We start from the raw sequence: 53,616 nt of genomic DNA on the forward strand, positions 1-53,616 counted from the left end.
GCGACGCCTTCCTGGTGCTGGCGCAGGCCCCGGGCGGGCTGTCGTGCTTCCTGCTACCGCGCTGGCGGCCCGACGGCAGCAAGAACCCGATGCAGGTGCTGCGCCTGAAGCGCAAGATGGGCAACGTCTCCAACGCGTCGAGCGAGACCGAGCTGCGCGGCGCGCTGGCCTGGATGGTCGGCCCCGAGGGGCGCGGCGTGCGCACCATCATCGAGATGGTCGCGATGACGCGCTTCGACTGCATGGTCGGCTCCGCCGCCGGCCAGCGCGCGGCCGCCGTGCAGGCGCTGCATCACTGTGCCATCCGCGCCGCGTTTGGCAAGCGGCTGGTCGAGCAGCCGCTGATGCGCAACGTGCTGGCGGACCTGGCGCTGGAGAGCGAGGCGTCGCTGACGCTGGCGATGCGCGTGGCGCGCGCGCTGGACCATCGGGACGATGCCCACGAGGACGCGCTGGTGCGGTTGCTGACGGCGGTGGGCAAGTACTGGATCTGCAAGCGCACGCCGCATCACGCCTACGAGGCGATGGAGTGCATCGGCGGAAGCGGCGTGATGGAGGACAGCCCCTTCCCGCGCCTGTTCCGCGAGTCGCCGGTCAACGCGATCTGGGAGGGCAGCGGCAACGTGCAGTGCCTGGACGTGCTGCGCGCGATGGCCAAAACGCCCGACGTGGTGCAGGCCTTCTTCGCCGAGGTCGGCCGCGCGCGCGGCGGCAGCGCGGTGCTGGACCGGCATGTCGCGGCGCTGCAGGCCGAGCTGGACGACCTGCAGGACGTCGAATACCGCGCGCGCGATCTCGTCGACCGCATGGCGCTGGCGATGCAGGCGGCGCTGCTGGTGCAGCATGCGCCGGCGGCGGTGGCCGACGCGTTCTGCGCGTCGCGGCTGGCGTCCACCGGCCACCACCAGGTCGGCGCGCTGCCGCGCGGCGTGGACTGCGGCGCGATCATCGGGCGCGCGACGCCACAGGCGTGAACGCGCGCCGACCGGGCTGCGCCGGGCCGCGACAATCACCCCTGCCCGCGCCGCCACCATGCCCGACACGCCCCCGCTGCCCGCCCCTGCCGAGGTGCCGCGACCCGTCGCCGCGGGGCGCCTGAGCATCGTCGTGCCGGCACTCGACGAGGCCGCGACCATCGCCGACACGCTGGCCGCGCTGGCGCCGCTGCGCGCCGCCGGGCACGAACTGATCGTCGTCGACGGCGGCAGCCGCGACGCCACCGTCGAGCGCAGCCGCCCGCTCGCCGACCGCGTGATCGAGGCGCCGCGCGGGCGCGCGCGGCAGATGAACGCCGGCGCCGCGCTGGCGCACCATGCCCGGCTGCTGTTCCTGCACGCCGACACGCGACTGCCCGCGGGCGCCGCCGACGCCGTGCTCGCCGCGCTCGACGCCGGCGCGTCCTGGGGCCGGTTCGACGTGCACATCGACGGGCGTTCGCCGTGGCTTCGTGTCGTCGCCGCGCTGATGAACCTGCGCTCGCGCCTGACCGGCATCGCCACCGGCGACCAGGCGATGTTCGTGCGCCGCGACGCCTTCGAAGCGATCGGCGGCTTCCCCGACCAGCCGCTGATGGAGGACGTGGAGTTGTCGCGCCGGCTCAAGCGGCACACCAGACGCCCCGCCTGCCTGCGTGCCAGGGTGCGCACCTCGGGCCGGCGCTGGGACCACCACGGCGTGTTTCGCACCGTGTGGCTGATGTGGACGCTGCGCTGGCGCTACTGGCGCGGCACGCCGGCCGACGTGCTGGCGCGCGCGTACCGGTGAACGACGCGCCCGTCGCTTCGCGGGCACCCGCGGCGGCGGCCGCGCCGCGCGCACGCTGCCGCGTCGTGGTGATGGCCAAGGCGCCGCTGCCGGGGCTGGCGAAGACGCGGTTGATCCCCGCGCTGGGCGCCGACGGCGCGGCGCGGCTGGCACGCCGGATGCTCGACCACGCGCTGCACCAGGCGCTGGCCGCCGGCGTCGGCGCGGTCGAGCTGTGCGCCACGCCCGACGCTGCGCACGCGGCGTTCGACGCCTGGCGCACGCTGCCGCTGCGCTGGTCCGACCAGGGCGGCGGCGACCTCGGCCAGCGCATGCACCACGCGATCGAGCGCGCGCTGGGCGAGGCGCGCACGGCGCTGCTGATCGGCACCGACGCGCCGGCCCTCGACGCGGCCGTGCTGCGCGCCGCCGCGGGCGCGCTCGACGACCACGACGCGGTGTTCGTGCCGGCGCTGGACGGCGGCTACGCGCTGATCGGCGTGCGCCGCGCCGCGGCAACGCTGCTGCTCGGCGGCGTCGCGTGGAGCACGTCGCGGGTGATGGCCGTCACGCGCGAACGGCTGCACGCGCACGGCTGGCGGTACGCCGAGCTCGGCCCGGTCGCCGACATCGACGAGCCCGCCGACCTGCGGCACCTGCCGCCGCACTGGCGGACATGACGCGACTGCTGCTCGTCGGCGCGGGCCATGCACACGCCCAGGTGCTTCGCGACTGGGCCGCGGCGCCGCGCCCCGGCGTGCAGCTCGCGCTGGTCGGCCCGCATGCGCTGGCACCGTACTCGGGCATGGTGCCCGGCTGGCTCGCCGGCGCCTACCGCTTCGAGCAGATCGTCATCGACTTCGCCGCACTGGCGCGCGCCGCCGGTGCGGCCTTCGTCGCCGGCGAGGCCGTCGCGCTCGATGCGGCGCGACGCACGCTGACGCTGGCCGACGGCCGGGCGCTCGGCTACGACGTGCTGTCGCTGAACATCGGCTCGACGCTGCACGTGCCGGCGCTCGACGGCTGCACCGTGCTGCCGATGCGCCCGCTCGACCGGCTGCGGCAACGCTACGGGGCGGTGCTCGATGCGCTGGCTCGCGAACCGGCGCGCGGGCTGGCCGTGACCGCCGTCGGCGGCGGCGCCGCCGGCTGCGAGACGCTGCTCGCGGTGCTCGCGCGGCTGCGCGCGGCGGCGCCGCGACTGCACCTGGACGCGCGGCTCGTGGCGCGCGGCGACGCACTGCTGCCGGGGCTGGCGCGCGGCGCCGCGCGGCGCATGCAAGCGGCGCTGACCCGCGCCGGCGTCGAGGTGCACGCCGGGCGCGACTTCGACGCCACGCAAGACGCCCCGCCGGGCAGCCTCGTGCTGTGGGCCACCGGCGCGCAGGCGCACGGCTGGCCGGCACGCTCGGGGCTGGCCTGCGACGACGCCGGCTTCGTGCGCATCGATGCGTTGCTGCGCTCGCCGTCGCACCCCGAGGTGCACGCCGCGGGCGACTGCGCGGCGTGGGCCGAGCCGCTGCCGAAGGCCGGCGTGTTCGCGGTGCGCATGGGGCCGGTGCTGTCGCGCAACCTGCGCGCCGCGCTGGGCGACGGCGACGCGCTCGCATACCGCCCGCAGCGCCGCCACCTCGCGCTGCTGGCCACCGCCGACGGCCGCGCGATCGCGTCGTGGGGCCGCGCGTCGGCCGAGGGCGCCTGGGTCTGGCGCTGCAAGGACCGGATCGACCGCGGCTTCGTCGCCCGTCACGCGCCGCGCTGAGCCCGCACGTACCATCGCGCTCCCGCCATGACCACGCCCGCCCACGCCGCCGACTCGCGCTACGCCTGGATGCGCCTGGCCGTGACGCTGGCGCTGATGACCATCGGCAGCAGCGCGATGTACGTCGTCTCGGTCGTGCTGCCGGCGGTGCAGGCCGAGTTCGGCGTCGCGCGCGCCGACGCGTCGCTGCCGTACACCGCGCTGATGATCGGCTTCGGCGTCGGCGGCGTGCTGATGGGGCGGCTCGCCGACCGCCACGGCGTGATGGTGCCGCTGCTGATCGGAGCCGCCGGCGTGGGCGGTGGCTACGCCGGCGCCGGGCTGGCCGGCAGCATCGAGGCGTTCGCGCTGATGCACGGGCTGCTGCTGGGGCTGGTCGGCTGCTCGGCCACGTTCGCGCCGCTGGTGGCCGACACCTCGCTGTGGTTCGTGCGCCGGCGCGGCATCGCGGTGGCGATCTGCGCCAGCGGCAACTACCTGGCCGGCACGATCTGGCCGCCGATCGTGCAGCACTTCATCGACAGCGTCGGCTGGCGGCCGACGTACATCGGCCTGGGGCTGTTCAGCGCGGCGACGCTGCCGCTGCTGGCGCTGGCGATGCGCGCGCGGCCGCCGGCGGCGGTGGCGCCACCGCCGCGCGCCGGCGGCCCGCTGCCGTCGGCGCGCCCGTTCGGCGTGTCGCCGGGCCAGGCCCAGGCGCTGCTGTGCGTCGCCGGCGTGGCCTGCTGCGTCGCCATGTCGATGCCGCAGGTGCACATCGTCGCCTACTGCACCGACCTCGGCTACGGCGCGGCGCGCGGCGCGCAAATGCTGTCGCTGATGCTCGCGTTCGGCATCGCCAGCCGGCTGATCTCGGGCGCGATCTGCGACCGCATCGGCGGGCTGCGCACGCTGCTGCTCGGCTCGGCGCTGCAGGGGCTGGCGCTGCTGCTGTTCCTGCCGTTCGACTCGCTCGCCTCGCTGTTCGTGATCTCCGCGCTGTTCGGGCTGTTCCAGGGCGGCATCGTGCCGGCGTACGCGATCATCGTGCGCGAGCACTTCCCGCCGCGCGAGGCCGGCGCGCGCGTCGGCGCGGTGCTCACCGCGACGCTGCTCGGGATGGCGCTGGGCGGCTGGATGTCGGGCAAGGTGTTCGACCTGACCGGCAGCTACGACGCGGCCTTCGTCAACGGCGTGCTGTGGAACGCGCTGAACCTGGCGATCGTGCTGTGGTTGCTGGTGCGCCTGCGTCCGCTGGGCCCGCGCGCGGTCGGGGTGGCCGCGGCACGCTGACGCCGGCGCTTCGAAGGCGCCGCACGGCCCGCCGTGCCGTGCCGGGCTCGCCCCGGTTGATCTTCGTCAGGTCGGCGCCGGCCGCGCGGCCGCAGCATGGCGACCGGCCCCGGGCCACGCGAGAAGCAGCCGATGAAGTCCCTGAGCGGCGTCGACGCCGCGTTCCTGCACCTCGAGACGCCCGACACGCCGATGCACGTCGCGTCGTTGAGCCTGCTCGAGCGCCGGGCCGGCGACCGGCGCGACTTCGTCGCCGTCGTGCGGCGCTCGCTGGCTCGGCGACTGCACCTGGCGCCGGTGTTCACGCGCCGGCTCGCGCCGATGCCGCTGCAGTTCGCCAACCCGGTGTGGGTGCACGACGACGCGGTCGACCTGGACCACCACGTGCAGCACGTGACGCTGCCGCCGCCGGGCACGCCGCAGCAGCTCGCCGACTGCGTCGCCAGGCTGCACGGCGAGTTGCTCGACCGCCGACGCCCGCTGTGGCGGCTGCACCTGATCGACGGTCTCGCCGACGGGCAGGTCGGGTACTACTTCAAGGCGCACCACGCGGCACTCGACGGGCTCGCGGGCATCCAGCTGGCGCGCACGCTGTTCGATGTCACGCCTCGTCCGCCGCCGGTCGCGTGCGGCAGCGCCGCGGCGGCCGAACACCCCGGCACGTTCGAGCTCGCCGCCGCGGCGCTGCGCCACGACGCCGGCCAGTACGTCAAGCTGCTGCGCCACCTGCCCGACGTCGTGCGCACGCTCGGCGCGATGTTCGGCGGCCCGGCCCCGTCGGGGCGCACGCGCGCCGGCGAGAACTTCTTCTTCGGCCCGCGCACGCCGCTGAACGTGCCGATCACCGCCGAGCGCGGCTTCGCCGCGCTGTCGCTGCCGCTCGACGCGCTCAAGGCGATCGCCGTCGCGAACGACGCCAAGGTCAACGACGTCGTGCTCGCGGTGTGCAGCGGCGCGCTGCGGGGCTGGCTCGCGCACCACGGCGGCGTGCCGCGCAAGCCGCTGAGCGCGGCGATGCCGATCTCGCTGCGCGAGGCCGGCGACACCGAGTACACAACGCAGGCAACGATGCCGCTGGTCAACCTGCACACGCACCTGGCCGACCCGCTGCGCCGCCTGCGCGCGATCCGCGACTCGGCCGGCGCGATCAAGGCCGCGGTGCGCCATGCCAGGGGTATCGTGCCGATGGACTTCCCGTCGATCGGCGTGCCGTGGGTGCTGCACGGCCTGGCCGAGCTGTACGGACGCTCGCGAGCGAGTGCGCTGCTGCCCACGCTGGCCAACGTCGTGATCTCGAACATCCCCGGCCCCCAGGTGCCGCTGTACGTGTGCGGCGCACGCATGCGCAGCTACTGGCCGCTGTCGATCGTCGAGCACGGTCTGGGGCTGAACATCACCGTGATGAGCTACGCCGGCGCGATGGGTTTCGGCTTCACGACCGCGCGCGCCGCGGTGCCCGACGCGCAGCAGCTCAGCGTCGCGCTCGCCGCCGCGTTCGACGAACTGGCGGCCAAGTCGCAGCGCAGCGCCGGGCGGCAGCGCGCCGGTGGCATCGGTTGACCGTGCGGGTCCGCCGACCGGACCGCGCCGCTCGCGCTTCGGCACGCGCGGCCGCGCCGCGCTTCGGCACGCGCGGCCGCGCCGCGCTTCGGCACGCGCGGGCCGCGTCGCACGTCGGCACAATGCACGCGATGCGCGAACCTGGCGTTCACCTCGAGTACAGCTTCGAATCGCGCGGCCAGCGCGGTGCCGAGATCGACAACCCGCTGTTCGACCTGCTCGCGGCGGTGCAGGAGCACGGCTCGATCCGCCACGCGGCGAGCGCCACCGGCGCGTCGTACCGCCACGTGTGGGGCGCGCTCAAGCACTGGGAACAGGTGCTCGGCCAGCCGCTGGTGCTGTGGGCCAAGGGCCAGCGCGCGCGGCTGACGCCGTTCGCGCTGCGGCTGCTGTGGGCCGAGCGCCAGGCGCGCGTGCGCATGACGCCGCACATCGAGGCGCTGCGCGCCGAGCTCGAGCACGTTCGCGCGCTGGCGATGGACGAGCGCCGCCAGGTGCTCGAGGTGTTCGCCAGCCACGACCTGGCGCTGCCGCGCCTGCGCGACCTGGCCGCGGCGCAGGGCCTGCACCTCGGGCTGCGCTTCGCCGGCAGCGTCGACGCGCTGCGCGCGCTGGCGGCCGGGCGATGCACGGTGGCCGGTTTCCACGTGCCGGCGCTGCCGGCCGGGTCGGCGGTGTTCGCCGCCGCGCTCAAGCCGCTGCTCAAGCCGGGCCGGCACAAGCTGATCGGCTGCCTGCGGCGCACGCAGGGGCTGATGCTGCGCGCCGGGCTGGCGCCGCGGCCGGCGTCGCTGGCCGAGGTCGCCGCGCGGCGCTGGCGCTTCCTGAACCGCCAGCCGGGATCGGGCACGCGGCTGCTGATGGACCACCTGCTGGCCGAAGCCGGGATCGACGCGTCGGCGATCGCCGGCTACGCCGAGCGCCACGAGGACACGCATGTGGCGGTGGCCGCCGCGGTCGCGCACGGCGAGGCCGACGTCGGCCCCGGCGTCGAGGCCGCGGCGCGCGACGCCGGCGTCGACTTCGTGCCGCTGGCCGAAGAGGACTACTACCTGGTGTGCCTGGCCGACAGCCTCGACACGCCGGCGGTGCAGGCGCTGCGCGCGCTGCTCGCCGCGCCGGCGTGGGCGCAGGCGCTGGCCACGCTGAGCGGCTACGCGCCGTCGCCACGCGCCGGGCAGGTGCTGTCGCTGACGCGCGCGCTGCCGTGGTGGCACTTCCGCACGACGAGAACCGCGAGACTGACGGCGGCGACCGCGCGGCCGTGACCCCCGCCCGTCGCGAACTCCGACGCCGCAGCCGCTTGCCCCCGACGGCATGGCGGGTGGCGCGACCGCCGAGAGTTCCGGCCCGACCCACCGGCACAACGAAGTCATGAAGACCAGCGCACGCAACCAGCTCACAGGCACCGTCAAGGCGATCCGCGACGGTGCGGTCAACGCCGAGGTCGCGCCGTGCCTGCCCAGCGCAGCGCGCGTCGTCGCGATCGACACGCCGGCCAGCGCCGACGTGCCGGGCCTGCGCGCCGGCGCCGCTGCCGCCGCGCTTTCCAGGGCCTCGAGCGTGTGTCCGGCCACGGCCGCACGAGCCGTGGCCACGTGCGCCGTGGCCGCCCGGGCCGCGCACCGGTCGCGCGGGTGCGCGGCCGTCGCCGGCACCCAGACGCGACGGCGGTTCAGGGTGCGCTGAACCCGTAGCCCCGCAGGATCGCCTGCCCCTTCGTCCCGAGCACGAAGTCGACGAAGGCGCGCGCCGAAGCGGTCGACGGGCGCACGTTGGCGATGCCGTAGGTCGCCGACACGTTGATCGCGTCGGGCACCGGCAGCACCTGCAGCGTGGCCACCTCCCGACGCGCCTGGGTCGCGTTGGTGCAGTACGTGACAAACACGTCGGCCTGCCCCTCGGCGACCAGCATGCCGTAGACGTTGCGCCCCGCAGGCGGAGGCGGCGAGTTCGGCCCGCCGGTGAGCTGCAGCGCCTTCGCCTTCAGCGCCGCGGCCGACCCTGCCGCAGCGGCGCCGGTCGACTCGATGCGTTCGAACATCTGGAACGCGTAGTCGCCCGACGGATCGGCGCGCGGCGTCGACGTGCCCACGCGCACGTCGGCGTCGAGCAGCCGTTGCGCCAGCGACTTGCCCTGCAGCGAGAAGCCGGGCCGCGCGAGCAGGCACAGCGCGTTGCGCGTGAACGCCACGACGGCATCGGCCTTGCCGGCGGCGCGCAGCGCCTCGGGGTGCGTCATGTTCGCCGACGCGAACACCTGCGCCGGCTCGCCGGCCTCGATGCGGTCCTTGAGCAGCCCGGAGGCGCCAAAGGTCAGCCGCACCGGCGCCCCACCCTGCCGCTCGAAGGCGCGTGCCAGGTCGGTCATCGCCGCGCGCAGGCTGCCGGCGGCGTAGACCGACAACGGCGCCGGCGCGGGCGCCGTGCCCGCACAGCCCGCGACCAACGACATCGTCAACGCCGATGCCAGCGTGCGCAGCCTGTTCACTGGTTCGCGTTCGGGAAGAACAGTTGCTCGCCGCCGATCTTGTAGCCGGCGATCGCCGTCTGCCCGGCCGGCGAGACGATCCAGTCGGCGAAGGCCTGCGCGAGGTCCTTCTTCACGTGGGCGTGTCTGGCCGGGTTGACGACGATCACGCCGTACTGGTTGAACAGCCGCTTGTCGCCCTCGACGAGCACCGCGAGGTCGGCGCGGTTGCGAAAGCTCAGCCAGGTGCCGCGGTCGGCCAGCACGTAGGCATTGCTCGACGCGGCGATGTTCAGCGCCGGACCCATGCCGCAGCCGCACTCCTTGTAGCCCGCGGGCCTGGCGGCGGCGATGTCGATGCCGGCGGTCTTCCAGTAGCGCAGTTCGGCGGCGTGCGTGCCGCTCTTGTCGCCGCGCGAGACGAACGCGGCGCCCGACGTCGCGAGCTTGCCCAGCGCTGCGGTGATGTCCTTGCCGTGCGTGCGGGCGGGGTCGGAATTCGGTCCGATCAGCACGAAGTCGTTGTACATCACCGGGCGGCGCTGCAGCCCGAAGCCGTCGGCGACGAACTTCTCCTCGGCCACCTGGTCGTGCACGAAGACCACGTCGGCGTCGCCGCGGCGCGCCATGTCCAGCGCCTGCCCGGTGCCCAGCGCGACGACGCGCACGTCGATGCCGCTGGCCTGCTTGAACTGCGGCAGCAGGTGGCCGAACAGGCCCGACTGCTCGGTCGACGTGGTCGACGCGACGACGATGAATTTGTCCTGCGCGTGCGCTGGGGCCAGGCCCAGCGTCGCGACGGCGGCCAGCGCAGCCAGTGCGCCGGCGACGCGGCGGCGGGCGGTGGAGTGGAAGGTCATGGCAGTTCTCCTTGGAGGAATTGCGCCGCCTCGTGGGGCAGCGGGTCGTGGAAGAAGCTTGCGGTGGGGCGATCGACGACCAGGCGCCCCTGCTCGAGATAGATCACGCGGCTGGCCAGGCGCTTGACCTGGCCCAGGTTGTGGCTGCTCATCACCACCGTCACGCCCTCAGCGGCGAACTCGGTGATCAGCGCCTCGATGTCGTGCTTGGCGTGCGGGTCGAGGCTGGCGGTGGGTTCGTCGAGGAACAGCAGCTGCGGCTGCACCGCCCAGGCGCGCGCCAGCGCCACGCGCTGCTGCTGCCCGCCCGAGAGCACACGTGCCGGACGTTGCGCCTCGCCCTGCAGCCCGACGCGCGCCAGCGCCGCCAGCGCGCGCTCGCGGCGCCCGGCGCGCGGCACCCCGGCCAGCCACAGCGCCAGCTCGACGTTGTGGCGCACCGACAGGCGCAGCAGGAACGGGCGCTGGAACAGCATCGCCTGGCGCGGCTCGCGGCCCTGCGGCAGGCGGCGCACGCCGCCGCCCAGGTGCTCGGCGAGCTGCCCGTGCAGCAGGCGCAGCAGCGTGGTCTTGCCGCAGCCGTTGCTGCCGACCAGCGCGATGCGTTCGCCGGCGTGCACCGCCAGCGAGACCTCGTGCAGCACCGTGCGCGCGCCGAAGCGCACGCTGGCGCGATCGAGCGCGATCAGCGCGTCGCCGGCACGCGAGGCCGCCGACGGCGCCTGTGGCGGCGCGGCGACGGCCGCAGGCACGCTCACCGCGCCGCCTCCTGCCCCAGCTGCAGGCGGCGCACGCCGGCGATGCCCAGGTTGATCAGCGCGACCACGCCGAGCAGCACGATGCCCAGCGCCAGCGCCAGCGGCAGATCGCCCTTGCTGGTCTCGAGCGCGATGGTGGTGGTCATCACGCGGGTGACGCCGGCGATGTTGCCGCCGACGATCATCACCGCGCCGACCTCGCTGATCGCGCGGCCGAACGCGGTGAGCACGATGGTCAGCAGCGCGGCGCGTTCGTGCACCAGCAGCAGCGCGGCGGCGAGCATCGGCGCGGCGCCCATCGAGCGCAGCTGCTCGCCGTTGCCGTGCATCGCGTCGGCCACCAGCTGGCGCGTCAGCGCGGTGACCAGCGGCAGCACGAGCACGGTCTGCGCGACGACCATCGCCGCGGGCGTGAACAGCAGCCCGAGCTCGCCCAGCGGGCCCGAGCGAGACAGCAGCAGGTACACCGTGAGCCCGACGACCACCGGCGGCAGCGCCAGCAGCGTGTTCAGCGCCAGCACCAGCGCGCGGTGGCCGGGAAAGCGCGCCACCGCGAGCCAGGCGCCCGCGGCCAGCCCGATCAGCGCGCCGACCAGGCAGGCGCTGCCGCTGACCTGCAGCGACAGGACGACGACCTGCCACAGCGCGGCGTCGGCGCCGGCGATCAGCGCCGCCGCGGTGCTCAGGCTGTCGGCAAAGGCGCTCATCGTCCCCGGATGCGGCTGCGGCCAAAGCGGCGCATTCTGGTCGAGCGCCGCCGACGCGGCGATATGTCGTCGCTTGCATAGCCCCGGGCGCGGCGCGCGCCGCGGGCCGCCTCAGAGCGCGCAGGAGCGAAAGCCGCAGAAGCCCTGATCGCGCGTCGGCGCGGCGAAGCGCCGCGCCTTGGGATGGCGCAGCGCCGGCGCCGTGAGCCACGACGCGCCGCGCAGCACGCGCCCCCCCGCGGCAGCCACCGCCGGCACGGCCGCGCCGCCGGGGTACGGGCGCGCGCGGTCGGCGACCCACTCCCACACGTCGCCCCAGGCGAAGCCGCGGCCGGTGGCCGTCGCCGCGGCGCGCTCCCACTCGGCTTCGGTGGGCAGCCTGCGCCCGGCCCAGCGGCACCAGGCCTCGGCCTCGAAGGCGCTGACGTGGCGCGCCGGCTGCGTGGCGGCGGCGCGCACCAGCCGATCCTGTTCGCGCAGCGCGACGCCGTGGCGCAGCTGCTCGACGTAGCGCGGGCAGCGCGGCCCCGCGTGCCGCACCTGCGCCTGCAGCCAGGCCCAGCCCTCGTCGCTCCACCAGCGCCGCTGGTCGTAGCCACCGTCCTCGACGAACTCGGCGTACTGCGCCCAGCTCACCGGCTGCGCGTCGATCTCGCCCTCGGGCAGCGCCACTTCGTGCGCCCACTGCTCGAGCGCCGGCACGAAGCCGCCCGGCGCGCTGCCCAGCGTCCAGCGGCGCGCCGGCAGCACGACGCGCTCGCGCGGCGAGCGCGTCGGCAGCGGCGCACGCAGCCCCTCGGTGCCGGCCGCCGGCAGCCCCAGCGCCTGCGCCAGTTCGGCCTGGGCCTCGTGCAGCCGCAGTTCGTGCTGCAGTGCGGCGCGGAACACGAACAGCGCGTCGTCGCCGTCGTCGCGCAGCTGCGCGAGCAGATCGAGCGTGGTCTCGAAGGTCGCCATCAACCACTGGCGCAGCGCGTCGCCTTCGGGCAGGTCGAGCGACCAGCGCTCGGCACGCGTGCTGGCCTGCGGGTGCCACCAGCGGTCGGCGTCGGGCTCGATCGACGCCAGCCGGGGGCCCTGCGGGTCGGCGGCGGCGCCGCGCGCGCGCTGCACGTGGCGCGCGATCCACCAGTCCTGGAACCAGCCCGCGTGGCCGGCCAGCCACTGCGGCGGGCTGAAGCGCTCGGCGTCCTCGCAGCCGGCGGCGCGCGCGCCGTGCGACTCGAACGCAGCGAGCCACTGCAGCGTGCGGTTGCGCGCGCGCATCAGCGCCAGCGACAGCAGTTCGCGCCCGCCGTGGCGCAGCACGTCGGGGTCGTCGGCTTCGGGCACCGCGGTCATCGCTGCACGGCATTATGGGCAGCCGGCCCTTGTCGCCGCAGGGACAGGGCACGATCGAACGAGCGTGCTAAAAACGCCGACCCGAGCTTGTCGTACGGAGACCGCATGAACCTGAACTTCACCGCGGAGGAGCTCGCCTTCCGCCAGGAAATCCGGCAGTGGGTGGCCGAGAACCTGCCGCCCGACATCAGCCACAAGGTGCACCACGCGCTGCGCCTGAGCCGCGACGACCTGCAGCGCTGGGCCAGGATCCTGGGCAAGAAGGGCTGGCTCGGCTGGGGCTGGCCGAAGCAGTTCGGCGGGCCCGGCTGGAACGCGGTGCAGAAGCACCTGTTCGAGGAAGAGTGCGCGCTGGCCGGCGCGCCGCGCGTGGTGCCCTTCGGACCGGTCATGGTCGCCCCCGTCATCATGGCCTTCGGCACGCCCGAGCAGCACAAGCGCTTCCTGCCCGGCATCGCCAGCGGCGAGGTGTGGTGGAGCCAGGGCTACAGCGAGCCGGGCTCGGGGTCGGACCTGGCGAGCCTGAAGACGCGCGCCGAACGCGTCGGCGACAAGTACATCGTCAACGGCCAGAAGACCTGGACCACGCTCGGCCAGTACGGCGAGTGGATCTTCTGCCTGGTGCGCACCTCCACCGAAGGCAAGCCGCAGACCGGCATCAGCTTCCTGCTCATCGACATGAAGAGCCCGGGCATCACCGTCAAGCCGATCGTGCTGCTCGACGGCGAGCCCGAGGTCAACGAGGTGTTCTTCGACAACGTCGAGGTGCCGGCCGAGAACCTGATCGGCGAGGAGAACAAGGGCTGGACCTACGCCAAGCACCTGCTGGCACACGAGCGCACCAACATCGCCGACGTCAACCGCGCCAAGCGCGAGCTCGAGCGGCTGAAGCGCATCGCGAAGGCCGAGGGGCTCTGGGAGGACCTGCGCTTTCGCGACCAGATCGCGCTGCTCGAGGTCGACGTCGTCGCGCTCGAGATGCTGGTGCTGCGCGTGCTCTCGGCCGAGAAGAGCGGCAAGCAGAGCCTGGACATCGCGGGGTTGCTGAAGATCCGCGGCAGCGAGATCCAGCAGCGCTACACCGAGCTGATGATGCTCGCCGGCGGGCCGCTGTCGGTGCCGTTCATCCACGAGGCGATGGAGGCGGGCTGGCAGGGCGACCAGGCGCTCGGCGGCCTGTGGCCGGGCGGCGCCGCGCACTGCGCGCCGCTCGCGGCCACGTACTTCAACTACCGCAAGACGACGATCTACGGCGGCTCCAACGAGGTCCAGCGCAACATCGTCGCGCAGACCGTGCTCGGCAGCTGAGACGCGCCCCACGAAGCGCCTTCGGCTGCCGGAAGACAACGCTCTCTTGCGATGCCGCCCGGGGCGGCATGGAGACACTGACATGGACTTCGACTTCACCGACGACCAGAACGCGCTGCGCGACGCCGTGCAGCGCTGGGTGGACAAGGACTTCGGCTTCGAGCGCCGGCACGCGATCGCGAAGGCCGGCGGGCGCACGCGCGACGTCTGGGGCGAACTGGCCGCGCTCGGGCTGACCGGGCTGGCCGTGCCGCCCGAGCACGGCGGCATGGGCTTCGGCGCCGTCGAGGCGATGGTGGTCATGGAAGAACTCGGCCGCGGGCTGGTCAACGCGCCGTACGCGCAGGGGGCGCTGGTGGCGCCGTCGCTGCTGGCGCACGCCGACGACGCGACCATGGCCGCATGGCTGCCGAGGGTCGCCGACGGCTCGGCGCTGGTGGTGCTGGCGCACCAGGAGCGCGGCGCGCGCTACCGCATCGACCAGGTCGCCACGCGTGCCGTCGACGCCGGCGGCCACTGGACGCTGTCGGGCACGAAGAACGTGGTGCCCGCCGGCGACGAGGCCGACGCCTTCGTCGTGCCAGCGCACAGCGGCAGCGGCATCCACCTGTTCCTCGTCGCCCGCGACGCGCCCGGGCTGACGCGGCGCGGCTACCCGACACAGGACGGCGCGCGCGCTGCCGAGCTGACGCTGGCCGACACGCCGGCCACGCTGGTCGCGCGCGACGGCTTCGCGATGCTCGAGCGCGCGGTCGACGTCGGCATCGCCGCCGCCTGCGCCGAAGGCGTCGGGCTGATGGACCGGCTGGTGGCGATCACCGTCGAGTACATGAACACCCGCAGGCAGTTCGGCGTGCCGATCGCCAGCTTCCAGGCGCTGCGCCACCGCGTCGCCGACGTGAAGATGCAGCTCGAGCTGGCGCGCTCGATGAGCTACTTCGCCACGCTGCGGCTCGGCGACGAACCGGCGGCGCGCCGACGCGCGCTGTCGCAGGCCAAGGTGCAGCTCGGCCAGAGCATGCGCTTCGTCGGCCAGCAGTGCATCCAGCTGCACGGCGGCATCGGCGTGACCGACGAGTACGTCGCCAGCCACTACTTCAAGCGGCTGACCGTGCTCGAGATGAGCTTCGGCGACACGCTGCACCACCTCGGCGAGGTCAGCGCACGCATGGGCGACACCGCCGGCGTGTTCGCCTGACGTCCGGGCGGCTGCCGACCCTCAGCGCGGCGGGCCGCGTTCGGCGCCCTGTGCGTCGCCCGCGCTCACGCGGTCGAAGCCGAGATGGTGCATGCACTCGCGCAGGATGATCAGCGCGGCGGCGATGTCGAGGCCTCGAGGCAGCTCGGCTGCGGCGATCGGCGTGCCGAGCGTGCGCGAGGCGAGCCGCTGGAACAGCCGCTCGACGGCGTCGCGGTCGAGGCCGACGCCCGGCGCGCCGAGTCCCGGCAGCGCCAGCAACGACGCGTGCGCCGTCACGAGCCGGCTCGCGTCGGCGCCCAGCCGGCGCCACCCGGTCAACGCGTCCTCGACGAGATCGATCGCCCGTTCGAGCTCGGCCGGCGTCGGCGGGTCGTGGCGCAGCACGTCGTCGGCCAGGCCGCGCGGCCCGACCGCCAGCGTGACCGTTCGACCGTCGCCGAACTCCAGCCGTGTCGACCGCGGCTGCAGCCGCAGGTGGACCGCCGGCGCGGTCATGGCCGGGGCCACGCCGGGTGGGCGGCCACGCGCCGCACGACCCGCGCCTCGATGCCAGGGCCGAAGCCGCGCGGGTCGGGCCGGCGCACGCTGGCGGCCCCGGCCACCGGATCGAGTTCGGCGAGCGTGTCGCCGCACATGGGCCGGCTCGCGGTGCCGGCGGCAACGACCGGGCGCACCCGGGGCGCGGACCCGCCGAAGTCGGGCAGATCGGTGCCGCGGTGGTCGCGGAACCCGGCCAGGCTGCGCGTCAGGCGGCCCGGCGCCGTCGAAACCGCCCCGGCCTGTCCGGGCGCGGGCGCGAACGTTGGCGCGCCTTGCGACCCGAACCGTCCGGGCAGGCGTGCCATCACTGCACCCCGCGTGCAGCCAGCGCCCCGTCCGCGGCGGCGCGACCGCCGCCGGTGAACAGCAGCGACACCGACGCCGCGAACAGCGCGAGGGCGTATTCGTAGCCGCCCTTGTCGACGAAGAAGCCCTGGCCGACGTGAACGCCGAAGATCGCGACCAGCATCGCGAACGCCAGCCCTGCGGCGGCCGGTCGCACCAGCAGGCCGAGCACCAGCGCGAGGCCGCCGAAGAACTCGACCGCGCCGGCCAGCAGCGCCATCAGGTAGCCCGGGTTCAGCCCGATCGAGCCGAAGAACTGGCCGGTGCCTTCGAGGCCGTAGCCGCCGAACCAGCCGAACAGCTTCTGCGCGCCGTGCGCGGCGAAGATGATGCCCATTGGCACGCGCAGTGCGAGGGCGCCCCAGCCGGCGTCGGTGGCCAGCATGCGATTGACGAAGGATTGGCTCATCGAAGTCTCCGAAGGTTGCGGTCGTTGAGTGGCGTCAGAGGGGTTCATGCCTTGCGGATCCACACCGGCGCGATGCCGGTGCCCAGACCGGCGCCATAGCCGAGGTAGATGTTCAGACCGGCCACCGGCTCGAGGTAGCGCGCGTTCTTCAGCGGTCCGGCGTCGACCACGCCGAAGCCGATGCTCTCGGCGATGACACGCGCGGTGTGCTTCGCGCGCTCGCTGTCGCCGGCGACGAACACGTCGACCCTGCGGCCATCGCCGAAGTCGGCGCCTTCGGCGAGCACCTGGGCGAACACGGTGTTGAACGCCTTGACGACCTCGGCGCCGGGCACCGCCTTGGCGATCTCCTCGGCCGCCGACGTGTCGTGCCCGATCGTCAGGCCCATGTAGTCGACCGTCAGCGGATTGGTGATGTCGACGACGACCGTGCCCGTCACGTCGCCGACGCTGCGCAGCGCGTCGACCGCATCGCCGTAACCGGTGGCGAGCACGACGGCGTCGGCGCCGTCGGCGGCACCGGCGACGGGCACGGCCCGCGCGCCGGCGTGCGCCGCGGCAACCTGCGCGGCCTTGGCGGCGTCGCGCGCCGTGACGCTGACCTGATGGCCGGCGCGGGTGAGTTGCTTGACGAAGGCTGCGCCCATGTTGCCGGCGCCGATGACGGTGATCTTCATGAAGGGGGTCTCCTGGGGTTGAATGCAGCACGGTGGCTGCGATGGCTGAACTCTAGGTGTCCTGACTTGTGAGATAAATATGCATTTCTGATACTTTTTATCCCACGAATTGGGACAATCGACCGTCATGGACCGATTCACCGAAATGCAGGCCTTTGCCGCCGTCGTCGATGCGGGCAGCTTCGTGCGTGCCGCCGATGCACTGCAGGTGTCGAAGACCGCCGTCTCGCGGCTCGTCGGTGACCTCGAGGCGCGGCTCGGCGTGCGCTTGCTGCACCGCACGACGCGCAGGCTGTCGCTGACCGTGGAAGGCGAGGTGTTCCACGCGCGATGCAAGGAGCTGCTGGCCGACGTCGAGGAGGCCGAGGCCGAGGTGACGGCGCGCGCCGACGAGGCCGTCGGGCTGCTGCGGCTGAACGTGCCGGTCAGCTTCGGACTGCTGCACCTGGCACCGCTGTGGCCGGCATTCCTGCAGCAGCACCCCAAGGTGACGCTGGACGTGACGCTGGCGGACCGCATCGTCGACCTGGTCGAAGAGGGCTACGACCTGGCAGTGCGCATCGCGCGCCTGCCCGCGTCGTCGCTGGTCAGCCGCAAACTCGGTTCGACCCGGCTGGTGCTGTGCGCGTCGCCCGAGTACCTGCGGCGCCACGGCACGCCTTCGCACCCCGACCAGATCGCGCAGCACACCGTGTTCGCCTACACGCTGCTGGCCTCGGGCGACACCTGGAACTTCGAGGGCCCGCAGGGCCCGGTCAGCGTGAAGGTGACACCGCGCATGCGCAGCAACAGCGGCGACACCTGCTGCGCCGCGGCGCTGCAGCACCAGGGCATCGTGCTGCAGCCGTCCTTCATGGTCGGCGCGCACCTGCGCTCGGGCGCCCTGGTCGAGGTGCTGCCCGACCACCGCTCGATCGAGCTGGGCGTGTACGCGGTCTACGCGAGCCGCAAGCACCTCACGCCGAAGGTGCGCGTGCTGATCGACTACCTCGCCGAGGCGTTTCGCACTCGCGCCTGGGTCGCCTGAAGCCGCCACGCGCCCGCGAAAGAGCGCTGCGTCCTGCGCGGCGTTCTTGCGGCCGGCGCCGACCTGGCCAGGCGCTGCGGGAGCCGCTGGCGCGCGTGACCGACCCGCGAGCCGGCGCGCCGCCGCACAATCGGCACGGCCCGGTACCCGCCCCATGCGGTGTGCCGCACCCCCGATGCCGAGCACCGACCCTCCCCGCGAACGTGTCCCGATCGACGAGCTGCGCGACCTGATCCGCCTCGGCGAGCCGCTGCCGTTTCGCCTGCTCGACGCCTCCGAGCGGCTGCTGCTCGGCGCGGGCCAGGTGGTGGCCAGCGAGCGCCAGTTCGAGCAGCTGCACGAGCGCGGCGCGTGGGCCGAGCGCGATCGTGTTCAGGCGGCGCGCGCTGCGGCGGCGCCCGAGCCGCCACGCGTGCCCACGCTGTTCGACCGCTGGGAGGCGTTGGTGTGGGACGTCGACGCGCTGCTGCAGCGACTGGCCCAGGGCGGCGCCGGCGGATCCGACGTCGTGGCCCTGGCGGCGCGCACGCGGACGCTGCTCGACCGCGACCCCGACGTGGCGCTGTTCCTCGCGGTGCGCCAGGACGACCGCCGCTTCGCGCTGTACGCGCTGACCCACGCGGTGCACACGGCAACGATCGTGTCGCTGGCCGCGCGCCAGCTCGGCTGGGACGCCACGCGCGTGCAGTCGCTGGCCTGCGCCGCACTGACGATGAACGCGGCCGTCCAGCGCCTGCAGGGGCAGCTCGCCGAGCAGCAGGACCCGCCCACCCTGCGGCAGCGCGAGGCCATCGCGCAGCATCCTGCGGCCTCGGCGCAGCTGTTGCGTGCGGCCGGCGTCGACGACGAGCACTGGCTCGCCGCCGTCGAGCAGCACCACGAGCAGCCCGGCGGCGGCGGCTATCCGAAGGGGCTCGTGACCCCCGACGAGACGGCGCAGCTGCTGCGGCTGGCCGACATGCTGATGGCCAAGCTCACGCCGCGCGCGCACCGCGCGGCGCTCGAGCCGCGTCTGGCGATGCGCGACGTCTACCTCGCCGACCCCGACAAGCGCCTGGCCGCGGCGCTGGTGCGCGTGCTCGGCGTGCACCCGCCGGGCAGCATCGTGCAGCTGGCCGGCGGCGAGGTCGGCGTCGTCATCCGCCGCGCCGCGGACGGCCGCGGGCCCTGGGTGCGCGTGCTCGCCGGCGGCGCCGCGCTGCGCGAGGTCGACACGGCGGCGCCCGGGCAGGCCATCGCGCAGGGCGCGCCGATGCCCGCCGGCGTGTCGCGCATCTACGCGGAGCAGGTCTACGGGCTGATCGCGGCCGACCCGGACTGACCCACGGGGCACCGATAATGCCCCGATGCCCTCGCCTGCCGCGCGCCAGGACGCGATCACCGACGTCGCCGGACTGAAGGTCGGCCACTTCACCCACCCGCGACGCGCCACCGGCTGCAGCGTCGTGCTGTGCGAGGCCGGCGCGACCTGCGGCGTCGACGTGCGCGGCGCCGCGCCGGGCACGCGCGAGACCGACCTGCTGCGCCCCGACGCGATGGTCGAGCAGGTGCACGCGGTGCTGCTGACCGGCGGCAGCGCCTACGGGCTCGACGCGGCCGGCGGCGTGATGCGCTGGCTCGACGAGCACGGCCACGGCCTGCCGGTGGGCCCGGCGCGCGTGCCGATCGTGCCCGCGGCGGTGCTGTTCGACCTGTGGCTGGGCGACGCGCGCATCCGCCCCGACGCCGACGCCGGCTATGCCGCGTGCAGCCACGCCGCTGCGCAGGCCCCGGCGCAGGGCAACGTCGGCGCCGGCGCCGGCGCGACGGTGGGCAAGCTGTGGGGCATCGCGCGTGCGATGAAAGGCGGCATCGGCACCGCATCGATCAGCGCGGCCGGCTTCACGGTCGGTGCGCTGGTGGCCGTCAACGCGCTCGGCGACGTGATCGACCCGGCCACCGGCGAACCGGTGGCCGGCGCACGCAGCGCCGACGGGCGCCACCTGCTGCGCAGCGCCGCGGCGCTGCAGCGCGGCGAGCTGCCCGAGTCGCCGCGCCCCGGGCTGGCGACGACGATCGGCGTCGTCGCCACCGATGCGCAGCTGACCAAGGCGCAGGCGCACCGCATGGCGACGATGGCCCACGACGGGCTGGCGCGCTGCATCAACCCCTGCCACACGCTGACCGACGGCGACACGCTGTTCGCGCTGGCCACCGGTGCGGCCGGCCGGCCCGGGCCCATGACGCTGCTCGGCACGCTCGCCGCCGAGGCGGTGACGCAGGCGGTGCTCGGCGCGGTGCGCCACGCCGTCGGGCTGCCGGGGCTGCCGGCGGCGCGCGACCTCGGCACACCGCTGTAGCCGGCGCGATCGGCGCGACCCCGACCAGGTCAAGGACGCAAGGGGCGCACACGGGTAACGTCGCCGCTTCTCCAGGGAGGACGTTCATGGCCAGCATCGAAGGCGTGTGCCGCGAGGTCTGCGACGCGACCGAGTACGTGACCATCGTGACGAACGGGCCCGACGGCCCGCACCTCGCCGGCCACTGGGGGAGCTACATGCGCATCGTCGAGCCCGGCGAGACGGTGGTGTTCCCGGTGGGCCGTTTCCAGCGCACCGAGCAGAACCTGCGCGCGAACGGGCGCATCCAGCTGATGGTCGCGTCGCGCAAGGTGCAGGGCACGCGCAGCCCGGGCCAGGGCTGCGTGATCGACGGCACCGGCGAGGTCGTCGCGTCGGGAGAGTACGTCGACCTGGTGCGCGAGAAGTTCCCGTGGGCGCGCGGCGCGCTGGTGGTGCAGGTCGCGTCGGTGTCAACGCAGCTCTGAGCCGCGGGCCGCGCCGCGCCCCCCCGATCAGTTGGTCTGCGCCAACTGCTCGAGAATGGCCGGATTCTCCAGCGTCGAGGTGTCCTGCGTGATCGTCTCGCCCTTGGCGATCGAGCGCAGCAGGCGGCGCATGATCTTGCCGCTGCGTGTCTTCGGCAGGTTGTCGCCGAAGCGGATGTCCTTCGGCTTGGCGATCGGGCCGATCTCGCGCGCCACCCAGTTGCGCAGCTCGTTGGCGATCTTCTTCGCCTCCTCGCCGGTGGGCCGCGGGCGCTTGAGCACGACGAAGGCGCAGATCGCCTCGCCGGTGGTGTCGTCGGGGCGGCCGACCACGGCGGCCTCGGCCACCAGCTCGGTGCAGCTGACCAGCGCCGACTCGATCTCCATCGTGCCCATGCGGTGGCCCGACACGTTGAGCACGTCGTCGATGCGCCCGGTGATCGTGAAGTAGCCGGTGGTCGCGTCGCGCGTCGCGCCGTCGCCGGCGAGGTAGTACTGGCCCTTGAAGTCGTCGGGCCAGTAGCTCTTCTTGTAGCGCTCGGCGTCGCCCCAGATGGTGCGGATCATGCCCGGCCACGGCTTGCGCACCACCAGGATGCCGCCCTGCCCGTTCGGCACCTCCTTGCCGGTTTCGTCGACCACCGCCGCGTCGATGCCCGGGAACGGCAGCGTGCACGAACCCGGCACCAGCGGGGTGGCGCCCGGCAGCGGCGTGATCATGTGGCCGCCGGTCTCGGTCTGCCACCAGGTGTCGACGACCGGGCAGCGCCCGCCGCCGACGTTGGCGTGGTACCACTCCCAGGCGGCGGGGTTGATCGGCTCGCCGACGCTGCCCAGGATGCGCAGGCTCGTCAGGTCGTAGCGCTTCGGGTGCACCGCCTCGTTGCCCTCGGCGGCCTTGATCAGCGAGCGGATCGCCGTCGGCGCGGTGTAGAACACCGTCACCTTGTGGTCCTGGATCATCTTCCAGAACCGGCCGGCGTCGGGCCAGGTCGGCACGCCCTCGAACACGATCTCGGTGCCGCCCAGCGCCAGCGGGCCGTAGGTGATGTAGGTGTGGCCGGTGACCCAGCCGATGTCGGCGGTGCACCAGAACACGTCGTCGTCCTTCAGGTCGAAGGTCCACTTCGTCGTCAGCGCCGCGTGCAGCAGGTAGCCGCCGGTGCTGTGCTGCACGCCCTTGGGCTTGCCGGTCGAGCCCGACGTGTACAGCAGGAACAGCGGGTGCTCGGCCTCGACCCACTCGGGCTCGCACTGCTCGCTGGCCGCGGCCAGCAGCTCGTGCAGCCACAGGTCGCGCCCGTCCTTCCAGGCGACGTTGCCGCCGGTGCGCCGGTAGACGATCACGTCGCGGATCGTGTCGCAGCCGCCCATGGCGAGCGCCTCGTCGACGATGGCCTTCAGCGGCAGCGCCTTGCCGCCGCGCTTCTGCTCGTCGGCGGTGATCACCATCACCGCGCCGGCGTCCTGGACGCGGTCGCGCAGCGCCTGCGCCGAGAAGCCGCCGAACACCACCGAGTGCGTCGCGCCGATGCGAGCGCAGGCCTGCATCGCGGCCACGCCCTCGACCGACATCGGCAGGTAGATCACGACGCGGTCGCCCTTCTTCACGCCGCGCGACTTCAGCGCGTTGGCGAAGCGGCCGACCAGCGCGAGCAACTCGCGGTAGCTGACGCGGCGCACAGCGCCGTCGTCGGCCTCGAAGATGATCGCGGTGCGCTCGCCCAGGCCGCGCTCGACGTTGCGGTCCAGGCAGTTGTAGGAGACGTTCAGCCGGCCGTCGGCGAACCACTTGAAGAACGGGCGCTGGCTCGCGTCGAGTACCTGGGTGAACGGCTGCTTCCAGCTCAGCAGCTCGCGCGCCTGCGCGGCCCAGAAGCCCTCGTAGTCGGCCTCGGCCTGCTGCACCAGCTTGCGGTAGGCGTCCATGCCGCTGACGTAGGCTCCCTTGACCAGGGCGGCCGGCGGATCGTAGAGCTTGGTGTTGGCGCTGTCGCTCATCGCTGTCTCCAGGGTTGCCGTTGAAGCCTTGCCACCGTTGCGGTGGACCGCGGGGACTGTCGCCGCCACGGCTGACGAAGCCCTTACTCTACGTGGGCCGGCGCCGGCGTCCATCGGGGCTTGGCCCCAGCGGGCGATCGCCCCCCCTACGGCGTCCCTCGACATCCCTCGACGTCCCTCGACGACGATCGCGGCAGGCCGCCCCCGCCGGCCGTCCGGGTCGGCCGCAAGCCCGGCCCCGCCTTGGCACAATCGTGCCGCCCGCGGCGCCGCTGCGGATCCCTTCGACGAACGCCCGCCGTGAGCACCGTCCCCACCGTCCCCACCGTCCCCACCGTCGCCTCCCCCCTGCGCCGACGCCTCGGCGCCTGGCTCGCCCGCGCCGGCGTGCAGCGGGCGATCCTCGCACTGATCATCGTCAACGCGGTGATCCTGGGGCTGGAGACCTCGCCGGCGCTGATGGCGTCGCACGGACCACTGCTCGTGGCGCTGGACCAGGCGATCCTCGCGGTGTTCGTCGCCGAGATCGCCGCGCGCCTGTTCGTGCACCGCGCGGCGTTCTTCCGCGACCCGTGGAGCGTGTTCGACTTCGCCGTCGTCGCGATCGCGCTGGTGCCGGCCAGCGGGCCGTTCGCGGTGCTGCGCGCGCTGCGCGTGCTGCGGGTGCTGCGGGTGCTGACGATCGTGCCGTCGATGCGTCGCGTCGTCGGCGGTCTGCTCGCGGCGATCCCGGGGCTCGGCTCGATCGCGGCCGTGCTGGCGCTGATCTTCTACGTGTTCGCGGTGATCGCGACCAAGCTGTTCGGCGCGTCGTTCCCCGACTGGTTCGGCACGATCGGCCGGTCGCTGTACACGCTGTTCCAGGTGATGACGCTCGAGAGCTGGTCGATGGGCATCTCGCGGCCGGTCATGGAGGTCCACCCGCACGCGTGGTTGTTCTTCATCCCGTTCATCCTGATCGCGACGTTCACGATGCTCAACCTGTTCATCGGCATCATCGTCAGCGCGATGCAGAGCTTCACCGAGGACGAGAAGGCGACGACGATCGCCGTCGTCGGCCAGGCGCGCGAACACATCGAGGCCGACCTGCACGGCGAAGTGCGCGCCCTGCGCGGCGAGATCGCGGAACTGCGGGCGCTGCTGCGTGAACGCCTCGCCGACGCCGGGAGCGCGCGGTGACCCACGTGCTGATGTTCGCCGGCGGCCTGGTCGCGCTGGTGCTCGGCGCCAACGCGCTGGTGCGCGGCGCCTCGAAGCTGGCGCTGTCGTTCGGCATCTCGCCGCTGGTCGTCGGGCTGACGATCGTCGCCTTCGGCACGAGCGCGCCGGAGATGGCGGTGTCGGTGGGCGCGGCGATCGACGGGCAGACCGACATCGCGGTGGGCAACGTGGTGGGCAGCAACATCTTCAACGTGCTGTTCATCCTCGGCGCCAGCGCGGTGATCGCGCCGCTGGTCGTGCACGTGCAGTTGATCCGCCAGGAGGTGCCGATCATGATCGGCGCGTCGCTGGTGCTGCTGGTGCTGGTGCTCGACGGCCGGCTGTCGATGGTCGAAGGCGCGTTGCTGTCCGCGCTGCTGATCGCCTACACGGTGTTCCTGATCGTGCAGTCGCGGCGCGAGTCGCAGGCCGCGACCGGCGAGTTCGACCACGAACTCCAGCCGCCGGCGGCCGGCGCCTGGGACGCACGCTGGCCGGTGCAGGTCGCGCTGGTCGTCGTCGGGCTGGTGCTGCTGGTGCTGGGCTCGGACTGGCTGGTCGGCGCCGCGGTGGCCTTCGCGGGCGCGCTGGGCGTCAGCGACGTCGTGATCGGGCTGACGATCGTCGCCGCCGGCACCTCGCTGCCCGAGGTGGCCGCGTCGCTGACCGCTGCGGTGAAGGGCGAGCGCGACATCGCGGTCGGCAACGTCGTCGGCAGCAACGTGTTCAACCTGCTCGGCTGCCTGGGGCTGGCCGCGCTGGCCTCGGGCGGCGGGCTGGGCATGGCGGCGTCGGTGCTGAACTTCGACATCTGGGTCATGCTCGCCGTCATGCTGGCGTGCCTGCCGATCTTCCTGACCGGGCGCGAGATCGCGCGCTGGGAAGGCGCGCTGTTCCTCGCCTACTACGCCGCCTACGTCGGTTACCTGCTGCTGGCCGCGCAGCAGCACGACGCGCTGGGCGCCTACTCGACGGCAATGCTCAGCTTCGTGATCCCGCTGACCATCGTCACGCTGGTCGTCGCGACGATGCTGCGCGCCAAGCCCCGGGCCGACGCGGCGCCACCGCCGCGATGACGCCACGCCGCCGCATCGGTTCCGGCTCGACCTTCGAGCGCGACATCGGCTACTCGCGCGCCGTCGCGGTCGGCGAGTGGGTGTTCGTCTCGGGCACCACCGGCTTCGACTACGCGACGATGACCATCGACGACGACGTCGTCGCGCAGGCCGCGCAGTGCATCCGCAACATCGACGCGGCGCTGCGCGAAAGCGGCTGCACGCTGGCCGACGTCGTGCGCGTGCGCTACCTGCTGCCGAACGCCGACGACTTCCCCGCGTGCTGGCCGGTGTTGCGCGAGGCCTTCGGCGAAGCCCGGCCGGCGGCGACGATGATGGCCGTCGGGCTGGCCGACCGGCGCATGAAGATCGAGATCGAGGTCACCGCGCTGCGCACGCCGCCGGGCTAGACTGCGCGACCGAGGGACGCGGCGGCGCCCGGGTGCGCGCGGGGTCGCGCACGCGGTGCACGCCCGCGCGGAGGACCAGCCAGCAATGACCCGCAGCGAGCGCGCGCCGCAGCCGCCGACGGCCGACGGCGACCGCCTGGACGCGGCCACCTTCCAGCGCCAGAAGTACGACGACTTCCGCCGCACCTCGGCGCTGGCCGGCGTGGCCGGCGCAGTGCTCGTGTCCACGCTGTGGGTGTGGGACTGGGCCGTCGACGCCGCGCATGCCCCCGACACGCTCGGGTTGCGGCTGCTGCTGTCGGCGTCGATCCTGGTGTACCCGGCGGCGCTGGCGCTGGGCGTGCGGCGCGGGCTGTCGCTGGTGTTCTACGCGATGCTGCTGTGGCTGCAGTGGGTCTACCACGCGATCCTCGCGCGGCTCGACGGCGGCGCGGTGCACGGGCTGGCGGGCTACATGTACTGGTTCATCGTGCCGCCGCTGATGAGCTTCGTGCTGCCGCTGGCGCACAACGTCGCGGGCAACCTCGCGGTGGTCGCGTTCCCGCTGGCGATGACGATGCTGCTCGGCGCCCCGCCGGCGCTCGACGTGCCGCGCTACCTGGCGCTGATCGTGCCCGCCGGCGCAATCACGATCGCCGGGCACGTGATGATCGACCGCCTGATGCGCCGCATCTACGAGGCGCAGTGGCAGTTGCAGCGGCGCGCGCGCACGATCGACGCACTCGGCCAGGACAAGCGGCGCGCCGACGACGCGCTGCGCAAGTCGGAGGAGCAGTACCGCCTGCTCGTCGAGCACGCCAGCGAAGGCATCCTGATCTCGCAGCGCGGCGTGCTGCGTTTCGTCAACCCGCGCATCGTCGAGCTCGCCGGCCGCCCGGCCCCGGAGCTGCTCGGGCGCAACCTGCTCGACTTCGTGCACCCCGACGAACACGCGACGCTGACCGATCTGTACCGCCGCCGTCGTGCCGGCAGCACGCTGCCGGTGCACGCCGAGTTCCGCGTCGTGCGCCCCGACGGCGGCGTGGTGTGGGTCGAGACCAGCGGCGTCGACGTCGAGTGGGAGGGCCAGCGTGCCGTGCTGTCGTTCCTGATCGACATCACGCAGCGCCACGCGCTCGAGGAGAGCCTGAAGCACACGCTCGAGGAACGCGAGACGGTGCTCGACCGCTCGATGGTCGGCATCGCCTTCCTCGACCCGCAGGGCCGGCTGCGCTGGGCCAACCCGGCGCTCGGCCGCATCTTCGGCACCGACACGGACGCACTCGTCGGCCGCTCGCTCGAGCCGTTCTACGCCTCGCGCGACAGCTACCTCGCCACCGGGGCCGCGGTGACCGCGGCGGTGCGCGCCGGCCAGGGCTACGAGACCGAGCTGACGATGCGGCGCAGCGACGGCGGCTCGTTCTGGGCGCATCTGTCGGGCAAGGCGGTCAACGCGCGCGACCTGTCGCGCGGCACGGTGTGGGCGGTGATGGACATCGACACGCGCAAGCGCGCCGAGCAGGAGATCCGCAGCGCGTTCGAGAAGCACAAGGAGCTCGGCGAGCTGAAGTCGCGCTTCGTCTCGATGACCTCGCACGAGTTCCGCACGCCGCTGGCGACGATCCTGTCGTCGACCGACCTGCTCGAGCACTACGCCGAGCGGCTGCCCGCGGCCGAGCGCGCCGAGCTGCTCGCGACGATCAGGCAGGCGGTGCAGCGCATGACGCGCCTGCTCGACGACGTGCTGCTGATCGGCAAGGCCGAAGCCGGGCGGCTGGCGTTCCGTCCGGTCGAGGTCGACCTGTGCGCGCTGTGCCGCTCGGCGGCCATGGAGGCCGAACGCGCCGCACCGCGCGCGGCCGCGACCCACGACGCCGGCACGCGCGCGCACGTCGTGCTCGACCTGCCCGCCGGCGAACTGCGCGTGCGCGCCGACGACAAGCTGCTGCGCTTCATCCTCGGCAACCTGCTGTCCAACGCGCTGAAGTACTCGCCGGCCGGCGGCGACGTCGTGCTGACGCTGCGCGCCGACGCGCAGGCGCTGAGCATCGCCGTGGCCGACCGCGGCATCGGCATCCCGCCCGAGGACCTGCCGCGGCTGTTCGAGCCCTTCCACCGCGGGCGCAACGTCGGCACGTTGCCGGGCACCGGGCTGGGGCTGGCGATCGTGCGCAAGGCCGTCGACCTGCACGGCGGGCGCATCGAGGTCGACAGCGCGCCCGGCGCCACCCGTTTCGTCGTCACCCTGCCGAGGCACGAGGCATGGCCCGCATCCTGATCATCGAGGACGAACCCGACATCCGGCACAACCTGAAGCGCGTGCTGCAGTTCGAAGGCCACGACGTCGTCGAGGCCGAGGACGGCCGTCGCGGCGTCGAGCTGGCGCTGCAGTGCGCGCCGCAGCTGGTGATCTGCGACCTGATGATGCCCGAGCTCGACGGCTTCGCGGTGCTGCGCGAGCTGCGCGCCCACCCAGCCACCGCCGGCGTCGCGTTCTGCTTCCTGACCGCCAGCGCCGAGAAGGACACGCGCCAGCAGGGGCTCGCCGCCGGCGCCGACGACTACATCACCAAGCCGTTCGAGCTGCACACGCTGCTCGACCTGCTGCGCCGCCGCCTGCCGCCGCCGCGCTGACGGCGCGCCCGGCGCGCGACGCGCTATGGGCGCGGCTGATCCGGCGGCACCGGCGCCTTCGACGGCACGCGCAGGTGCAGCGCCGCCTTGGCCATCAGGTTGGCCGACACCGGCGCCGTGACGAACAGGAACAGCGTGATCAGCAGTTCGTGCAGCCCCCAGCGCCCCTGCGCCCAGCCGAGCGCGAGGCTGGCCAGCAGCACGCCCCCGACCCCCAGCGTGGTCGCCTTGGTCGGCGCGTGCAGCCGCATGAAGAAATCGGGGAAACGCAGCATGCCGACCGCGCCGACCAGCGCGAACACCCCGCCGACCACCAGCATCGCGGCGATCACCAGTTGCCAGGCCCAGTGCAGTTCGATCATGTTCGTGTCCTCACTCGATCACGTCGCCTCGGCTGAGGTAGCGCGACAGCGCCACCGTGCCGACGAACCCCAGCAGCGCGATCAGCAGCGCCGCCTCGAACAGCAGATCGGTGCCGAAGCGCATGCCCAGCAGGATCACCAGCGCGACGACGTTGACGTACATCGTGTCCAGCGCGAGCACGCGGTCGGGCAGGCCGGGGCCGCGCACCAGGCGCACCGCGGCCAGCACCAGCGCGAGCCCGACGGCGGCGAACGCGAAGTCCAGCGCCCACGACACCAGCGGCAGCGAGTTCATCCGAAGATCTCCATCAGCGGCTGCTCGTAGCGCTGCTTGATCTGCTGGGCCATCGCCGGCGCGTCGTCGCAGTCGAGCGCGTGCACCAGGATCTGCCCGCGCTCGTCGTCGACGACGCACGACACCGTGCCGGGCGTCGTCGTGATGATCGTCGCCAGCAGCGTGATCGCGGTCGGGTGCCGCGTGGCCAGCGGCACCGGCACCCACGCCGGCCGCGGGTCCGACGCCGGGCTGAGCACGATGCGCGCGACGGTGAAGTTCGACACCACGATGTCCCACAACACGACGAAAGTCAGGCGAAGAGCGGTACCCCAGGCGCGCGGGTGCACCGCGGCGCCGAGGAACCGGTGCACCAGGCGCGGCACGACCAGCGCCAGCACCACGGCGCTCAGCAGGTCGGCCGGCGCCACGCTCTGGCGCAGCAGCAGCCACACGAGCGCCAGCAGCACCGACAGCGCCGGGTGCGCGAACCAGCCGCCGCCGGCACGCGGGCCGTCGTCGCGCGGCGTCATCGCGGGGCTCCTGTCGAGGTGGCGTCGGCCGGGCCGAAGCGGTACGGGCGCGCCGTGTCGCGCACGCCGTCGCCGAGCACCGCACGCGCGTACGCCTCGCGGTCGACCAGTTGGCGCGCCGCCGCCTCGGTGTAGCGCTGGATCGGCGCGGCAAACACGCTCATCGCCAGCGTCGCGCCGAGCAGCACCACCGTCGCGCCGACGAGCGGCAGGCTCGCGCCGGCGTCGCCGCGCGAAGGGGCGTCGGCACGCGTGTGCCAGAACAGCACGCTGCCGGCGCGCGCGAGCCCGATCAGCGTGAGGAACCCGGCGCCCAGCACGACCGACCACACCGCCGGCTGCCACGCGTGCGCGCTGGCCGCCTCGAGCACCATCAGCTTGCCGATGAATCCGGGCAGCGGCGGCAGCGCCGCCGCCGACGCCGCGGCCAGCAGCATCAGCAGCCCGAGCAGCGCCGGCTGCGCCACCGGCGACGCCGGCTCGAGCCGGTCGGCGGCGTCGCCGCGCTGCGCCGCCACCAGTTCGGCCAGCAGGAACAGACCGGCGACGACCAGCGTGCTGTTGGCCATGTAGTAGAGCGCCGCCGACCACGCCGCCGTGCTGAACAGCCCCAGCGCGGCGAGCACCGTGCCCACCGAGGCCACCGTCAGCCACGCGACCAGCCGCGACAGCGTGTGCGCCGCCAGCGCGCCGAGCACCCCGACCGCGGTGGTGGCCAGCGCCAGCGGCAGCAGCAGCGGCGCCACGGTCAGCGCCGAGTCGCCGGCGCCGGCGCCGAACACCACCCCGTGCACGCGCACGATCGCGTAGACGCCGACCTTGGTCATGATCGCGAACAGCGCCGCCACCGGCGCGCTGGCCGCCGCGTAGGTCGCCGGCAGCCACATCGCCAGCGGCATCAGCGCGGCCTTGAAGCCGAACACCACCAGCAGCAGCATCGCCGCGGCCTGCAGCACCAGCGCGTCGGGCGCGGCGACCATTGGCACGCGCAGCGCCAGGTCGGCCAGGTTCAGCGTGCCGGTCTTCGCGTACAGCAGCGCGACGCCCACCAGGAACAGCGCCGACGCGGCGAGGTTCAGCACCACGTAATGCACGCCGACGCGGAAGCGCTCGCGCCCCTGGCCGTGCAGCATCAGCACGTACGACGCGATCAGCAGCACCTCGAAGAACACGAACAGGTTGAACAGGTCGCCAGTGACGAAGGCGCCGCCCAGCCCCATCAGCTGGAACTGGAACAGCGCGTGGAAGTGCCGCCCGTGCGCGTCCCAGCCGCCGCAGGCGTACCACAGCACCGGCAGCGCGACGACGGCGGTCAGCAGCAGCATCATCGCGCCGAGACGATCGATCACCAGCACGATGCCGTACGGCGCGGGCCAGTCGCCGACGCGGTAGGCGCGGACCTCGCCGCCTGCGGCGTCGACCGCCAGCCGCGCGGCGAGCACCAGGAACAGCAACGTCGAGGCCAGCGCGACGCGACGCGCCCACAGCAACCGGTGGTGGCCGTGACCCCCGTGCGCGTCGCCGCCGTGGTCGCCGATCAGCAGCAGCACGATGGCGGTGGCCGCAGGCAGCAGCACCGGCAGGATCGGCAGATGGTCGGCCAGAACGCTCATGCGCCGCCGTCCCGGTCGCGTCGGCCGTCGACGTGGTCGCTGCCGCTTTCGTGACGGCTGCGCAGCGCCAGCTCGATGACGAAGCCGGTGGTCGCGAAGCCGATCACGATGGCCGTCAGCACCAGCGCCTGCGGCAGCGGGTCGGCGAACTCGGCGGCCGCCTCCGAGAGGATCGGCGGCGCGCCCGACCACAGCCGGCCCATCGCGAAGATGAACACGTTGACCGCGTAGCCGATCAGCGTCAGCCCGAGCACCACGCTGAAGGTGCGGCCGCGCAGCAGCAGGTAGATGCCCACCGCGACGACCCACCCGATGCCGGTGGCCACGAGGAACTCCATCGTCATCGCACGCGCTCCCGCGGACCGGCTTCCTTGCTCGCCGCGCCGAGCACGACGAGCATCAGCATCGTCGCCCCGACCACCGTGAGGTACACGCCGAGGTCGAACAACGCCGCGGTGGCCAGCGGCAGCTCGCCGAGCACCGGCACCGACGGGTGGCCGTGCGCGCTGGTCAGGAAAGGCTTGCCGAACGCGAAGGCGCCGACGCCGGTGAGCCAGGCGATGCCCAGCCCGGCGCCGATCCAGCGCGTGAAGCGCACCCCCCCGCGGCCGTGCAGCACCGCGTCGGCGTGCTGCTGGCCCCGCGCCACGTACTGCAGCACCAGCGCCACCGCGGTCACCAGCCCAGCGATGAAGCCGCCGCCGGGCAGGTTGTGGCCGCGCCAGAAGATGTACGCGCTGACCACCAGCGCGATCGGCAGCACCAGCCGCGCGACCATGCGCAGCATCAGCGGCTCGCGCCCGAAGCTCCAGGCGCGGCCCGCCGCGTCGTGCGCAGGCCGCCGCACGCGCAAGCCGTCGAGCACCGCGAGCACGCCGACCGCGGCGATGCCCAGCACGGTGATCTCGCCGAACGTGTCGTAGCCGCGGAAGTCGACCAGGATCACGTTGACCATGTTGGTGCCGCCGCCGCGCGGCAGCGACTGGTCGAGGAAGTACCAGCTGATCGAGTCGTGGTCGCGCGTGAGCATCAGCCAGGTCAGCCACGCGATGCCGCCACCGCCCGCGGCGGCCAGCGCGGCGTCGCGCCAGCGCCGCGGCGTGCTCGACTCCTTCGGCGACAGCTGCGGCAGCAGCGCCAGGCCCATCAGCAGCAGCACCGTCGAGACGAAGTCGACCGACAGCTGCGTCATCGCCAGGTCGGGCGCCGACAGCGCGACGAAGGTCAGCGAGGCCACCAGTCCGACCCCGCCGGTGAGCACGACGGCGACGAAGCGGTGGCGCTCCTGCAGCACCAGCACCGCGCCGACGACGACCAGTACGGCCCACACGCCGACCGCCACCGGTGACGCGGGCAGCAGCACGCGGTCGTGCGCCCGCGGCCCGTCGCCGCCGTGCAGGACGAACGGCAGTGCCGCGACCACCACCGCGCTGGCGACCATCCAGCCGGCGTAACGCTGCAGCGATCCGTTCTCGAGCCCGCGCGTGAAGCGCCCGGCGGCGCCGAACAGCGCGTCGACGGTGGCCACGAACACCGCCTTGCCGCCGCGCCCGCTGGGCAGGTAGCGGTGCAGCCGGCCGCCGCCGGCCAGCGCGAGGTACATCGCCGCGCCGCCGGCCACCGCGATCGCGCTCATCGCCAGCGGCCAGTTCAGCCCGTGCCACAGCGCCAGGTGGAACCCCGGCGCCGGCGCGCCGAGCACGGCCGAGGCGGTCGCGCGCACGAGCGGTTCGGCCAGCCACGGCATCAGCCCGACCACGATGCACACCGCGACCAGCAGCACGACCGGCGCCTTCATGCCCCACGGCGGCTCGTGCGGGTGCGCGTTCGGCAGGTCCTTCGGCGGCCCGTTGAAGAAGGTGTCGTGCACCAGGCGCAGCGAATAGGCCATCGAGAACAGCCCGCCTGCGGTGGCCAGCACCGGCACCAGCCACGACAGCGAGCCCCACATCGCAGCGCCCTTCACCGCCTCGTCGAGCATCATCTCCTTGCTGATGAAGCCGTTGAAGGGCGGAATGCCGGCCATCGCGGCGCTGGCCAGGATCACCAGCGTGCCCATCACCGGCATCGCCGCCATCAGCCCGCCGAGCTGGCGCATGTCGCGGGTGTGCGTCTCGTGGTCGACGATGCCGGCGCTCATGAAGAGGGCCGCCTTGAACGCCGCGTGGTTCAGGATGTGGAACACCGCGACCACCGCCGACATCGGCGAGCCCAGCCCGATCAGGAAGGTGATCAGCCCCAGGTGGCTGACCGTGCTGTAGGCCAGCAGTCCCTTGAGGTCGTGCTTGAAGACGGCGACGAAGGCGGCGAAGACCATGGTCGCCAGGCCGACGCTGGCGACCACGCCCTCGAACAGCGCCGTGCCGCCCAGCACCGGGTACAGCCGCATCATCATGAAGAGGCCGGCCTTGACCATCGTCGCCGAGTGCAGGTAGGCCGACACCGGCGTCGGCGCGGCCATGGCCTCGGGCAGCCAGAAGTGGAACGGCAGCTGCGCGCTCTTCGTGAAGCAGCCGACCAGGATCAGCCCCAGCGCCACCGGGTACAGCGGATGGGCCTGGATCTCGGCGCCCTTGGTCAGCAGCACCGAGAGGTCGAAGCTGCCGCCGATCTGTCCCAGCACCACGATGCCGGCCAGCATCACCAGCCCGCCGCCGCCGGTGATGGCCAGCGCCATGCGCGCGCCGGCGCGGCTTTCCTCGCGCCCGCCCCAGTAGCCGATGAGCAGGAACGAGCTGATGCTGGTCAGTTCCCAGAACACCAGCAGCAGCAGCAGGTTGTCCGACAGCACGATGCCCAGCATCGCGGCCATGAACAGCATCAGCGTCGCGAAGAACTTGCCCGCCGGGTCGCCGTCGGCGCCCGGGTGCAGGTAGTAGGCCGCGTACACGATGATCAGCAGGCCGATGCCCGAAATCAGCGACGCGAACATCCAGGCCAGCGCGTCGAGGCGGAAGTTGGCGTTCAGCCCGATGGCGGGCACCCACTCGGTGTGCTGCAGCAGCACCTCGCCGGCGAACACGCCCGGCGCCAGGAACATCAGCAGGGCGAACGACGTGCCTGCGACCGCGCCGGCGACCCACGCGGTCGCACGCCGCCGCGCCGGCGACTCGACGCGACCGGCGACGAAGCACAGCGTGGTGCCGATCACCAGGGGCAGCAGGACGATCAGGGCAAGCAGGTTCATCGGGGCGGTGCCAGGGTGCGCCTGCGCGCAGCGGAAAAAATGCCGCGCGATTGTAGGGACCCCGTCGCACGCGGGCGTGCAGCGGCGCTGACTACACTTCGAGGGCCTGCCGCCTCCGACCGCCCCTCTGCCATGCCTACCACCATCCGCCACGCCGACCTCGTCGAGACCGTCGCCGCCGCACTGCAGTACATCAGCTACTACCACCCGGCCGACTACATCGCCCACCTGGCGCGCGCCTACGAGCGCGAGCGCAGCCCGGCGGCGAAGGACGCGATCGCGCAGATCCTGACCAACTCGCGCATGAGCGCCGAGGGCCACCGCCCGATCTGCCAGGACACCGGCATCGTCAACGTGTTTCTCGAGGTCGGCATGGACTGCCGCCTCGACCTGCCCGGCAGCCTGGACGACAGCGTCAACGAGGGCGTGCGCCGCGGCTACCTGAACCCGGACAACGTGCTGCGCGCGTCGGTGCTGGCCGACCCGATCTTCGAGCGCAGGAACACCCGGGACAACACGCCGGCCGTCATCCACACCCGGCTGGTGCCGGGCGACAAGCTGCACGTGACCGTGGCCGCCAAGGGCGGCGGCAGCGAGAACAAGAGCAAGTTCAAGATGATGAACCCGAGCGACAGCCTGGTCGACTGGGTGCTGAAGACGGTGCCGACGATGGGCGCCGGCTGGTGCCCGCCGGGCATGTTGGGCATCGGCGTCGGCGGCACCGCCGAGAAGGCGATGCTGCTGGCCAAGGAGTCGCTGATGGACCCGATCGACATGCACGAGCTGCTCGAGCGCGGGCCCGCGAATAGGCTCGAGGAGCTGCGCATCGAGCTGTACGAGAAGGTCAACGCGCTGGGCATCGGCGCCCAGGGCCTGGGCGGGCTGACGACGGTGCTCGACGTCAAGATCGCGACCTACCCGACGCACGCGGCGAGCAAGCCGGTGGCGATGATCCCCAACTGTGCCGCCACGCGCCACGCGCACGTGGTGATGGACGGCTCGGGCCCAGCCTTCCTGGAGCCGCCGAGCCTGGACCTGTGGCCCGACGTGCACTGGGCGCCCGACTACAACAAGAGCACCCGGGTCGACCTCGACACGCTGACGCCGGCGCAGGTCGCGTCGTGGAAGCCGGGGCAGACGCTGCTGCTCAACGGCCGCATGCTCACCGGCCGCGACGCCGCGCACAAGCGCATCGCCGACATGCTGGCGAAGGGCGAGCCGCTGCCGGTGGACTTCACGAACCGCGTCATCTACTACGTCGGCCCGGTCGACCCGGTGCGCGACGAGGTCGTCGGCCCGGCCGGCCCGACGACCGCGACGCGCATGGACAAGTTCACCGAGACGATGCTCGCGCAGACCGGCCTGATCGCGATGATCGGCAAGGCCGAGCGCGGGCCGGTGGCGATCGAGGCGATCAAGAAGCACAAGAGCGCCTACCTGATGGCCGTCGGCGGCGCCGCCTACCTGGTGGCCAAGGCCATCAAGGCGGCCAAGGTCGTCGGCTTCGCCGACCTCGGCATGGAGGCGATCTACGAGTTCGAGGTGAAGGACATGCCGGTCACGGTGGCGGTGGACGCCGGCGGCACCAGCGTGCACCAGACCGGGCCGCGCGAGTGGCAGGCCCGGATCGGCAAGATCCCGGTCGTCGCGGCATGAGCACCCCGGCGCGCCGCTGACCACGGCGCGACGCGCCCGGCGCCACCGCGGCTCGTCCTGCGGCGGGTGCGGCCCGTCGCCACGACGCCGCGCTTCGTCGCGCCGTCGTGGCGCGGGCGAGGCCGCCGCGCGACGATGGCGTCCATGCCTGCCGCCCTGACCCTCGAACGCGACGACACCCGGCGAACGGCGCGGGCCCCGCCACCGCCTGCGGTGCGGCACGCATTGCGGGTGTTGCCGCGCGGCGCACAATGCGCGCCATCGCAGCCGCCCCGCACGATGAGCTTCGCCCGCACCAAGCTGCAGCCGCCGCGCCCGCGCGCCGGTGCGCTGCTCGAGCGTCCGGCGCTGCAGCGCCGGCTGCGCGAGGCGCTGCTGGCGCAGCGCCTGGTGCTGCTGTGCGCGCCGGCCGGCTACGGCAAGACCGCCACGCTGGCGCAGCAGGCGCAGTCGCTGCCCGACGGCACCGCGCTGGCCTGGATCGCCGCCGACGAGGGCGACGAACTGCCGCAGTTGCTCGAGTGCCTGGCCGCCGCGCTCGAACCCTGGGACCCGCCCTGGCGCGTCGCACCCGAGGCGCTCGTCGCCGCGGCGGGCGACGCCTCGCCGCGCGAGCGACTCGCGCTGGCCGATGCGCTGATCAACACGCTCGACGCCTGCGAGGTCGAGCACGGGGTGATCGTCGTCGACGACCTGCACCGCGTCGCCGATCCCGCGGTCTACGCCTTCCTCGACCACCTGCTCGAGCGGCTGACGCCGCGCTGGACGCTGGCGCTGACCAGCCGCTTCGAGCCGCCGCTGGCGCTGGCGCGGCTGCGCGCCGCCGGCGACGTCGCCGAGTTCCGCCAGGCCGACCTGCGCTTCGGCACCGACGAGGCGCGGTCGCTGGTGGCCGGCGCCGGGCTCGACGCGACGCTGGCCGACACGCTGGTGCAGCGCACCGACGGCTGGGCCGCCGGGCTGCGCCTGGCCGTCAACGCGCTGCGCGAAGGGCGCGCCGCCGCGTCGACCGGTGGCCTCGAGCGGCCGTGGCTCGACTTCCTCGGCGCCGAGGTGATCGACCGCCTCGACGACGAGCTGCGCGACTTCCTGCTGCGCACCTCGGTGCTGCCCGAGCTGACGCCGTCGCGCGCCGCGGCGGTGTCGGGGCACCCGCATGCCGCGCGCCTGCTCGACGAGGTCGCCCGCCACGGCCTGTTCGTCACGCTGCACGACGGCGCCGAGCCGACGCTGCGCCTGCACGACCTGCTGCGCGAGGCGCTCGAGCAGCGGCTGCAGCGCGAGCACGCCGGCGAGCTGCCGCAGCTGCTGCTGCGCGCCGCCGCCGGCGAGCCCGACGTGCGCCGGCGCATCGGCTGGCTGCTGCGCGCCGGCGCGCACGACGAGGCCCAGCGCGCGCTCGCCGAGGCCGCACCCGGCCTGCTGGCCGCCGGCGACAGCGCGCGCGTGCTGCGGCTGATCGAGGGCTTCCCGCCGCCGCTGCGCGAAGCGTCGCCACTGCTGGCCTACGTGCGAGGGCTGGCGGCCTGGCCGCGCTTCGAGTGGCTGGTGATGGACCGCGCGCTGGCGCAGGCCGCCGCCGGGTTCGAGCGCGCCGGTCAGGCGGCGCTGGCCCGCCGCTCGCGCGCCTGGCGCATCGTCGCCGTCGCCGGGCTCGGCCGGCTCGACGAGGCGCACGCAGAACTCGCCGCGCTGACCGCCGCGCCCGGCGGCGACCCCGACCTGCAGCCCCACCTGCACCTGATGGCGTTCTGGCTCGGCGGCGCCAGCGGCCCGGCCGACGCACCGGCGCGCCAGCTGCGGGCGATGCTCGACGTGCTCGACCCCGGTGCCGGCGCACCGCTGTGGTACCGCTGCGCGCCGCACTTCATGTTCATCGGCCGCCCGGGGCTGCTCGCGCCGCTGCAGCGCTACGTCGACACCGCGCTGGCGGTCGCGGGCGACAGCCACGTGCCGCTGCGCGCCGCGGCGCAGGCGCTGCGCGCCTGGGCACTGCTGTGGCAGGGCCGCCTCGACGCCGCCGACGAGGCGATGGCCGGCGCGCGCGACGACGACCGCTGGCTCGGCGGCCAGCGCAGCCTGCGCATCCCGGTGCTCGGCTACGACGCGGCGCGCGCCTCGCTGGCCGGCGACGCCGAGGCGGTGCGCCGCCACGGCGGCGCGATGATCGACGACGTCGACCAGGACCCGGCGCGCCGGCCGGCGTGGCGCGGCGTGTACCTGATGATGTCGGCGCGCATGTCGCTGGCCGCCGGCGACGCCGACCACGCGCGCGCGCTGCAGCGCGAGCTGCAGGCCACGCCGGGCGAGCGCGAGTGGCCGTTCATGCCGCACGCGCGCCGCGTGCTCGACGGTGCGCTCGCGCTGCACGACGGCGACGTCGACGCGGCGCTGCCGCTGCTCGAGGACGCGATCGCCCCGCTGGCCGACGTCGAGACCTTCGGCGTCGAAGCCAGCGCACGCGTGCTCGCCGCGCTGGCCCGCCTGCGCCGCGGCGAGGCCGCCGCCGCCGCCGCGTGGCTGCGCCCGGTGATCGCGCGTGCCGACCCCGCCGCGGGCAGCGAAGTCGGCGGCGCCTGGTTCACCGGGCGCGACGTCATCGCCGAGCTGGCCTCGGCGCCATGGGGCGGGCAGCTGGACGCCGCCGAGCTCGCACACCTGCTCGACTGGCGCCGACGCCTCGACGCGCTCGCCGCGCCGGCGCCCGCCGTCGCCGCCGACGCCGGCGACACGCTCAGCGCGCGCGAACGCGAGGTGCTCGAACGCATCGCCGCCGGCGACAGCAACAAGCTGATCGCACGCGCCTTCGACCTGAGCCCGCACACCGTCAAGCGCCACGTCGCGAACATCCTCGACAAGCTGGCGCTGAACTCGCGCGGCGAGGCCGCCGCCTGGTGGCGGCAGCGCACGCTCTGAGTGCGCGCAGGGCCGGGCCCGCCCGGCCCGCAGCGGTTGCGCCGGCGGGTGCCGCCGCTGCGCTCCGAACCCCCGTCGCCGGGTGGCCACCCGACGGGCCACGCGGGGCGGCCGTCGCGCCACCGCGACGGCGCGACGGACTGGCGCAGAATCCGCGTCGACGCCCCGCCGCCGCACCCGCCCGCGATGCACTTCGCCGTCACCAAGATCCAGCCGCCGCGCCCGCGGCCGGGCTGGATCGCGCGTCCGAGGCTCGAGTCGCGGTTCGCCGCGGCCATCGGCACGCACCGGCTGGTGCTGGTCAGCGCGCCGGCCGGCTTCGGCAAGACCGCGCTGCTGGCGCGCCAGGTGCACGCACTGGCCGGCGACACGGCGCTGGCCTGGATCGCCGCCGACAGCGGCGACGACCTGCACCGCCTGCTCGAGTGCCTGGTCGCCGCGCTCGAACCCTACGACCTGCCGTGGCGCCTGGCGCCCGAGGCGGTGGCCGTGCAGGCCGCCGACGGCAGCCCGGCACTGCGCCGCACCGCCGCGGCCGCACTGCTGAACACGCTCGACGCCGCCGACGCCGCGCGCGGGCTGATCGTGCTCGACGACGGGCACCGCGTCGACGACGCCGACGTCTGGCGCTTCCTCGACCTGCTGCTCGAGCGGCTGAGCCCGCGCTGGACGCTCGCGATCTCGACGCGCCACGACCCGCCGCTGGCGCTGGCCCGCCTGCGCGCCGCCGGCGAACTGGCCGAGTTCCGCCAGACCGACCTGGCGTTCGACCGCGACGAGGTGCAGGCGCTGGCCGCGGCCGACGGCGTCGAGCCGGCCGCCGCCGACCGGCTGCTGGCGCGCACGCACGGCTGGGCCGCGGGGCTGCGACTGGCGCTGAGCGCCGGCGGCGCGGCGGTGGCATCACGCGCCGCGGCGATCGACCGCGCGATGTTCGACTACCTCGCCACCGAGGTGCTCGACCGGCTCGACGCGCCGCTGCGCCGGTTCCTGCTGCGCGTGTCGGTGCTGCCCGAGCTGACGGCGTCGCGTGCGGCCGCGGTGTCGGGCGACGCCGCCGCGGCGGCGCAGCTCGAGCGCGTCGAGCGCCTGGGCCTGTTCGCCACCGCACTCGACGCCGCCGAGCCGACGATCCAGCTGCACGACCTGTTCCGCGACGCGCTCGAGCACCGGCTGCGGCGCGACCACCCCGACGAGTGGCCGCGGCTGCTGCGCATCGCCGCGCAGACCGAACCCGACCCGGCGCGCCGCCTGGCGCTGCTGCTGCGCGCCGGCGACCTCGACGCCGCCGCCGAGACGCTGCTCGCGCACGCGCTGGACATGCTCACCGCCGGCGCGCTGGCGACCGTGGCGCACCACATCGCGCAGTTCCCACCGCAGTACGCGGCGCGCTCGCCGGCGCTGCAGCAGGTGCTCGGGGTGCTGTCGTGGGCACGCTGGGACTTCCACACCATGGTGCCGGCGATGCAGCGCGCCGAGGCCGGCTACGCCGCGGCCGGGCTCGACGAGCGCGTGCCCGCGGCGCAGGCGTACCACGCGCTGGCGCTCAACGGGCTGGGGCGCAGCGCCGAGGCCGGCGCGCGCCTGGGCACGCTGCGGCGCGCGCCGCTGCCCGCCGAGACGCGCGTCGTGGTGCTGGTGGCCTGTCTGTGGCACGCGCTGGACCTGGGCTCGACGCACCGCGTCGGCGCGCTGCTCGACGAGCTGATGGACCAGCTCGAGGCCACCGACGACCTGTCGCTGTGGTATCGCGGTCACCCGATTCCGCGCATCAACGGGCTGCCGGGCGCGCGCCGCTCGATGCAGCGCTGGGCGCACGGCGCGCTGGCGCGCTGCGGCGACCAGCCACTGCCGTTGCGCGCGCTGGCGACGCTGCAACTGGGCTTCGACGCCGCGTGGCACGGCCGCCTCGACGACGCGCAGGCGGCGCTGCAGCGCGCGCGCGACGACGCGCGCTGGCTCGGTGACCCGCCCAACGTGGTCGGCACCGAGCAGCTGCTGTCGGCGCTGCTGCCGACGCTGCGTGGCGAGCGCGACGCCGCGCTGGCCGCCGCGCAGCGCCTGCTCGACGGACACCTCGGCGGACGCGGGCGCTGGTCGCTGAGCGCCAACACCTTCTACGCCGCGCGCATCGCCGCCGCGTTCGACGACCTGCCGCGGCTGCGCGAGTACCTGCGCCAGCTCGGCATGCTGGCCGCCGACGAACGCATGCCGCCGTCGCTGCAACGGCTGGTGGCACCGCTGCACGGTCACCTCGCGTGGCTCGAGGGGCGGCGCGACGCGGCGATCGGTGCGTGGCGCGCCGCCATCGCCGACGAGCGCGTGATCGACCGCGTCGGCTTCGGCGTCGAGGTGCGGCTGCGCCTGGCCGCCGCGCTCGCCGACGCCGGCGACGACGCGGGAGCCGCCGACGCCGCGGCGCCTGCGCTCGCCGCGGTGGACGCGCACGCGGGCATCGTCGGCGTGCGCTTCGCGCGGCCGATGGTCGCGCGCCTGCTCGACGCCGGTGCGCTCGACGCCGACGCGCGCGACCGGCTCGCCGGCTGGTGCGGGCTCGTTGCGGACGGCGCACCCGTATCGGCGCATGGCGACGGCAGCGGCAGCGCCGACGACCTCAGCACGCGCGAGCGCGAGGTGCTCGAGCGCATCGCCGCCGGCGACAGCAACAAGCTGATCGCACGGGCCTTCGACCTGAGCCCGCACACCGTCAAGCGCCACGTCGCGAACATCCTCGACAAGCTCGCGCTGAACTCGCGTGGCCAGGCCGCGGCCTGGTGGCAGGCGCAGCAGCGGCACTGACGCCCGGCGCGGCCGCGCCGCGCCCCCCGCGCCCTCACGCCCCCGCGCCGCGCATCGCTGCGAGCGGTGCGGTGGCCCGACGGCATGGCCCGTCGCCGGGCGGGCCATGGCTCCTTCAGGCGATGCCGCGCCGGCGCCCGACGGGAACACTGGCGCCATCGTCAACCCACCTCCTCGAGGAAGCCCGATGCGCCCCGCCTTCACCCCCGTCGTCGCCGTCGTCGCCGTCGCGTCCACCCTGCTGCAGGGCTGCGCCAGCTCGTCGAAGGACATCACCCCCGCCTACGTGACGCCGATGCAGTACCAGGCGCACGACTGCGCCCAGCTCGGCGCCGAGCTGCAGCGCATCCAGGTGCGCGTGAGCCAGCTCGGCGGCCGCCTCGACGAGGCGGCGCGCAACGACAAGGCCATCGCCGGCGTCGGCGCGCTGCTGTTCTGGCCGGCGCTGTTCGCGCTCGGCGGCACCAAGGAACAGGAAGCCGAGTACGCCCGCCTCAAAGGCGAGCACGAGGCGATCGTGCAGACCACGGTCATGAAGCGCTGCCCCGGTGCCGTCGCGATGGCCCCGAAGGGCACGCGCACCGGCACGCACTGAAACCACCCTCAGCCCACCCTTGCACGCCACACGAAGAAGACACGACATGGACCACGCCCTGACGAACCACCTGCCCGGCAACACCTTCCACGCCGCCGCGGCGCCGCGATTCGACATGTACACCGGCATCCACAAGGCGCTGCGTGCGTTCATGGCCGACACGCTGCTGCGCCTCGGGCGCGTCGACGTCGAAGACGCCGACGAGCTCGGCGCGGCGCTGGCGCAGCTCGACGCGCTGCTTGCCGAACTGCGCCACCACCTGCACAACGAGAACGACTTCGTGCACACCGCGATCGAGGCGCGCCGACCTGCCGGTGCGTCGCGCACCGCGGCCGACCACGTCGAGCACCAGGCGTCGATCGCCGACCTCGAGGACGAGGTGCGCACGCTGCGCGCCGCCGATCCGGCGCGACGCGCGCTGCTGGCGCTGCGCCTGTACCGCCACCTGGCGCTGTTCGTCGCCGAGAACCTCGAGCACATGCAGATCGAGGAGACGGCGAACCAGGCGACGCTGTGGGCGCTGTACACCGACGCCGAGCTGGCCGCGGTGCACGACGCGATCCTCGCCAACCACACGCCCGAGCAGATGGCGGTCGTGGTGCGCTGGATGGCGCGCGCGCTGTCGCCGCAGGAGCTGACCGGGCTGTGCCTGGACGCACGCGCCAAGCTGCCGCCCGAGGCCTTCGCGGGCCTGTTCGGGCTGATTCGCGCCGAGCTCGACCCCGCGCGTTCGGCCCGGCTGGCCCGCACCCTCGACGTCGCGCCGGTGCCCGGCCTGGTCGAGGCCTGAACCCCGGCGCCCCCCCCCGTTCGGCCCGGCTGGGCCCCCCCCCCGCCTGGCCGCCGGGGCCCGGCCTGCGCCGGGCCTGACCCGCGGCGCCCCCCCCCCCCCCCCCCCCGCGCGCCGCGATCGCCGCAGCGCGCATCGACCCTGCACGAGACTTCGATGCCACACCGCCCTGCCCCGTCGATCGCCGCGCGCACCTCGCGCGCACCGGTGGTCACCCCGACGCGCGTGCCCGGACTGCGCGCCGCGCTCGCACGCTATGCCGACCGGCTGACGCTGCAGTGCCGCGACGCGCTGCGCCGCGGCGCGCGCCACAGTGCCTGACCCGCAGCCAGGAGCCGACGATGACTTTCCGACTGTCCGGCGCATTGAAACCCGCGCTGCCGCTGCTGCTGCTCGCCGCGGTCGGCGTCGGCGCCGCGGTGCTCACCGCGCGACCCGACGCCGGCGACGACCGCGCCGAAGCCCGCGTGCCCCAGGTCGGCGACGCCGACTTCGAGCAGCGCCTGGTCGAACGCTACCGGCAATGGGCACGCGAAGGGGCCCGGCGTGCCGCCGAGGCCCCGGCCATGGCGGCGTCGCGGTGAAGCCGCCCGCGTCGCCGCCGGCGGGCGGCGAAGACGCGCGCGTCGTGGTCGACGCCGGCGTCGTGGTGCTCGCCGACGGACGGGTGCACTGCTGGATCGAGCACGCTGCGCTGGCCGGGGTGACGCCGGCGATGCTCCACTGGTGGTACGCACGCCGCACCGGCACGCCGCGCACCGAGGTGCTGCGCCTCGACGACGGCGGCTTCATCCACCGCCGGCACCGCGGCGGGCTGCCGGTGGCGGTGACGAACCACCGCTTCGACGCGCTCGCCGGCGGCACGCGCTGGCGCCACACGCTGACCGTCGGGCTGCGCGGCGCCTGGGCGCGCCCGCTCAACGCGCTGCTGCGACGCGTCGCGTTCGGCGAGGCGCAGGGCCGCGACTGGGTGCAACGCCGCGCCGTGGCCGCGCGCCGCGTCGAGCGCGACCTGCCGGCACGCTACCGCAGCGAAGGCGGCGCGGCGTGGACCGCGGCGCGGCGAGATGCCGCCGCCCCGGCCTGGCGGGCGCCGACGGCAGCGGCACGGGCCTGACCCGCCGCGTCGACGCCGGACGCATCGCCCGCCGCTGTCCTCGCCGCGCCGCACGGCGGGCGCGCCAGCGTCACCGCGGCTCGTCGCGCGGCGGCGCGTCACCGGCCGCCGGCGCGGGCGCAGGCATGTGCACGACCCGCTGCGGGTACGGGATCGGCACGCCCATCGCGTCGAGCGTGCGCAGGATCTCGAGGTTGACCGCCGAGCGCACGTTGGCCTGCCCGTTATCGGGGTCGGCGATCCAGAAGAACACCGTCAGCTCGAGCCCGTCGGCGGCGAACGCGGTCAGCCGCACCGACGGCGCCGGGTCGGCGAGCACCCGCGGCACCGCGGTGACGGCGCGCGCCAACCGCGCCATCACCGCCTCGACGTCGCTGCCGTACGCCACCTGCACGACGGTGCTCAGCAGCAGCTGCGGATCGGCCAGCGACAGGTTCTCGATGCGCGAGGTCATCAGCATCTCGTTGGGCACGATCGACTCGCGCCCACCCAGCGAGCGGATCAGCGTGTAGCGCGTCTTGATGTCGGTGATGCGGCCCTCGAAGCCGTCGACGCGCACCGTGTCGCCGATGCGCAGCGAACGCTCGGCGAGGATCACGAAGCCGCTGACGTAGTTCGCCGCCAGCTTCTGCAGCCCCAGGCCGATGCCCACGCCGATCGCGCCACCGAGCACGCCCAGCGCGCCCAGCGGGATGCCGGCGGCCGACAGCGCGATCAGCAGCCCGATGGTCAGCAGCAGCGCGCGCGTGACGTTGGCCGCGATCTTGCGCAGCGACTGGTCGCGCAGCGCCGTCGAGCCCAGCCCGGCGAGCAGGCGCGACTCGACGGCCGACGACAGCCACAGCATCAGCACCAGCACGACGACGGCGGTCAGCGCGCCCTCGATCAGCGCGAGCACTGTGACCTCGGTGCCGCCCAGGCGCCAGCGCATGGCCTCGAGCTCGTCGCGCAGCGTCGGCAGCAGGCCGGTCAGCCACAGCACCAGACCGATCCACACCAGCCACGACAGCGTGCGCTCGAGCGCGCGCACCAGCGCCGACACCGGGAACGCGGCGCGCAGCACGCGCACGCCGACGCGGATGATCACCAGCGAGCCGAGCACCGGCACCGCGAGGTGCAGCACCGTCGCCGGCAGCGTGTCGCGCACCAGCCAGCGCACCAGCAGCGCCGCGCCGAGCGCGAGCACCGGGAACAGCACACCGTCGACGATGCGCTCGCCGAACCACACGCTGCCCGGCCGCGGCTCGGCGCCGCGCAGCAGCCGCACCGCGGCCGCGGCCGCGCCCAGGCACAGCGCGAGCAGCGCCAGCTCGCCGGCCACGCTGCTGCCGGACCACTCGGCGAGAAGGGCGTCGAGCTCGGCGCCGAGCTTCAGCTGCACGTCAGCTCCACGGCCGTCGACGGGTCGCGCCGCGCGGTGGGATGCCTCTCACACGTCGGCGAGCACGCGCAGGTGCGCCGCCACGCTGCGCCCCAGCGCCGACAGGCTGTACCCGCCCTCGAGGCACGAGACGATGCGCCCGCCGGCGTGGCGCTTGGCGACCTCGACCAGCCGGCGGGTGATCCACTCGTAGTCGGCCTCGACCAGACCGAGCTGGCCGAGGTCGTCCTCGCGGTGGCCGTCGAAGCCGGCCGAGACGAACAGCATCTGCGGGCGGAAGGCCTCGAGCCGCGGGATCCACATCTGCTCGATCGCCTCGCGGACGTCCATGCCGCGCGTGTACGGCGGGATCGGCACGTTGACCATGTTCGTGCCCATCGGCACCGCGCCGGTGCCCGGGTACAGCGGGTGCTGGAAGAAGCTGGCCATCAGCACGCGATCGTCGCCGGCGACGATGTCTTCGGTGCCGTTGCCGTGGTGCACGTCGAAGTCGACGATCGCCACGCGCTGCAGGCCGTGCACGTCGAGCGCGTGGCGCGCCGCGACGGCGACGTTGTTGAAGAAGCAGAAGCCCATCGTCTGGTCGCGCGTCGCGTGGTGGCCCGGCGGGCGCACCGCGCAGAAGGCGTTGCGCACCTCGCCGGCGATCACCGCGTCGGTGGCCGCCACCGCGGCGCCGGCGGCACGCAGCGCGGCGCGCCAGGTGTGCGGCGTCGCGATCGTGTCCGGGTCGAGTGCCTTCGTCTGGCCGTCGGCGGCGAGCTGCTCGAGCAGGCTCTTGAGCTCCATGACGTAGTGCACGCTGTGCGCGCGCTGCAGGTGCTCGAGCGAAGCCAGCGGCGCCTCGCGATGCTCCAATGCCACGTCCAGCCCGGTGGCCAGCAGGTGGTCGCCGATCGCGTCCAGCCGCTGCGGGCATTCCGGGTGCCCGGCCCCCATGTCGTGGACGCGGCAGTCGGGGTGGCTGAAGAAGGCAGTGCTCATGAAGCGTGACTCGATTGCAGGTATCGTGCGGCCGATGACTTCGCCGCTCTCGTTGCAGCTGACCCGGCTGGTGGATCAGATTAGCACGATCATCGTCGGCAAACGCCCGCAGATCGAGGACTGCGTCGCCTGCCTGCTGGCCGGCGGCCACCTGCTGATCGAGGACGTGCCGGGCGTGGGCAAGACCACGCTGGCGCACGCGCTGGCGGTGTCGCTGGGGCTGAGCTTCAACCGCGTGCAGTTCACCGCCGACCTGATGCCCAGCGACCTGACCGGCGTGTCGGTCTACGAGCGCAGCAAGGAGGCGTTCGTGTTCCACCCCGGGCCGGTGTTCACCCAGGTGCTGCTCGCCGACGAGATCAACCGCGCCGGCCCGAAGACGCAGAGCGCGCTGCTCGAGGCGATGGAGGAGCACCAGGTGACGGTGGAGAACGACACGCGCGCGCTGCCGCGGCCGTTCTTCGTCATCGCCACGCAGAACCCCGGCGACCAGCTCGGCACCTACCCGCTGCCCGAGAGCCAGCTCGACCGCTTCCTGATGTGCATCACGCTCGGCTACCCCGACCGCGCCAGCGAGCGCGCGCTGCTCGCCGGCGAGGACCGGCGCGGCCTGGTGCAGCGGCTGCCGCCGGTGATGCGCGGCGAAGAGCTGCTCGCCGCGCAGCAGCAGGTGCTGGCGGTGCACGCGTCGGACGCGCTGCTCGACTACGTGCAGGCGCTGATCGCCGCCAGCCGCAGCGGCCGCTGGTTCGTCGACGGGCTGAGCCCGCGCGCCGGCATCGCGCTGCTGCGCGCGGCCAGGGCGCGCGCGCTGCTCGACGGGCGCGACTACGCGGCCCCCGACGACGTGCAGGCGGTGCTGCCGCAGTGCGTCGCGCACCGGCTGGTGCCGGCGGCCGGCGCCGGCCGCGGGCGCGTCGAGCAGGTGCGCGCGATGATGGAAGCGGTGGGGCTGCCGTGAACGGCGCCGTCCGCGGCGGCGGCCGCACGTCGCCGCGCACGCCGCGCCGCTGAGCGAGCGATGGCGGGCGCGACGCTGGCCGGGCCGCCGCTGCGCGAGCGATGGCACCGCTGGTGGCTGGCACGGCTGCCGCGCACCGACCGCTGGACGCTGACGCAGCGCAACGTCTACATCGTGCCCACGCGCGCCGGTGCGCTGTTCGCGTTCACGCTGGCGCTGATGCTGGTGGCCGCGATCAACTACCAGCTCAACCTCGGCTACGTGCTGACCTTCCTGCTCGCCGGCGCCGGGCTGGTGTCGATGCACCTGACGCACGGCACGCTGCGCGGGCTGACGCTGCAGCTGCGCACGCCGGCGCCGGGCTTTGCCGGCGAGCCGGCCACCGTCGAGGTGGTGCTGACGAGCCCGTCGCAGGCGCGGCACGGCATCGGCGTGGCCTTCGACGCGCCGCGCGCCGAGCGGCACGTGGCCTGGGTCGACGTGCCGGCGCAAGGCCAGGCGGTGGCGCGGCTGGCGTTCGTGCCGCCGCGGCGCGGGGCGCACGCGGTGCCGGCGCTGCGCGTGGAGACGCAGTTCCCGTTCGGGCTGTTCCGCGCCTGGTCGCTGTGGCGGCCGCAGGCGCAGGTGCTGGCCTGGCCGGCGCCCGAGCACCCGGCGGCCCCGTTGCCGGCACCGACGCCGCGCGCCGGCGAACGCCCGGGCGCCCGTGCCGACCGCGGCGAGTTCGACGGCGTGCGCGCCTACCAGCGCGGCGACACGCTGCGCCAGGTGGTGTGGAAGAAGGCCGCACGCACCGGCGAGCTGGTCAGCCGCGACGCGCGCGGCCCGGCCGGTCGCGAGCTCTGGCTCGACTGGGCCGCCACCGCCGGGCGCGGCGACGCCGAGGCACGGCTGTCGCGACTGGCCGCCTGGGTGCTCGCCGCCGAGCGCGCCGACCTGCACCACGGGCTGCGCCTGCCGGGCGTCGAACTGCCCCCCGGCCAGGGCGACGTGCACCGCCGCCGCGCGCTCGAGGCACTGGCGTTGTACTGAAGTGAACCTCCCCCGACGCGCTTCGCGCACCCCCTCCCGAGGAGCGGGCACCGCCAGCGGACCGGCAAAGCCGGAACCGCTGCGATCGCTCGATGGCGTCGGGTGCGTGCGTCGCGGGTCGCGCGAAGCGCGGTGGAGCAATTGACATGGCCTGCCTCGTAGCGCCGACGCCACCTTCGCCGAGCCGTGAAGGCGCCCTATCGCGATGCCTGGCAGCGCCGCCAGCGGCGCGGCGAGGCCGGTGGCGCGGTGGTCGCCCGAGGGCGTTCGCTGCATCGCCGGCGCGCCCTGCGCGACACGGCACCTGAACGCCATCGATGGCCATCGACCGCCAGCGCACGCTCGCCGCGATCGACCGCGGCCTGACCATCGCCACCTGGTGGCCGGGGTGGGCGCACCTGCCGCGCGACGCGCGCGACGTGCTGTTCCTGCTCGGCGTCATCGGCTGGACGGTGTTGCCGCACGCTGGCCACCTGCCGGCGTGGTGCATCGCGATGACCACCGCGGTGCTGCTGTGGCGCGCGCGGCTGGCGCTGCTGCAGCGTCCGCTGCCGGGGCGCTGGTCGGTGGTCGCGGTGCTGCTGGTCGCCGCCGCACTCACCTTCTGGAGCCACGGCACCCTGCTCGGCAAGGACGCGGGCGTCACGATGCTTGTGGTGCTGATGGTGCTGAAGACGCTCGAGCTGCGCGCGCGCCGCGACGCGCTGGTGGTGTTCTTCCTCGGCTTCTTCCTGGTGCTGACCAACTTCCTGTACTCGCAGTCGCTCGCGGTTGCGGCGGCGATGCTGGTGGCGGTGTGGGGCCTGCTGACGGCGCTGGTGCTGGCGCACATGCCGGTGGGCCGCCCGCCGCTGCGCCAAGCGACGATGCTCGCCGGGCGCGCCGCGCTGCTGGGCGCGCCGATCATGGTCGTGCTGTTCGTGCTGTTCCCGCGCTTCGGCCCGCTGTGGGGACTGCCGCAGGACGCGATGGCCAAGACCGGGCTGTCGGGCAGCCTGACGCTGGGCGGCGTGGCCGAACTCGCGCTCGACGACACGATCGCGTTTCGCGTGCGCTTCGACGGGCCGGCGCCGCCGGCGTCGCAGCTGTACTGGCGCGGTCCGGTGCTGTCGCAGTTCGACGGCCGCGACTGGCGCCGCCTGGTGCCCGGCTTCCCCGCCGAGCTGCGCCCGCGTGCCGAGCTGCGCGTGGCCGGCGCGCCGCTGGACTACGAGGTGGTGATCGAGCCTTCGCGGCTGCCGTCGCTGACGCTGCTCGAGGCCACGCCGCCCGAAGGCGAGCGGGTGCCGACGGCGCCCGATCTGCGGCTGCGCTTCACCGAAGACCTGCAGTGGCTCGCCGACCGGCCGCTGGTCGACCGCGTGCACCTGCGCACGCGCGCCTTCCCCCGCTTCGAGCACGGCCCGCGCGACCCGGTGGTCGGCCTGCGCGACCACCTCGAACTGCCGCCGGGCTACAACCCGCGCACGCTGGCCTGGGCGATGGAATTGCGCCGCGTGCACCCCGACGCCGACGCGCTCACGCTGGTGCAGCGCGTGATCGGGCACATCCGCGCCGAGGGTTTCTCGTACACGCTCACGCCCGGCGAGTACGGCGACGAGCGCGGCCGCCACGCCATCGACGAGTTCTGGCTCGACCGCCGCCAGGGTTTCTGCGAGCACTTCGCCACCGCGTTCGTCGTCGTCATGCGCGCGCTCGACGTGCCGGCGCGCGTGGTCACCGGCTACCAGGGCGCCGACCGCGTGCTGCAGGACGGCTGGGTCGTGGTGCGCAACAGCCACGCGCACGCCTGGGCCGAGGTGTGGATCGCCGGCCGCGGCTGGATGCGCGTCGACCCGACCGCCGCGGTGGCGCCAGAGCGCGTCGAGCGCAGCGCCTCGTTGCGCCCGGCGCCGGGGCTGGTGGCCGGTGCGCTGGGCAGCGTCGACCCCGAACTGCTGGCCACGCTGCGCCGCGCCTGGGAAGGCCTCAACCACGGGTGGAACCAGTGGGTGCTGAACTACTCGCGGGGCCAGCAGTTCGACCTGCTGCGCTGGCTCGGCGTCGACTCGCCCGACTGGGCCGACCTCGGTCTGCTGCTGGTCGCGCTGCTCAGCGCCGCGGCGCTGGCCGGTGCCGGCTGGGCCGCTTGGGACCGCTGGCGGCAGGACCCCTGGAGGCGCGCGCACCGCCGCATCCGCGAGCGGCTGGCCGAGCTGGGCGTGGCCGCCGCCGCGCACGAGGCGCCACGCACGCTGGCGCAGCGCGTGCGCACCGAGCTCGGCGACGCCGGCGCGGCGCTCGAGGCGCAACTGCGCGAGCTCGACGCCGCGCGCTACGCACCGCCCGCCGCCGACTCGACGCCGTCGCTGCGCCACTGGCAGCGCGACTTCGAGCGTGCCGCCACCGCCGCCGCGAGGCAGGCGCGCGGGAGATCCCGCGGTCGGTCGCGATAATCGCCCGATGCCGTCCCCGATCCCGTGGCGCCGCGCGCTCGGCGCCGCCCTCGTGCTGTGGCCGCTGGCCGCCTGGAGCGCACCGGCCGCCGCCGAGCCGCGCCTGCCCTACCTCGAGCGTGCCGACGTGCAGCGCTTCGTCGCCGAGACCGCACGGGCGCTGGACCTGGACGCCGACTGGATCGAGCGTCAGCTGCGCCCCGCGCGGCACGTCGGTGCGGTCACCCGGCTGATCATGCCGACCCCACCGGGCACAGCGAAGGACTGGTCGGCGTACCGCGCGCGTTTCGTCGAGCCGCAGCGCATCGGCGCCGGCGTCGCGTTCTGGCGCGACCACGCCGCCACGCTCGCACGCGCCGAGACCCAGTTCGGCGTGCCGGCGGCGGTGATCGTCGGCATCGTCGGCGTCGAGACCTTCTACGGCCGCATCACCGGCAACTTCCGCACCGTCGACGCGTTGGCCACGCTGGCGTTCGACTTCCCGAGCGGGCGCAGCGACCGCAGCGCGTACTTCCGCGACGAGCTGGCGCAGCTGCTGGCGTGGGTCGCGCACGAGGACATCGACGCGTCGTCGGTGCGCGGCTCGTTCGCCGGCGCGATCGGCCTGCCGCAGTTCATGCCCAGCAGCATCCGCCGCTGGGCGCTCGACTACGACGGCGACGGCCACGTCGACCTGCGCGGCAGCGCCGCCGACGCGATCGGCAGCGTCGCCAACTTCCTCGCCGGCCACGGTTGGCAGCGCGGACTGCCGACGCACTACGCGGTGACGCCGCCGGCCGAACGCGTCGACCGCGCGACGCTGCTGGCCCCCGACATCGTGCCCAGCTTCAGCGCCGCGCAGTTCGCCGAGCGCGGCGCTACGCTCGACGACGCCGGCCGCGCGCACGACGGGCTTCTCGCGCTGGTCGAGGTCGACAACGGCAGCGCACCGCCGAGCCACGTCGCCGGCACGCACAACTTCTTCGTGCTCACGCGCTACAACCGCTCGAGCTACTACGCGCTGGCGGTGCTCGAACTGGGCGCGGCGGTCGAAGCCGCGCACCGCGCGACGCGCCAGGCGGCGCACTGACCGGGCACCGCCCGCCGCGCGCCGGCGACGGCTACTTGCCGCGCGACGCCGACTTCTTCGCCGGCGCACCGCCGCTGCCGCGCTGCAGCGCCTCGGACATGCCGATCAGCACGCCGCTGGCCATCGCCGCGTAGCTCTCGGCCAGCGCCTGCGCGGCGCGCATCCCGGCGCGGCGGCCCTCGCGCGCGGCGTCGTGCATCTGCGCGAGCATCTGCTCGACGGTCTTGGCGGCCTGCCCGCCCGCCAGCGTGCCGCCGGCCTGCATCTTCTCGAGCACCTGGTTCCACGGCCCGGCGAACGGGGCGCCGGCGCCCTCGGCGGCCTTCTTCACCGTGCCGATCAGCGTGTCCTCGATCTTGTCGAGGTCGTCGAGCGCCTTCTTCAGGTGCCTCTCGCGCAGGTCGGCACCCTGCGCCAGCAACTGCTGCAGCGCGACGCGGTTCGCGTCGACGGCCTTCAGCAGCGCCTCGTCCATGCCGGCGACCGCCTGGTCGAGCAGCGGCGCGACGTCGGCGCCGAGCGGGTTCTTCGCCACCCCGGCACCGGCCGCCTCGGTCACGCTCTTGAGCGTCGCGCGGATGTTCTTCAGCGTCAGCTCGCGCCCCTGCAGCGCCTGAAGCGTGGCCTGGGTCACCGCCTGGCGCAGCTGCTCGGACTGCTGCGCCGTGGCGGATTCGAACATCGAGATCAGCGCGTCGGCATCGAACGCGGGCTTGGACATGGCGGCTCCTCGGCGGGTTGGGATGGCGCGGCACGGCGGCCGCGCCGCGATGCTCGCACCGCGCACGGCCTTCGGCAAGCGCCGGCCGATGGCCTTCAGCCGGCGCGCGACGCCGGCGTCGTCGCGCCGGCCTTGAGTTCGACGACGTTGCCCTCGGGGTCGTCCAGGTACAGCGACGGGCCCTCGCCCTCGGCGCCGTAGCGTGAAGCGAGCGGCCCCGCCGTGACGCCGCAGGCGGCGAGCCGGGCGCGGATCGCCGCCTCGTCGAACGGTTCGACGCGCAGGCAGAAGTGGTCCAGGTTGCGCCCCTGCGCGCCAGGGGCGGCGCCGCCGACGCGGCCGAGTGGCCCGTCGACCGAGACCAGGTCGATCAGCGAACGCCCGGCGCGCAGTTGCACCAGGCCGAGGTCGTCGCGCCGGCGCTCGACGCGGCAGCCGAGCGCGTCGCCGTAGAACCGCACCATGCGCTCGAGGTCGACGGCACGCAGCACCAGGTGGTCGATGCCGACCACCTGCATCGCCGTGGCGGGCGGACTGGCGCCGGCGTGCGCGTCGCCGTCGCGTGCGTCGCGCCACATCGAGCCGTGCTGCAGGTAGTGGTTGAGCCGCCGCTCCCAGGCCTGCATCGAGTCGCGGTACGCGGCTTCGGTGAACGAGCGCAGGAAGTCGTCGCCCGCCGGGCCCAGGCTGGTGTGGGAGTAGGTGACGGTGGCCTCGCAGCCCGCGTCGAGCGCGCGCAGCCGGATCGACAGCCGGCACGCCGTGACCTTCGGCGTGACCTTGATCATCTCGACGACGCCGGCGTCGGGTTCGTGGCGCGTCACGACCCACACCGCGTCGTCGTGCGGCGCCGCGGCGGTGACGAACACGCAGTCGGGTTCGGCCACGCCCGAATGCGACCACACGCGCAGCGGGTTCCACCCGTCGATCCAGTCCGCCTCGCGCACCGGACACAGCAGCGGGAACACCGCCGAGGGCGGAGCCACCAGGCGTTGCGTGTAGCTGCGGCTGACGCGGTTCGGGGCGGCGATGTCCATGACGGTCGGGAACGCGGCGCGCAGGCGGGGACGTCCCGAGGATACGACGGCTCGACACCGGCATGGCAAGACCACCCAGCGGCCGCCGC

The 53,616-nt window shown here is 74.2% G+C and carries 51 protein-coding genes; 31 read left to right on the forward strand and 20 right to left on the reverse strand.

From position 1 onward, the window contains the following. The 8 genes from PKC53_RS01020 to PKC53_RS01055 all read left to right on the forward strand — a co-directional run. The coding region (locus tag PKC53_RS01020) for an acyl-CoA dehydrogenase family protein (protein ID WP_324425390.1) at positions 1–974 on the forward strand (974 nt) is incomplete at its 5' end. Positions 975–1,032: 58 nt separating this feature from the next. Continuing rightward, positions 1,033–1,764: a TIGR04283 family arsenosugar biosynthesis glycosyltransferase gene (locus PKC53_RS01025; protein WP_324425392.1), complete on the forward strand. Its 732-nt coding sequence runs from the start codon at positions 1,033–1,035 to the stop codon at positions 1,762–1,764. Further along, on the forward strand, positions 1,761–2,423 hold the full coding sequence (locus PKC53_RS01030) for a TIGR04282 family arsenosugar biosynthesis glycosyltransferase (RefSeq protein ID WP_324425394.1): 663 nt from the start codon (positions 1,761–1,763) through the stop codon (positions 2,421–2,423). The genes PKC53_RS01025 and PKC53_RS01030 overlap by 4 nt, the downstream gene beginning before the upstream one ends. Next, a complete protein-coding gene (locus tag PKC53_RS01035) occupies positions 2,420–3,505 on the forward strand; it encodes an FAD-dependent oxidoreductase (RefSeq protein WP_324425395.1) in 1,086 nt (361 codons plus the stop codon). Before PKC53_RS01030 ends, PKC53_RS01035 begins: the two co-directional genes overlap by 4 nt. A gap of 27 nt (positions 3,506–3,532) precedes the next feature. Next, entirely contained in the window at positions 3,533–4,777 is a 1,245-nt protein-coding gene (locus tag PKC53_RS01040) for an MFS transporter (protein ID WP_324425397.1), read from the forward strand. 132 nt (positions 4,778–4,909) lie between these two features. Next, positions 4,910–6,337, forward strand: a complete 1,428-nt coding sequence (locus tag PKC53_RS01045) for a wax ester/triacylglycerol synthase family O-acyltransferase (RefSeq protein WP_324425399.1) — start codon at positions 4,910–4,912, stop codon at positions 6,335–6,337. A 131-nt stretch (positions 6,338–6,468) separates the two neighbouring features. Continuing rightward, positions 6,469–7,605, forward strand: a complete 1,137-nt coding sequence (locus tag PKC53_RS01050) for a substrate-binding domain-containing protein (RefSeq protein ID WP_324425401.1) — start codon at positions 6,469–6,471, stop codon at positions 7,603–7,605. A 49-nt stretch (positions 7,606–7,654) separates the two neighbouring features. After that, positions 7,655–8,026 carry a TOBE domain-containing protein gene (locus PKC53_RS01055; RefSeq protein WP_324425403.1) on the forward strand — a complete coding sequence of 124 codons (372 nt, stop codon included), beginning with the start codon at positions 7,655–7,657 and terminating at the stop codon, positions 8,024–8,026. Here the strand turns inward: PKC53_RS01055 and PKC53_RS01060 are convergent. The 5 genes from PKC53_RS01060 to PKC53_RS01080 form a co-directional block, all read right to left on the reverse strand. Then, positions 8,013–8,828 (reverse strand): molybdate ABC transporter substrate-binding protein, encoded by an 816-nt coding sequence (locus PKC53_RS01060; protein ID WP_324425405.1) that lies wholly within the window; start codon positions 8,826–8,828, stop codon positions 8,013–8,015. The two genes, PKC53_RS01055 and PKC53_RS01060, sit on opposite strands and share 14 nt — an antisense overlap. Further along, a complete protein-coding gene (locus PKC53_RS01065) occupies positions 8,825–9,667 on the reverse strand; it encodes a substrate-binding domain-containing protein (protein WP_324425407.1) in 843 nt (280 codons plus the stop codon). Before PKC53_RS01065 ends, PKC53_RS01060 begins: the two co-directional genes overlap by 4 nt. Further along, on the reverse strand, positions 9,664–10,356 hold the full coding sequence (locus PKC53_RS01070) for an ATP-binding cassette domain-containing protein (protein WP_324425637.1): 693 nt from the start codon (positions 10,354–10,356) through the stop codon (positions 9,664–9,666). Before PKC53_RS01070 ends, PKC53_RS01065 begins: the two co-directional genes overlap by 4 nt. 65 nt (positions 10,357–10,421) lie before the next feature. After that, entirely contained in the window at positions 10,422–11,132 is a 711-nt protein-coding gene (locus PKC53_RS01075; protein ID WP_324425409.1) for an ABC transporter permease, read from the reverse strand. A 111-nt stretch (positions 11,133–11,243) separates the two neighbouring features. Beyond that, positions 11,244–12,473, reverse strand: coding sequence for an SUMF1/EgtB/PvdO family nonheme iron enzyme (locus PKC53_RS01080; protein WP_324425411.1), 1,230 nt, complete (start codon positions 12,471–12,473; stop codon positions 11,244–11,246). A gap of 105 nt (positions 12,474–12,578) precedes the next feature. Between PKC53_RS01080 and PKC53_RS01085 the strand changes: the two genes are divergently transcribed. Further along, on the forward strand, positions 12,579–13,781 hold the full coding sequence (locus PKC53_RS01085; protein WP_324425414.1) for an acyl-CoA dehydrogenase family protein: 1,203 nt from the start codon (positions 12,579–12,581) through the stop codon (positions 13,779–13,781). An 82-nt stretch (positions 13,782–13,863) separates the two neighbouring features. Further along, complete coding sequence (locus PKC53_RS01090; protein ID WP_324425416.1) at positions 13,864–14,979, forward strand: acyl-CoA dehydrogenase family protein; 1,116 nt, start codon at positions 13,864–13,866, stop codon at positions 14,977–14,979. 21 nt (positions 14,980–15,000) lie between these two features. On the opposite strand, the gene PKC53_RS01095 is transcribed toward PKC53_RS01090, so the two are convergent. The 4 genes from PKC53_RS01095 to PKC53_RS01110 are packed head-to-tail and all read right to left on the reverse strand — an operon-like array spanning position 15,001 to position 17,082. After that, positions 15,001–15,477 (reverse strand): hypothetical protein, encoded by a 477-nt coding sequence (locus PKC53_RS01095; protein ID WP_324425418.1) that lies wholly within the window; start codon positions 15,475–15,477, stop codon positions 15,001–15,003. Then, positions 15,474–15,827, reverse strand: a complete 354-nt coding sequence (locus PKC53_RS01100) for a hypothetical protein (protein WP_324425420.1) — start codon at positions 15,825–15,827, stop codon at positions 15,474–15,476. The genes PKC53_RS01095 and PKC53_RS01100 overlap by 4 nt, the downstream gene beginning before the upstream one ends. Further along, on the reverse strand, positions 15,827–16,276 hold the full coding sequence (locus tag PKC53_RS01105; protein WP_324425421.1) for a DoxX family protein: 450 nt from the start codon (positions 16,274–16,276) through the stop codon (positions 15,827–15,829). Before PKC53_RS01105 ends, PKC53_RS01100 begins: the two co-directional genes overlap by 1 nt. 44 nt (positions 16,277–16,320) lie before the next feature. Further along, positions 16,321–17,082: an NAD(P)-binding domain-containing protein gene (locus PKC53_RS01110; RefSeq protein WP_324425424.1), complete on the reverse strand. Its 762-nt coding sequence runs from the start codon at positions 17,080–17,082 to the stop codon at positions 16,321–16,323. Between PKC53_RS01110 and PKC53_RS01115 the strand changes: the two genes are divergently transcribed. The 4 genes from PKC53_RS01115 to PKC53_RS01130 all read left to right on the forward strand — a co-directional run bounded on the left by PKC53_RS01115 (position 17,081) and on the right by PKC53_RS01130 (position 20,786). Further along, complete coding sequence (locus PKC53_RS01115) at positions 17,081–17,980, forward strand: LysR family transcriptional regulator (protein ID WP_324425426.1); 900 nt, start codon at positions 17,081–17,083, stop codon at positions 17,978–17,980. The genes PKC53_RS01110 and PKC53_RS01115 overlap by 2 nt on opposite strands. A gap of 175 nt (positions 17,981–18,155) precedes the next feature. After that, entirely contained in the window at positions 18,156–19,301 is a 1,146-nt protein-coding gene (locus tag PKC53_RS01120; protein ID WP_324425428.1) for an HD domain-containing phosphohydrolase, read from the forward strand. Between the two features lie 25 nt (positions 19,302–19,326). Further along, complete coding sequence (locus PKC53_RS01125) at positions 19,327–20,319, forward strand: P1 family peptidase (protein WP_324425430.1); 993 nt, start codon at positions 19,327–19,329, stop codon at positions 20,317–20,319. An 86-nt stretch (positions 20,320–20,405) separates the two neighbouring features. Then, on the forward strand, positions 20,406–20,786 hold the full coding sequence (locus tag PKC53_RS01130) for a pyridoxamine 5'-phosphate oxidase family protein (RefSeq protein ID WP_324425432.1): 381 nt from the start codon (positions 20,406–20,408) through the stop codon (positions 20,784–20,786). A 27-nt stretch (positions 20,787–20,813) separates the two neighbouring features. Here PKC53_RS01130 and acs read toward each other — a convergent pair whose 3' ends face one another. Next, complete coding sequence (gene acs, locus PKC53_RS01135) at positions 20,814–22,787, reverse strand: acetate--CoA ligase (protein WP_324425434.1); 1,974 nt, start codon at positions 22,785–22,787, stop codon at positions 20,814–20,816. A gap of 300 nt (positions 22,788–23,087) precedes the next feature. Here acs and PKC53_RS01140 point away from each other — a divergent pair, with 300 nt between their 5' ends. The 5 genes from PKC53_RS01140 to PKC53_RS01160 all read left to right on the forward strand — a co-directional run bounded on the left by PKC53_RS01140 (position 23,088) and on the right by PKC53_RS01160 (position 28,065). Further along, positions 23,088–23,966: an ion transporter gene (locus PKC53_RS01140; protein WP_324425436.1), complete on the forward strand. Its 879-nt coding sequence runs from the start codon at positions 23,088–23,090 to the stop codon at positions 23,964–23,966. Then, the gene (locus PKC53_RS01145; protein ID WP_324425438.1) at positions 23,963–25,063 is read left to right on the forward strand and encodes a calcium/sodium antiporter; all 1,101 of its coding nucleotides are present in this window, start codon (positions 23,963–23,965) and stop codon (positions 25,061–25,063) included. Before PKC53_RS01140 ends, PKC53_RS01145 begins: the two co-directional genes overlap by 4 nt. Beyond that, the gene (locus tag PKC53_RS01150; RefSeq protein WP_324425440.1) at positions 25,060–25,452 is read left to right on the forward strand and encodes a RidA family protein; all 393 of its coding nucleotides are present in this window, start codon (positions 25,060–25,062) and stop codon (positions 25,450–25,452) included. Before PKC53_RS01145 ends, PKC53_RS01150 begins: the two co-directional genes overlap by 4 nt. 85 nt (positions 25,453–25,537) lie before the next feature. Further along, the gene (locus PKC53_RS01155; protein ID WP_324425442.1) at positions 25,538–27,709 is read left to right on the forward strand and encodes a PAS domain S-box protein; all 2,172 of its coding nucleotides are present in this window, start codon (positions 25,538–25,540) and stop codon (positions 27,707–27,709) included. Beyond that, positions 27,694–28,065: a response regulator gene (locus PKC53_RS01160; RefSeq protein WP_324425444.1), complete on the forward strand. Its 372-nt coding sequence runs from the start codon at positions 27,694–27,696 to the stop codon at positions 28,063–28,065. The genes PKC53_RS01155 and PKC53_RS01160 overlap by 16 nt, the downstream gene beginning before the upstream one ends. 23 nt (positions 28,066–28,088) lie before the next feature. Here PKC53_RS01160 and PKC53_RS01165 read toward each other — a convergent pair whose 3' ends face one another. Genes PKC53_RS01165 through PKC53_RS01190 form a run of 6 tightly spaced genes read right to left on the reverse strand, consistent with a single transcriptional unit; the run spans position 28,089 to position 34,034 of the window. Beyond that, positions 28,089–28,427 (reverse strand): Na+/H+ antiporter subunit G, encoded by a 339-nt coding sequence (locus tag PKC53_RS01165; RefSeq protein WP_324425446.1) that lies wholly within the window; start codon positions 28,425–28,427, stop codon positions 28,089–28,091. 10 nt (positions 28,428–28,437) lie between these two features. Continuing rightward, entirely contained in the window at positions 28,438–28,722 is a 285-nt protein-coding gene (locus tag PKC53_RS01170; protein WP_324425448.1) for a K+/H+ antiporter subunit F, read from the reverse strand. Further along, the gene (locus PKC53_RS01175) at positions 28,719–29,234 is read right to left on the reverse strand and encodes a Na+/H+ antiporter subunit E (protein WP_324425450.1); all 516 of its coding nucleotides are present in this window, start codon (positions 29,232–29,234) and stop codon (positions 28,719–28,721) included. The genes PKC53_RS01170 and PKC53_RS01175 overlap by 4 nt, the downstream gene beginning before the upstream one ends. Continuing rightward, a complete protein-coding gene (locus tag PKC53_RS01180) occupies positions 29,231–30,847 on the reverse strand; it encodes a monovalent cation/H+ antiporter subunit D (RefSeq protein ID WP_324425452.1) in 1,617 nt (538 codons plus the stop codon). The genes PKC53_RS01175 and PKC53_RS01180 overlap by 4 nt, the downstream gene beginning before the upstream one ends. Beyond that, positions 30,844–31,185 (reverse strand): Na+/H+ antiporter subunit C, encoded by a 342-nt coding sequence (locus tag PKC53_RS01185; RefSeq protein ID WP_324425639.1) that lies wholly within the window; start codon positions 31,183–31,185, stop codon positions 30,844–30,846. The genes PKC53_RS01180 and PKC53_RS01185 overlap by 4 nt, the downstream gene beginning before the upstream one ends. Positions 31,186–31,187: 2 nt before the next feature. Further along, the gene (locus PKC53_RS01190; protein ID WP_324425454.1) at positions 31,188–34,034 is read right to left on the reverse strand and encodes a monovalent cation/H+ antiporter subunit A; all 2,847 of its coding nucleotides are present in this window, start codon (positions 34,032–34,034) and stop codon (positions 31,188–31,190) included. A 132-nt stretch (positions 34,035–34,166) separates the two neighbouring features. On the opposite strand from PKC53_RS01190, the gene PKC53_RS01195 reads away from it, so the two are divergent. The 8 genes from PKC53_RS01195 to PKC53_RS01230 all read left to right on the forward strand — a co-directional run bounded on the left by PKC53_RS01195 (position 34,167) and on the right by PKC53_RS01230 (position 43,907). Further along, positions 34,167–35,690, forward strand: coding sequence for a fumarate hydratase (locus PKC53_RS01195; protein ID WP_324425456.1), 1,524 nt, complete (start codon positions 34,167–34,169; stop codon positions 35,688–35,690). Positions 35,691–35,969: 279 nt separating this feature from the next. Next, complete coding sequence (locus tag PKC53_RS01200; protein ID WP_324425458.1) at positions 35,970–38,606, forward strand: LuxR C-terminal-related transcriptional regulator; 2,637 nt, start codon at positions 35,970–35,972, stop codon at positions 38,604–38,606. A 186-nt stretch (positions 38,607–38,792) separates the two neighbouring features. Further along, positions 38,793–41,405 (forward strand): LuxR C-terminal-related transcriptional regulator, encoded by a 2,613-nt coding sequence (locus PKC53_RS01205; RefSeq protein ID WP_324425461.1) that lies wholly within the window; start codon positions 38,793–38,795, stop codon positions 41,403–41,405. Positions 41,406–41,592: 187 nt separating this feature from the next. After that, positions 41,593–42,000: a hypothetical protein gene (locus PKC53_RS01210; protein ID WP_324425463.1), complete on the forward strand. Its 408-nt coding sequence runs from the start codon at positions 41,593–41,595 to the stop codon at positions 41,998–42,000. A gap of 46 nt (positions 42,001–42,046) precedes the next feature. Then, positions 42,047–42,790, forward strand: a complete 744-nt coding sequence (locus PKC53_RS01215) for a hypothetical protein (protein ID WP_324425465.1) — start codon at positions 42,047–42,049, stop codon at positions 42,788–42,790. Positions 42,791–42,946: 156 nt separating this feature from the next. Then, positions 42,947–43,111: a hypothetical protein gene (locus PKC53_RS01220; RefSeq protein ID WP_324425467.1), complete on the forward strand. Its 165-nt coding sequence runs from the start codon at positions 42,947–42,949 to the stop codon at positions 43,109–43,111. A 20-nt stretch (positions 43,112–43,131) separates the two neighbouring features. After that, positions 43,132–43,374, forward strand: a complete 243-nt coding sequence (locus PKC53_RS01225; protein ID WP_324425469.1) for a hypothetical protein — start codon at positions 43,132–43,134, stop codon at positions 43,372–43,374. Next, a complete protein-coding gene (locus tag PKC53_RS01230; protein ID WP_324425471.1) occupies positions 43,371–43,907 on the forward strand; it encodes a hypothetical protein in 537 nt (178 codons plus the stop codon). The genes PKC53_RS01225 and PKC53_RS01230 overlap by 4 nt, the downstream gene beginning before the upstream one ends. A 70-nt stretch (positions 43,908–43,977) precedes the next feature. Here PKC53_RS01230 and PKC53_RS01235 read toward each other — a convergent pair whose 3' ends face one another. Together PKC53_RS01235 and PKC53_RS01240 are read right to left on the reverse strand one after the other, a co-directional pair. Next, positions 43,978–45,288 (reverse strand): mechanosensitive ion channel domain-containing protein, encoded by a 1,311-nt coding sequence (locus PKC53_RS01235; RefSeq protein WP_324425473.1) that lies wholly within the window; start codon positions 45,286–45,288, stop codon positions 43,978–43,980. A gap of 48 nt (positions 45,289–45,336) precedes the next feature. After that, positions 45,337–46,272, reverse strand: coding sequence for a histone deacetylase family protein (locus PKC53_RS01240; RefSeq protein WP_324425475.1), 936 nt, complete (start codon positions 46,270–46,272; stop codon positions 45,337–45,339). Positions 46,273–46,306: 34 nt separating this feature from the next. Between PKC53_RS01240 and PKC53_RS01245 the strand changes: the two genes are divergently transcribed. The 4 genes from PKC53_RS01245 to mltB all read left to right on the forward strand — a co-directional run bounded on the left by PKC53_RS01245 (position 46,307) and on the right by mltB (position 51,769). Continuing rightward, positions 46,307–47,233 (forward strand): AAA family ATPase, encoded by a 927-nt coding sequence (locus PKC53_RS01245; protein ID WP_324425476.1) that lies wholly within the window; start codon positions 46,307–46,309, stop codon positions 47,231–47,233. A 60-nt stretch (positions 47,234–47,293) separates the two neighbouring features. Further along, a complete protein-coding gene (locus PKC53_RS01250; protein ID WP_324425478.1) occupies positions 47,294–48,265 on the forward strand; it encodes a DUF58 domain-containing protein in 972 nt (323 codons plus the stop codon). A gap of 317 nt (positions 48,266–48,582) precedes the next feature. Then, positions 48,583–50,700, forward strand: a complete 2,118-nt coding sequence (locus PKC53_RS01255; RefSeq protein ID WP_324425481.1) for a DUF3488 and transglutaminase-like domain-containing protein — start codon at positions 48,583–48,585, stop codon at positions 50,698–50,700. 7 nt (positions 50,701–50,707) lie between these two features. Beyond that, positions 50,708–51,769 carry a lytic murein transglycosylase B gene (gene mltB, locus PKC53_RS01260; RefSeq protein ID WP_324425483.1) on the forward strand — a complete coding sequence of 354 codons (1,062 nt, stop codon included), beginning with the start codon at positions 50,708–50,710 and terminating at the stop codon, positions 51,767–51,769. 31 nt (positions 51,770–51,800) lie between these two features. On the opposite strand, the gene PKC53_RS01265 is transcribed toward mltB, so the two are convergent. Together PKC53_RS01265 and PKC53_RS01270 are read right to left on the reverse strand one after the other, a co-directional pair. Next, complete coding sequence (locus PKC53_RS01265; RefSeq protein ID WP_324425485.1) at positions 51,801–52,490, reverse strand: DUF6781 family protein; 690 nt, start codon at positions 52,488–52,490, stop codon at positions 51,801–51,803. Between the two features lie 95 nt (positions 52,491–52,585). Continuing rightward, positions 52,586–53,008 carry a VOC family protein gene (locus PKC53_RS01270; protein ID WP_324425641.1) on the reverse strand — a complete coding sequence of 141 codons (423 nt, stop codon included), beginning with the start codon at positions 53,006–53,008 and terminating at the stop codon, positions 52,586–52,588. Positions 53,009–53,616: the final 608 nt, after the last annotated feature.

It is taken from the genome of Azohydromonas sp. (assembly GCF_035325925.1).
Lineage (GTDB): Bacteria > Pseudomonadota > Gammaproteobacteria > Burkholderiales > Burkholderiaceae_C > Calidifontimicrobium.

Excerpts from the sequence above, each read along its gene's own strand:
- PKC53_RS01270 (WP_324425641.1), bottom strand. The coding sequence starts at position 53,008 with ATGCAGGTGGTCGGCATCGACCACCTGGTGCTGCGTGCCGTCGACCTC.
- PKC53_RS01065 (WP_324425407.1), bottom strand. The coding sequence starts at position 9,667 with ATGACCTTCCACTCCACCGCCCGCCGCCGCGTCGCCGGCGCACTGGCT.
- PKC53_RS01075 (WP_324425409.1), bottom strand. The coding sequence starts at position 11,132 with ATGAGCGCCTTTGCCGACAGCCTGAGCACCGCGGCGGCGCTGATCGCC.
- PKC53_RS01115 (WP_324425426.1), top strand. The coding sequence starts at position 17,081 with ATGGACCGATTCACCGAAATGCAGGCCTTTGCCGCCGTCGTCGATGCG.
- PKC53_RS01150 (WP_324425440.1), top strand. The coding sequence starts at position 25,060 with ATGACGCCACGCCGCCGCATCGGTTCCGGCTCGACCTTCGAGCGCGAC.
- PKC53_RS01165 (WP_324425446.1), bottom strand. The coding sequence starts at position 28,427 with ATGATCGAACTGCACTGGGCCTGGCAACTGGTGATCGCCGCGATGCTG.
- PKC53_RS01130 (WP_324425432.1), top strand. The coding sequence starts at position 20,406 with ATGGCCAGCATCGAAGGCGTGTGCCGCGAGGTCTGCGACGCGACCGAG.
- PKC53_RS01265 (WP_324425485.1), bottom strand. The coding sequence starts at position 52,490 with ATGTCCAAGCCCGCGTTCGATGCCGACGCGCTGATCTCGATGTTCGAA.
- PKC53_RS01250 (WP_324425478.1), top strand. The coding sequence starts at position 47,294 with ATGGCGGGCGCGACGCTGGCCGGGCCGCCGCTGCGCGAGCGATGGCAC.
- PKC53_RS01185 (WP_324425639.1), bottom strand. The coding sequence starts at position 31,185 with ATGGAGTTCCTCGTGGCCACCGGCATCGGGTGGGTCGTCGCGGTGGGC.
- PKC53_RS01025 (WP_324425392.1), top strand. The coding sequence starts at position 1,033 with ATGCCCGACACGCCCCCGCTGCCCGCCCCTGCCGAGGTGCCGCGACCC.
- PKC53_RS01080 (WP_324425411.1), bottom strand. The coding sequence starts at position 12,473 with ATGACCGCGGTGCCCGAAGCCGACGACCCCGACGTGCTGCGCCACGGC.
- PKC53_RS01190 (WP_324425454.1), bottom strand. The coding sequence starts at position 34,034 with ATGAACCTGCTTGCCCTGATCGTCCTGCTGCCCCTGGTGATCGGCACC.
- PKC53_RS01085 (WP_324425414.1), top strand. The coding sequence starts at position 12,579 with ATGAACCTGAACTTCACCGCGGAGGAGCTCGCCTTCCGCCAGGAAATC.
- mltB (WP_324425483.1), top strand. The coding sequence starts at position 50,708 with ATGCCGTCCCCGATCCCGTGGCGCCGCGCGCTCGGCGCCGCCCTCGTG.
- PKC53_RS01175 (WP_324425450.1), bottom strand. The coding sequence starts at position 29,234 with ATGACGCCGCGCGACGACGGCCCGCGTGCCGGCGGCGGCTGGTTCGCG.
- PKC53_RS01160 (WP_324425444.1), top strand. The coding sequence starts at position 27,694 with ATGGCCCGCATCCTGATCATCGAGGACGAACCCGACATCCGGCACAAC.
- PKC53_RS01170 (WP_324425448.1), bottom strand. The coding sequence starts at position 28,722 with ATGAACTCGCTGCCGCTGGTGTCGTGGGCGCTGGACTTCGCGTTCGCC.
- PKC53_RS01045 (WP_324425399.1), top strand. The coding sequence starts at position 4,910 with ATGAAGTCCCTGAGCGGCGTCGACGCCGCGTTCCTGCACCTCGAGACG.
- PKC53_RS01220 (WP_324425467.1), top strand. The coding sequence starts at position 42,947 with ATGCCACACCGCCCTGCCCCGTCGATCGCCGCGCGCACCTCGCGCGCA.
- PKC53_RS01035 (WP_324425395.1), top strand. The coding sequence starts at position 2,420 with ATGACGCGACTGCTGCTCGTCGGCGCGGGCCATGCACACGCCCAGGTG.
- PKC53_RS01255 (WP_324425481.1), top strand. The coding sequence starts at position 48,583 with ATGGCCATCGACCGCCAGCGCACGCTCGCCGCGATCGACCGCGGCCTG.
- PKC53_RS01105 (WP_324425421.1), bottom strand. The coding sequence starts at position 16,276 with ATGAGCCAATCCTTCGTCAATCGCATGCTGGCCACCGACGCCGGCTGG.
- PKC53_RS01100 (WP_324425420.1), bottom strand. The coding sequence starts at position 15,827 with ATGGCACGCCTGCCCGGACGGTTCGGGTCGCAAGGCGCGCCAACGTTC.
- PKC53_RS01240 (WP_324425475.1), bottom strand. The coding sequence starts at position 46,272 with ATGAGCACTGCCTTCTTCAGCCACCCCGACTGCCGCGTCCACGACATG.
- acs (WP_324425434.1), bottom strand. The coding sequence starts at position 22,787 with ATGAGCGACAGCGCCAACACCAAGCTCTACGATCCGCCGGCCGCCCTG.
- PKC53_RS01245 (WP_324425476.1), top strand. The coding sequence starts at position 46,307 with ATGACTTCGCCGCTCTCGTTGCAGCTGACCCGGCTGGTGGATCAGATT.
- PKC53_RS01195 (WP_324425456.1), top strand. The coding sequence starts at position 34,167 with ATGCCTACCACCATCCGCCACGCCGACCTCGTCGAGACCGTCGCCGCC.
- PKC53_RS01210 (WP_324425463.1), top strand. The coding sequence starts at position 41,593 with ATGCGCCCCGCCTTCACCCCCGTCGTCGCCGTCGTCGCCGTCGCGTCC.
- PKC53_RS01110 (WP_324425424.1), bottom strand. The coding sequence starts at position 17,082 with ATGACGGTCGATTGTCCCAATTCGTGGGATAAAAAGTATCAGAAATGC.
- PKC53_RS01120 (WP_324425428.1), top strand. The coding sequence starts at position 18,156 with ATGCCGAGCACCGACCCTCCCCGCGAACGTGTCCCGATCGACGAGCTG.
- PKC53_RS01155 (WP_324425442.1), top strand. The coding sequence starts at position 25,538 with ATGACCCGCAGCGAGCGCGCGCCGCAGCCGCCGACGGCCGACGGCGAC.
- PKC53_RS01180 (WP_324425452.1), bottom strand. The coding sequence starts at position 30,847 with ATGAGCGTTCTGGCCGACCATCTGCCGATCCTGCCGGTGCTGCTGCCT.
- PKC53_RS01050 (WP_324425401.1), top strand. The coding sequence starts at position 6,469 with ATGCGCGAACCTGGCGTTCACCTCGAGTACAGCTTCGAATCGCGCGGC.
- PKC53_RS01055 (WP_324425403.1), top strand. The coding sequence starts at position 7,655 with ATGGCGGGTGGCGCGACCGCCGAGAGTTCCGGCCCGACCCACCGGCAC.
- PKC53_RS01215 (WP_324425465.1), top strand. The coding sequence starts at position 42,047 with ATGGACCACGCCCTGACGAACCACCTGCCCGGCAACACCTTCCACGCC.
- PKC53_RS01205 (WP_324425461.1), top strand. The coding sequence starts at position 38,793 with ATGCACTTCGCCGTCACCAAGATCCAGCCGCCGCGCCCGCGGCCGGGC.
- PKC53_RS01040 (WP_324425397.1), top strand. The coding sequence starts at position 3,533 with ATGACCACGCCCGCCCACGCCGCCGACTCGCGCTACGCCTGGATGCGC.
- PKC53_RS01200 (WP_324425458.1), top strand. The coding sequence starts at position 35,970 with ATGAGCTTCGCCCGCACCAAGCTGCAGCCGCCGCGCCCGCGCGCCGGT.
- PKC53_RS01090 (WP_324425416.1), top strand. The coding sequence starts at position 13,864 with ATGGACTTCGACTTCACCGACGACCAGAACGCGCTGCGCGACGCCGTG.
- PKC53_RS01125 (WP_324425430.1), top strand. The coding sequence starts at position 19,327 with ATGCCCTCGCCTGCCGCGCGCCAGGACGCGATCACCGACGTCGCCGGA.
- PKC53_RS01225 (WP_324425469.1), top strand. The coding sequence starts at position 43,132 with ATGACTTTCCGACTGTCCGGCGCATTGAAACCCGCGCTGCCGCTGCTG.
- PKC53_RS01095 (WP_324425418.1), bottom strand. The coding sequence starts at position 15,477 with ATGACCGCGCCGGCGGTCCACCTGCGGCTGCAGCCGCGGTCGACACGG.